Below are 57,671 nucleotides of genomic sequence, written 5' to 3'. Positions count from 1 at the left end.
TTAGATGAGATCGCGCAATTAATTGTACGAGAAGATTGGCAAGCTTTAGAAAAACAATTAAATTCAACTCAGCTAGCTAGACCAAAGTTTCTCCGAGAGTAATGTCACACTTTTGAGTTGCGAGATATTAGGTAAAATTTTAGTCACTTTTGGCAGATTCATCACTTGAACTGCCAATTCCACAATCTCTCAATCTGGAGTGAAATCAAATTCATCTCTAGACTTATTTCTGATTTCTACTCATTAAAGATAAGTTAAATCCGCTCGGAAGCTATAGAAAGTACTGGGCGAGATCGGCAATAGAAGAAATTTGGCAGCGATCGCAAATAGTTTCGGTTGACTGCTAAAAGCTCGATGGTAGATTGCAGGTTGCAATTATATTGTATTCCTAAGAATGCTTATATAACTACATAAATATAAATCGATACGTGTATTCTCGAAAATGCAGGAACATAAAAAGAGGCTAGGAGGTCTTAAATTTGGGAATGCTTTGTCTCCCATCTTCTGTATTCTTAATTTAGTAATTTATGTATATTGCAACACTGAAATTTACAGATAAATAACAGTAGATCTAAGGTTTATAACTCGTAGCGAAAAGTTATAAATCTATCTAGTATGTTTACATAGCTTAATGATATAGTAAGTATTTGTACTGCTGAGGGTAACTTCAATGCTAGACCCTGCTTTATGCGCTCGTCCTCTGAGCCAGTGGCTTGTCTTGAAGTCAACGCTTTCCCACTGGCTGATGACTCCCGTACTGGTTGTCATACCGCTAACAGCTTTCATTCTGCTAGTCAAATTTTTTCCCAAATGGCGTTGGAAGCGTTACATGTTGGTGATGGGAAGTTTATCGCTAGTAGCTTACTTTCTTGTTAGTTTTCCGGCTACAGTCGCGATCGCCAGTAAGGGATTAATTGCCTTTTTACCTGAAGATCCGGGTAGGAAAGCAGATGCGATCGTGATTTTAGGTCGCGGTGCGTACATGAGAAAGTCTAGAGTAGAGGTTGCTGCTGACCTGTGGAAAAGCAAACGCGCTCCCCTAATTTTTGCCAGTGGTGCAGGGGATGGAGCAGATATTGTGAAGATGCTCAAAACGGAAGGAGTCCCCAAGTCAGTATTGAAAGCCGAAAGTTGTTCTCAGACAACAGAAGAGAACGCACTATTTACAGCGGCGATGTTGCAACCGATGGGAGTGAAGCGAATCGTTTTGATCACGGACTCGCCACATATGATGCGATCGCTACTAACGTTTCGCAGTCTGGGGTTCACCGTTTTTCCCCGTCCTACTCCTTTGCCTGCAAACTTGCCACCCACAAGAAGGGCAATGATGATTTTCTACGAATACATGGGTTTATTTAACTATGGTATCAAAGGATACTGGCAGCCTCAGAATGCAGAAATGGAGCAAAACCCGTACATAGCTCAACAGCAAGCAGCAAACGGTTGACAGTTATCAGTGACTAGTGACTAGTGGCTAGAATTGCTCCTCCGCTCTGCTCCCCTGCTTCCTCTGCTCCCCTGCTCGTGCGCTCCCTACTCCCTGCTCCCTTCATAAATCGGCAACTGTACCGTTAATGTTGCCCCCATACCCTCACCGTGGCTCTCTGCCCAAATTGTACCGCCATGTAGCTCGACTAATTGACGAGCGATCGCTAAACCAAGTCCTAAACCGCCGTAGGCGCGAGTCATGCTACTGTCTGCCTGTCGAAAATATTCAAATATGTAGGGGAGAAAATCTGCACTAATGCCTTTACCTGTATCGCTCACTTGGATTTGGGCGTAGTTGGTAGTTGGTAGTTGGTAATGGGTAATGGGTAATGGGTAATTGGTTGTGATTCTCCCCTGCTCCTCCGCTCCCCTGCTCCTCTGCTCTCTTCCCCCTGCTCCCAGCTCGTCCCTGCTCCCTGCTCCCAGCTCGTCCCTGCTCCCCACTCGTGCGAGCGAGATCTCTATCTGTCCGCCAGATGGGGTAAATTTAACTGCGTTAGAAAGTAAATTCCATACAACTTGCTGAAGACGGCTGCTATCACCCCGCACCATTCCTACATTAGGGTTCAAACTGAGTCCAATCTGAATTGATTTTGCTTCTGCTGCCAGAACTACGGTATCTAAGGCAGATGTAATTGTATTTGCCAGATCGACTATTTCCCAATTAAGTTTCAGCTTGCCCCTCAGAATGCGGGAGACATCTAATAGATCTTCGATTAATTGTGCTTGTAGCTTGGCATTGCGTTCGATGGTATCGAGAGCGCGATCGATTGTTGCAGGATTTAACTGATTTGTTCGCAGCAGTCGCGACCAACCTAAAATTGGGTTGAGAGGAGACCGAAGCTCGTGGGAGACGATCGCCAAAAACTCGTCTTTAACGCGGTTTGCTTTCTCTGCTGTTTCCTGAGCTACCAATGCTCGATCGCGCATCTGGCGATATTCTTGGACTCTAAATGTGAGATCTGTCACATCTTGAATTGATAATAGGGCGTAAAACTCATCCCCCTCTAAAGCAGGTAACGAGGTGACAGTTGTATGCTGAATGCGCATTTGCCCTTGGGGTAGAGAGGCGGGAATGACGTGTTTGTGTAACTGAGAAGAAAAGATTGTGGGGGGTCCCCCTTGAAATATTTGCTGCAAGCGGTTGGCATACTGAGTTTGATGAAAGTGGGGGTAGCGATCGCCGATACAAGTCCCTAACATTTCAGCTCTAGATAGCTTAGTCCATTCTTCTAAGCAGCTATTCCAGAACAAGATCGTTAGATCCGAACGCAAAATACAAGCCCCTAAAGGTACTTGGTCTAGAATACTAAAATTCTGCTGGGCTTGTTGCAGTTGCTGCATACTCAAAAATAAATGGCGATCGCAAAAAAATTCAGCGCTAAACTTGTATCTCTAATAACTATGACACTTCTTCGATCGCTGCAATGAGTTGGTCGAACGTTTGCAATTCAAATATAAAAATAAGATCGCCAATCACTTGAAGCTGTTCAATTGTAAAACTTGCTTGCGCCAATACAATTGTGGAGTCATCTGGTTCAACAGCAGCAAATAAATTTTCTACAGTATCTTCCGTGTATGTAGGAATTAAGTAATTCATCCGCTGCTTCAACAGATTGCCCAACGAACCGATTACCCCGTTAATGACAATGTTGCCCACTTCAGTTAAAGTGCCAATTTTTACTGCATCAAGATCGGGAGAGCCTAGATCTTCTCCTGTGAGAATAGATACGAGTGTTGATGCACTCTCGGTAGGAAATACTAGCTCTGCGCTGCCATTAATAGAGCCAGTAAATCCCAACCTTACAGTAGCTAAATAGTTACTATTAAATCTAGCAATTAATTCTTGCTGCAAATCTTCAACAGTCAATACCTGAATGAAGGGGATCTCCAGGCAGATGGGAAAACCAACCATTTCATTTAAGAGACTGGCAGCTCGACCCACGCCAATATTAATCAATTCTTTTATTGCATCAATTTGGTCTTCTGTCAACTGCTTCACGAGAGATCCTCTAGAAGCTAAAAACTTGTCGGACGGTCTGGCGTAGCTCATCTTCTTTTGGTGGCTTATTGATAAAAGCAGTTGCTCCTAAGTTATATCCTCGCTGACGAGAACTTTCTTGAATATCTGCCGAGATAATAATTGTGGGAATAGCCAATCCCTGTTCTTTTAAAGTGTGGAGCAATTCAAACCCATTCATGTCAGGCATGAGAATGTCTGTTACTAAACAATCTGGAGCGCGATCGCGAACAATACTTAATGCTTCTTTACCGTTAGTCGCCTCCCAAATCTCATAGCCATCAGCTTGCAAAAATTTGCGAATCATCCGGCGGCTGAATGCAGCATCATCAACTATCAAAACAGATATCATTGCCGATCTTCTAAGCTATTACCTATCATATTATCGAAAAGATCGACAGAAAGTATTTCACGCATCACTCACCGACGACAAATAGCAAAAGACAAATTTACATCTACCTAGAGTCAGTGTAGTATAGGCTATCAAATATACGATGTATTTAATTCCTATCAGTCATGGAGTCACTCGAAATCGATGACGATATCAAAGCATTTTTAGTTGAAAGTTACGAAAATCTGAATCAGATCGAGCAAGTTATTCTCAATCTAGAAGATAATTCTGCAAATTCCGAACATTTAACTCGTATTTATCGCGCCCTCCATACAATTAAAGGTAACTGCGGTTTTTTACCGTTGCCCAAACTAGAATCAGTCGCCCATGCAGGAGAAAATTTACTAGGAAAATTGCGGGAACAGCATTTCACTCTCAATCCCCAGATTGTCAGTATTTTACTTCAAACTGTCGATGCAATTCGCCAAATCTTAGCCCAAATTGAAGCGACTGGCAATGAGGGAGATGGCGATTATGCCGCACTCATTGCAGCGTTGGAGAGAGTAGGGAGTGTGGGAGAGGGGGGAGACAAGGGAGAGGGGGGAGACAAGGGAGACAAGGGAGAGGGGGGAGACAAGGGAGACAAGGGAGAGGGGGAACCAATTCTAGCCACTAGCCACCAGTCACCAGTCACTCTCTACTGTCAACCGTCAGCCGTCAACAACCAACAACCAACTACCAACTACCAACTACCAAATACCAACCCATCAGATTCTACAATTCGGGTGAATGTGGAACTGCTCGATCGCGTGATGAATTTAGTGGGTGAGTTGGTTTTGGCTCGCAACCAAATGGTACGATTTGCCGAGACTGTGCCAGATTCAGACTTGACTGAGACTTGCCAACGATTGAATCAAGTGACGACTCAGTTACAGGAAGAGGTACTGAAAACTCGGATGCAACCGATCGCCACGATTTGGCAGAAATTTCCTCGTGCGATCCGCGATTTGGCGATCGCCTCTGGAAAGCAGGTGCAAGTGGAAATGAATGGTGCGGATACGGAACTAGACCGCAGCGTGCTAGAAGCAATTAAAGACCCTTTAACTCATATTGTTCGCAATTGTATCGCTCACGGAATTGAAACGCCTGAAATTCGCAGCAGTCGCGGGAAGCCGATTCAGGGTAAGCTTGCTCTCCATGCTTGGCATGAAGGTGGCACTGTTAAGATTGAAATTAGCGATGATGGTAACGGGATCGATCCGCAACAGCTCAAACAGCAAGCGCAAAAACTTGGAATTCTCAGTGCAGTGGAAGCAGAAAAGATCGGCGAAGCGGAAGCACTGAATTTAATTTTTGTATCTGGTTTTTCGACAGCAGCGCAAGTCACCAATCTATCTGGAAGGGGTGTAGGGATGGATGTGGTGAAAACTAATTTGGATGCGATCGATGGCAAGGTTGAGGTTGATAGCCAGGTAGGACAAGGAACAAAATTTAAGCTGAAAATTCCCTTAACGCTGGCAATTATTCCTGCCTTGATTGCTGATAGTGGGAACCATCGTTTTGCCATTCCTCAAGTAAGCATTCAAGAATTAGTACAACTGGAAGTTGAGACATCTTTACTTGAGATTGAAACATTCTACGATATTCCTGTATATAGGTTGCGTGGCAAATTATTGCCTTTGGTCTATCTCAATCAAACATTACAACTACAGGCAGTAAGAGCCGATGCAGAGATTATTAATATAGTTGTCATCAATGCGGACAATTACTGCTTTGGTTTAGTTGTCGATGAAATTCAAGATATCCAAGATATTGTCGTCAAACCTTTGGGCAAACAACTGCGAGATGTCTCAGCTTTTGCTGGAGCAACAATTCTTGGCGATGGCAAAATAGCATTAATTATCGATGCCGTTGGTTTAGCAAATTGTGCTGGAGTTACTTCGCAATTACAGCAGCAACTGGCGATCGCTACAGCTACAGCAGTAGAAGAACGCACGGGCGATCGCCAATCGATCTTGCTTTTTCATGGCGGATCGGGCGCACGAATGGGTCTGCTGATGTCTCAGGTTTTCCGTTTAGAAGAATTCGATCCGATCGCGGTGGAAATTGTGGCAGCTCGACCAGTGGTGCAATACCGAAATACAATTTTGCCCTTGATTTACTTGCATCAAATATTTGGTAATTCTGATGTTTCTAAAAGCAGATCCCTCCAACCCCCCTTGACAAGGGGGGCAATATCTCCTCAATTGTCCTCTGATTTCCCTGAAAGCAGATCCCCCCAACCCCCCTTGACAAGGGGGGCAATATCTCCTCAACTGTCCTGGGCAAGGGAGGCTACAAATGGGAAAGATGATAAACTGCAAGTCATTGTTGTGGAGCTAGATCGAGAGCGCAGCCTTGGCTTGGTAGTAGAACGCATTCTCGATATTGTTGAGGAACCATTGGCGATCGCGGGTCATGCGACTCGATCCGGTATCCTGTATTTGGCAGCTATTCAGGGTCAAGTTACCGAAATTCTCGACCTGCATACAATAGTTCAAATTGCCTATCCATATTTACTTCAATCAGTTAACAGTTAACAGCGGTCGGTTATCAGCGATCGACAATCAAATGACAAATGACATCCTTGCAAACATTTTCTAACTTAAATAGAGTTATATAAACATGACTGAAGTTCAGCAATATTGTACTTTTTTTATTAACAAAATTCATTTTGGGATTGACATCAAACAGGTAGAAGAAGTCATTCGGGTTCCTGAGATAAATCCCGTACCCCTTGCGCCTGTTGATATTTGTGGTTTAATTAATCTGCGCGGAAAAATTGTGACGATAATCGATTTGCAATGTAGGCTAGGAATGGGTCAGAGCTTGCTATCTTCTACCTCCGATCCAGAGTTAGATGAAGAATTTTTGGCTCATAACATTATAGTTCAGACTAAGGATGAGATTGCTGGCTTGCTAGTAGAAGACATAGGCGATATGTTGGAGTTTACATCAGATCGGTTTGAATCTTCACCCGCTACGCTAGCAGGTCAAATGCGAAAATTATTACGAGGTGCATATTCATTATCACAAGGTTTTTTGATGATTTTAGATATTGAGAAAGTTTTAAAAGTTTAGATTAACGATTTTGGTCGCGCAAAGCCAAGGACACTTACGTGCGGGGGTATCCCCCGTTGAGTTAAAGTGTCCGCGCAAAGACGCAGAGCGGATTCTTGTATGGTAGGTGCAGAGAATGCATCGCATACTCAAAATTTAAATTAGCAAGGGGGAAGTTCTACTAATGGCTGATGTCAATAAATCTAATCAATCGGCTACAGAAAGCTTGGAATCTTCAGAAAATTCCGAAAGATTGCCAAATAGAAAAGCAACTCAAACAGTTAGTAAAGCTAGAACGAGTACGAGACAAAGAAATAATAATCAAGCCCAACTAAAACCGCTATTAAAAGCTATACAAGCGGTCAAAAATGGCGATCTAACCGTGCGTTTGTCTGAAGGAAATGGGTTAGGTGAGGTTGCCCAAGAGTTTAATCAAATGGTAGCTCAAATCAATCTTTTTGCGGGCGAAGTGACGCGGGTAGCGCGAGAACTGGGAACCGAAGGCAAACTAGATGCTCGTGCTACCGTTGAGGGTGCTGCTGGGACTTGGAAAGAGCTGATCGACAATACAAATGCAATGTCTGCCAATCTCGCAGAGCAGATTAGAAGCATTGCTGATGTGACATCAGCTATATCTCAGGGTAATCTCTCTCAACAAATTGAAGCGCAAAATGCAGGGGAGTTTCAGAACTTGACGGAGAGCGTCAATCAGATGATCGCCAATCTCAAAGCTTCCATGAAACAGATTGCCGATATATCAACTACAGTCGCTTCTGCTGCGGAAGAAACGACAGCAGTAAGCACCGAAATGGCAGAAAACGCGACTCAAACTGCCGAACAAGCAACATCTGCTTCCGCATCCGCCGAACAAGTGAGTACCAATGCTACCAGCGTCGCTACAGCAGTAGAAGAAATGAACGCCAGCATTCGCGAGATTGCTAAAAACGCAGCCGTAGGAGCGCAGGTAGCTAATACAGCCGTTAAAACTGCCGATCGCACCAACGATACAATTACCAAATTAGGGCAAAGTAGCGGTGAAATTGGCAAAGTCATCAAGGTGATTACATCTATTGCCCAGCAGACAAATTTATTAGCGCTGAATGCCACAATTGAAGCAGCAAGGGCAGGAGAGGCAGGTAAAGGTTTTGCTGTCGTGGCAAGCGAGGTGAAGGCATTAGCCAAACAAACCGCTAGCGCTACAGAAGATATCAGTCAACGAATTGAAGCAATTCAAACTGATACCAAGAGTGCGATCGAGGCGATCGTCCAAATTACCGACATTATCAATCAGATTAACGATATCCAAAATACGATTGCCAGTGCTGTAGAGGAGCAAACTGCAACGACAAATGAAATCTCCCGCAACGTTGCCGAAGCCGCTAAAGGGACTACTGATATTGCCAAAAATATTGGCATCGTTGCCCGTAACGCTCAAGCTACAACCGCAGGTGCTAGTAATACATACCAAGCAGCTGCCGAACTAGCTCGTATGGCTGCCCAACTGCAAAAAGTCGTAAATCAGTTCATTTACTAATCATTTCATTGACTAAATTGTCAAATGACTAATGCCAAAAATCCGAGTTCTCGTAGTTGACGATGCAGTGGTTGTGCGCAGCCGCCTGAGTAAGCTGCTAGCTGAAGATCCAGAATTGGAAGTGGTGGGAGTAGCGGCGAATGGTCGCATTGCACTAGCAAAAATTGCTCAACTCAATCCTAATGTGGTGATTTTGGATGTGGAAATGCCAGACATGGATGGCTTAGCAACTTTAGCAGCGATCCGGCAGACCTATCCCCATATAGCTGTCATCATGTTTAGCACTTTCACCCGCGCAGGGGCGATCGCAACTTTGGATGCTCTATCTCTAGGTGCATCAGATTATGCTACCAAGCCGAGTCACTTAGGCAATATCGAAGCTATCCGCCAACATGTTTTTGACGACTTAGTGCCGAAAATAAAACTGTTCGGGACAAAGCAAGTCAAAAGTCAAAAGTCAAAAGTCAAAACACAGGAGTCAGGAGTCAGGAGTCAGGAGTCAGGAGCCTGCAGTAATTTTTCTCCCTCAGATCCCCCAGCTGTCTTCTCCCCGACTCCCAAAATCGTCGCCATCGGCGTTTCTACCGGAGGACCAAACGCTCTAGCCGTGTTGCTATCGCAACTGCCAGCAGATTTTCCCGTACCAATTGCGATCGTGCAGCATATGCCACCAATGTTTACTCAACTGTTAGCAGAACGGCTTGCTGCCAAGTCCCGCTTAAAAGTCGCTGAAGCTGTTTCAGGGAGAGTGCTGGAGCCTGGACAGGTTTGGATTGCCCCAGGAGATTTTCATCTCGCCGTGCAACGGGATGGCAAGGTTGTGCGCCTAGTCACCCACCAAGCGCCACCAGAAAACTCCTGCCGTCCCTCCGTCGATGTCTTATTTAGCTCAGTCGCAGAAGTCTTTGGTGCAAGCGCGATCGCAATTGTCTTAACAGGTATGGGTCAAGACGGATTGCGGGGTTGCCAGCAGCTACGCGAGGCTGGGGGGCGAGTTTTAGTTCAAGATGAAGCGAGTAGCGTAGTTTGGGGAATGCCGGGGTTTGTAGCTAATGCCGGACTTGCTAACCGAGTGCTGCCGATCGACCAAATGGCAGATGAAACGATCCGCCAAGTGTGTAATAATACCTAAAATATAGTTAATATTTTTAGATCGCAATGTTCAAAGTCTGTAACAAACAGACAACAGACATTAGTAAAATTAGTTTTCAGTATCTTTGTCAACTAGTTTATCAACATTCGGCGATTGTGCTGGATGCCAGTAAAGACTATTTAGCAGAGCTACACTTAAAACCAATAGCAGAAACAGCGGGATTTGATTCCTTAAATAGTTTTGTAGAACATTTACGATCGCAGCCATTTGGCAATTTGCATGTCCGAGCGATCGAGGCACTGAGCATCACTGAAACATCATTTTTCCGCGATCGTCATCCATTTGAAGTACTCAAAAATTTCACGCTACCAGAATTAATCTCGCGACGGGCAAAAGAGCGATCGCTTAAGATTTGGTGTGGAGCTTGCTCCAGCGGTCAGGAACCTTATAGCCTTGCGATACTGATCCGCGAACATTTTCCTCTACTAACAACTTGGGATTTGCAGATAATTGCCAGCGACTTTTCTAGCCAGATCCTTGCCCGCGCCCGTCAAGGTCGCTACAAGCAGTGGGAAATTCAGCGCGGATTGCCCGCCGATCTACGAGAGAAATACTTTCAGTTTCAGCAACAGCAGCAGAACTGGGAGATTAAAGACCAAATCCGCCAGATGGTTGAGTTTCGTCAAATCAATCTTATTCATCCGTGGTTATCAATGCCAGCAATGGATGTTATCTTCCTGCGAAATGTGTTGATTTACTTTGATACTGATACAAAGAAATCCACTCTCAAAAAAGTTAGACAGCAATTAAGACCGGACGGCTACTTATTTCTCGGTGGTAGTGAAACCACAATTTATCTAGATGAATCGTTTGAACGAATACAGCAGGAAGGAGGCGTATGCTATCGTTTGCGGTGAACATTTATCAGGGAGCAGGGGACAAGGGGGAGAAGGGGGAACTCGCTCTTCCCCGCGACCGAAGGGAGTGGGGATTAGGGGGCGAAGGGGGACAAGGGGGACAAGGGAGCGGTCAACCATCAACCATCAACCATTGTTTATAACTGGAATTGCCGAGTTGACTAAAGATAACAAAGTACCGTTCTGTTCCTGCCCGTTGGCGGCTAAATCACTGTGACATAGATAAACTCTTTCTCCTACACGCCCTAATAAATCGCGTAAAATTCGTCGCAGTCTTTCCGTATCGGCGCTTAAATCGTCCTCCGCCGTCCAAGGGCGACCGAAGCGATGTTGTAAAAATAACGGCGCACCGTATAAAGTTGCCGCACCACCACGCGACCACAAGGGAGAGCCTGCATCTAACCAAAATTGCCAGCGATGAAACCGCCGACTGGAACGATATTGGAAGATTGTTGCTAAGGTGACAGCACGACTAGCAGTACCAATCGGACGCACGGGATAAGAATTTGCTGTAATTGTACCTCGTCGTAGCAGTTGAATGAATTGAGCGATCGTAATGTGAGCAGGAGTATCGATCCCTTCAGACTGCCGCAGCCGCGCATCGATTTCCCAATAGTGTTGAGCAGTCTCTAGTAATTCTCGTAATGCTGCTAACTGGTCGTAGGGAAGGTTACTACCTTGCCAGAGAAATTTCTGAATAGCGCGATCGAGTAGAACAATGGGACTGGGGAGAAGCCGTTGTTCTTGCTGCGATCGCTGATCTTCAATCCACTGCACGATCTGAGCATAAGCTAAACTTGCCGCATATCCCAAGCGATCCCAGCGATCGTAAGTAGTTGCTGGGAGTAAATTTGGATGTTCTGGGTGCGGTTGGAAGCAGTAGTCGGCAATCAAGCCAGCACGGACAGGATCGATTTGGAATTCGGAATTCGGAATTCGGAATTCGGAATCAATTGTGACTTGTGAGGAGTAAGGAGTGACTTGTCTTGCTCCCTCAGCTCCCTGGGCTCCTTCAGCTCTCTTCCCCCTGCTCCCTATTCCCTGCTTTCCTGCCTCTCGTCTCGTACTTAATACTACTAACATTTCCGCTACCATATCTCGATCGACTAAACGTCCTAAACCTGGGTAGACGAGGGTGAGGAGGGTGAGTAAGGCTCGGATAATCGGAGAACTTGTCAATGGGCGTTGGTCGTTCAGGGATTCGACAAAGATCCCGTGTTTAGTCAGAATTTCTACTAGGGTATAACGGGCGATCGCATCTAAACCAGGCGCAATTAAAGCAATTTCCTGCGGCTGAATCTGTCCCGATTTAATCGCTTGAATGATGAAATCGGCAGTTTGTCGCAGTAAGTCGCCCCGCGATATGGTTTGGATTGCTTGCACTGATTCTGGTAGCGAAAACAGTGCCAGTGGTTCCGTGACTAACTCTACTACTGGCGTTGCCAAATCGTCAGCCAGCGCGATCGAGGAAGGTTGGATAAATTCTATCTGACAGCGCTTTGCTAAGCCTTGCAAGTATTCGGGATCGGCTCCTAGTCCCAAACGCACGGCTCCATCGGGATTATAAGTAAACGCACCAACCGCCCCTCGGTCGAGGAGAAACTCAAACAAATCGCGGGCTATAGCTGGATAATCATCGACATCATCCGCCAGAATGTAGCGATAGCGTCGTAGTAAATGCTGCTGATAGTAGGGATCGCCTAAAAGATACTTGCTGTAGAGTTCTGTCGTGATTCCATAAGTCAAAAACCCCCTCTCCCAACACCAATTGCGCCACTGTAAGATTAGGGAGTCGGGAGTCGGGAGAGTGGCTAGTGGCTGGTGGCTAGTGGCGCGTGGTTTTTCTCCCTCAGCTCTCTTTTCCTCTTGTCCCTCTTCCAGTGCTGCGAGAATAGACCCCACATCTTCAATCGCAGTGCCGCTATTTGCTGCTAACTGCAAGATATCCAGTAGGCGACGCACCCAACGAGACTCGCTTACCCCTGCTGGACGGGGAATTTCATCTAGCTGCTGTCGCCACAGGCGCGTGGCTAATTCCTGTTCGGTTTCTGGGCGCAAACGCACGGGAAACTGAGCTTTTAGCCCCAAAATCTGGAGCAGCAGGGGCCAAAATAAAGTGACTTCATCTTGAAAAAAACCTAATAAGGTTTTAGCGCGAATCGGATATTTACCATCTGTTGCTGCCGCTAATCGATCTCGTAATTCCCGCCGATTATCGTCATTTGCTGCTAAGACTAAAACTGCTGGTTCTCCTTGATGAGGATATAAGCGCTGTCGTCTCTCAGGGGACTGTTGGCGATCGCCTGCTTGCAACCACGTACAAAACTGTTCGACTAAACGAGTCGTTTTGCCGCTGCGAGTAGAACCAACCATCCAAACCGAAATAATTCGCACTAACTCTATCCTCGGAGATTTGTTAATATACCCGGTATGTTAATCAGTGACCAGTGACCAGTTATCAGTCATCAGTGACTAGCGAGCGATTGCTGGTGACTAGAGATCAGAATTCAACCACTAGCCACTAGCCACTAACCACTATAAACTTGACTCAAGGCTGGCGATGAGAAATTATAGTTGGACGCAAAAAATTTATGTTTTCTTACGCTCTGCCCAACAGTGGTATTTTGACACGCCAGAGCGATCGCTCGATGAAGCTTACAAAGCTGCACTTCTAATTAAGACGATCGAAGATGAGCATTTTGGTGGTCGGAAAATCTCACCAGAATATGCCAGTTTCGGACGCAATACGATGGCGATGTTTGAGTCAGATCTGAAAAAACATCTGAAAACGATTCGCATGAGACTCGTTGAGTTTAATGCCAGTCGTACTATTTTTGGAGATCCCAATCAAACTATTACTAAATTATCTAGGCAAGATGGGATAAATTTTAACAGGGATTCTTTTGCTATACAACAGAAAAATAATCCATCATTAATTTTAGAAAAACTTAGATTTATTGATGAGATCGCATCGAGATATCAGGAAGAAAAAAAAGAAAATCTTCCCGCGATTAAGCCTCAAGTTATGCGACCGGATGCAGTTTTCAATAACCGAGATCTTCAAAGTACTCAAGAAAGACTTCGCTCCAATTCTATTGAAAATTCAGAGAAAAATAATAAACCTAGTAGTAAAACCGAAGAGACAGGTGTATTACCTCGCTCGATCTTAAGTACCCTGAACCGACTGAAAGTAGAATTAGATCCGAGCGCTGAAGAAGAAGTTGTCAAAAATTTTCGTACTTCGCAAAGAAGAACTCTCATTTCAGTTAGATTAGTATTGTTACTAGTTATAGTTCCTTTTCTGACTTTTCAAATTTCAAAAAATTTAGTGATTGGACCGCTTGTCGATCGCTTCCGCAATCCCGAACAGGCTACGATGTTCCTCAACTATGAAATGGAAGAAAAAGCATTAGAAGAGATGCGGAAGTCTGAGGAAAGATTGAAATTTCAAAGTTTTCTAAATGGAGGTGAAGAACTCTCTGCAGTTGAGATTGAAAAGAGGCTGCAAGAGAGGGTAGCAGAAATTGCTGAGGAATTCCGTGCTGAAAGTTCCAATGCAATTAAAAATGTTTTTGCTGACTTACTTTCTGTTGGTGCTTTTATCTGGCTGCTACTCATGAGTAAGCGAGAACTCGCTGTTTTGAAAGAGTTTTTCGATCAAATTGTTTACGGTTTAAGCGATAGTGCAAAAGCATTTATTATTATTTTATTTACAGATGTATTTGTTGGATTCCACTCTCCTCATGGTTGGGAAGTGATTTTATCTAGCGTGTCCAGACACTTAGGATTACCAGAAAATCATGATTTTATCTTCTTATTTATCGCGACATTTCCCGTAATTCTCGACACGATTTTTAAATACTGGATTTTCCGTTATCTCAACAGAATTTCTCCTTCTGCTGTAGCGACTTACCGCAATATGAACGAATAGTAGGATAAAAGTCAAAAGGCAAAAGTCAAAAATTTGTAGGATACGTTAGATAATGCACTGAAAAGACAAAAATTTGTAGGTTATTTTAGATGATTGAAATACATACAAAATAGCCTGCGGAGGCAGGCTGATTTGTAAGCGTTATTTCATCTGAGCGAACTAACTACCTGAGATGGCAAACTGTAGCTGACAACAGGAGGAATTCCTGCTAAGTCGAGAATTTGGGGGATCAAATCTTCTCGTTTCACTGCCATCATATGTACGCCGTCGCAAAGTTGACGAGCAATTTGCACTTGTTCGGCAGCAATTTTTACCCCTTCTGCTAAAGGCTCTTTGGCTTGGGCAAGGCGATCGATAATATGTTCGGGAATGTTTACGCCAGGAACGCAGCGATTGATAAATTGAGCATTTTTAGCCGATTTTAATAAGAAGATACCTGCTAAAACTGGCTTGTTACAACCACCTGCAATCTGAGTCATAAACTTTTCTAGGCGATCGAAATCAGTAATCAACTGACTTTGGAAAAACTGCGCCCCTGCTGCTAGTTTGCGTTCAAAGCGACTTTGCAATCCCGACCAACTTTTGCACTGCGGATCGACAGCCGCACCGACAAACAAATCTGTCGCCCCATCTGTCAAAGGTTTATCATCGCAGTCTAAGCCTTGATTCATTTTGCCGATCAGTTGTAGCAGCCTTACCGACTCTAAATCGAAGACACTTTTAGCATCAGTGCGATCGCCTGCTTTGACAGGATCGCCAGTTAAAGCCAAGATATTGTGGATGCCCAGGGCATGTGCGCCCAGCAAGTCGGCTTCTAAACCAATGCGGTTGCGATCGCGACAGGCAACTTGACAAATCGGTTCGATCCCCTGCTGTGAGAGAATAACGGATGAGGCAAAAGAAGACATCCGTACTACGGCACGGCTACCATCTGTGATATTGACTGCGTGTACCCGTCCTTTAAGCGCCTGCGCCATTTGGAGCATGTGGCTGGGATCGCCACCCTTGGGAGGGGCAACTTCAGCTGTCACTAAAAACTCTCTGGCTTTAACGGCTTTGCGAAATGAATTTAAACGGGTTGTATTATGCATCAGATTTCAGTTTTAGTTATTAGGTATAGGTTATAGCACTGCACCCTGAAAACCTGACTCACTCTAAAGCGGTACGGAGAAGCCCAAAGCTGTTTTAACTTTGCTCAGGGTATCGTTAGCGATCGCGGCTGCTTTTTGCTTGCCATCGCGCAATACTGACTCTAGATATCCCTTATCTGCCATTACCTCGTTGTACTTATCTTGAATCGGTTTAAGGGCAGCGATCGCTGTTTCGGTTAGCAGTGGTTTAAATTGTCCCCAGCCCATATCTTGACACTCTGCCGCAACCTCCTGCTTGGTTTTGCCAGATAGTAGCATATAAAGAGTCAGAAGATTATTACATTCCGGTCTTTCGGGGTCGTCGAATACCAAGCCGCGAATCGGATCGGTCTTACAGCGCTTAATTTTTTGTTGAATTTGGTCTGGTGTATCCAGCAAATTAATTCGACTCAACTCTGAGGGGTCTGACTTCGACATTTTTTTGGTTCCGTCTGTCAGACTCATCACCCTTGCGCCTTCTGCCCGAATCAAAGGTTCTGGTAACTTCAACACTGGGTTTTCGCGGGCAAATTGATAGTTAAATCGCGCTGCAATGTCGCGCGTCAGTTCCAAGTGCTGCTTTTGATCTTCTCCCACTGGGACTTTATCAGCTTGATAGAGCAAAATATCTGCTGCCATTAAAACGGGGTAGTCTAGCAGACCAGTATTGACATTTTCCCCCTGCTTAATGGCTTTCTCTTTAAACTGGATCATGTCTTCCAGCCAGTTGAGGGGTGTAATGCAATTGAGCAACCATGTCAATTCGCTGTGGGCGGAAACGTGGGACTGGACGAAAATGTTGGCATACTTTAAATCGATCCCACAGGCTAGATAAAGCGCCGCGATCGTATAAGTATCGGCTGCTAGGGTTGCCGGATTATGCGGTACGGTGATGGCGTGTAAGTCTACCACGCAGAAAAAGTTATCGTACTGGCTTTGTCCTTCTACCCAGTTGCGAATTGCTCCTAAGTAATTACCTAAGTGTAGATTGCCAGTTGGTTGAACTCCTGAAAGAACGCGCATCGCCATAAATTATTAACTTGAACTTGAACTGGGTATGGAAGGGATTTTGTTGGTGGTGTGGGTCTATTTACTTTAGTTTCCCATTTTCTCCCGCTCTCGGCACGCGATCGCGACTGATAGAATCGAAAAATACGCGCTTGATTCTCAAAAATGGCTAAAGTCTTCGATCGCATTACGGACGAACTACAAGCATTCATTGCTACCCAACACATCTTTTTTGTAGCGACTGCACCCATCAGTTCAACTGGGCATATTAACGTTTCACCCAAAGGTTTAGACAGCTTTCGCATTCTCTCCCCCAATCGCGTTGCTTATTTAGACTTAACGGGTAGCGGAAACGAAACATCAGCCCATTTACAAGAAAACGGGCGCATCACTCTCATGTTTTGCGCCTTTCAAGGTTCGCCGTCCATTCTGCGACTTTACGGCACAGGCTATACAGTATTACCAGATCGTGCTGAGTGGGATAACCTACACTCCTTGTTTCCACCGACACCAGGAACGCGCCAAATTATCGTCGCCGAGATCGATCGCGTGCAGACATCCTGCGGCTTTGGCGTACCGCTATACGAACACCAAGGCGAACGAGAAAACCTTATCAAGTGGGCGCACAAAAAAGGCGAACAGGGATTACAAGACTATCAAAAGCAAAAAAACCTTGTCAGTATCGACGGCTTACCCACACCCCTAGCAGCTAAAGAACCTTCGTAGATATATTTGCAACTACCCAGATCCCTCGCTAACCCTTTGCGCCTCTGCGCCTTTGCGTGACATGACACGTGACTTGTGAGGGCGGGTTTACAAAGCAACTCCGAATTTAGTCAATCTAGTCGATAAACCCGCCCCTACGGTCATGACGATCGCTTGAAAAAACTACAGACCAGATCGCCAGGATCGTCCGATCTAAAAGGCACAACCCGATCTTTTTGAACTTTAACGCGATCGCGGCAATTATAAACCTCCGTACCCCCTTTCACACCATCTACACTGACATCTGCCCGATATTCCCAATAATTTTTAGCACTGCGTTGAATACTCAGAATGCAGATCTGATGTCCGTCGCGAGTCCGACAAACACTAGCAGCCGCAGGAAACGCGATCGCTAACGAAAGTAATAATATCGCAACAATAATCCTCAACCGAAACGACCTTCCACATAATCCTGAGTACGAGGATCGTTAGCCTCGGAGAAGATTTTCTCCGTTTCGTCGAACTCCACCATCTGACCGATCCGACTCTCATCCGTGCTAAAAAATGCCGTATAGTCAGATACGCGGGCGGCTTGTTGCATATTGTGAGTCACGATCGCGATCGTCAGTTCTCCGCGCAAACTGTGAATTAATTCCTCAATCTTCATCGTCGAGATCGGATCGAGGGCGGAAGCAGGTTCATCCATCAACAAAATCTTAGGTTTGACAGCTAGCGCCCTAGCAATACAGAGACGCTGCTGTTGTCCGCCTGATAAACCCAAAGCCGATTTTTTCAGATTATCCTTGACTTCATCCCACAAAGCCGCACCCTTGAGAGCAGATTCAACGATATCATCCAACTGCATCCGCGACGGACGAGACTGCGCTCTTACACCATAAGCCACGTTATCGTAAATACTCATGGGGAAAGGATTAGGCTTTTGGAATACCATGCCGATTTCGCGGCGCAGGCGATTCAGGTTGACACGGCGATCGTAAATATCTTGACCGAAAAACTCTACCTGACCCTCAACTTTAACTTTACCTTCCAGTTCGCTAATTCTGTTAAGGGCTTTAATAAAAGTCGATTTACCACAGCCAGAAGGACCGATAATCGCGGTAACTTGTCCTTGGTAAATATCCATTGTCACCTTATCGATCGCCTTACGAGTGCCATAGAAAAAATTTAGGCTTTTCACTCGCAGCGCTGGAATTAAATTTGTTGCTACTGATTTTGTGTAATTCATGGATTGGGGAGTCGGGAGTCAGGAGTCGGGAGACAAGGAGGACAAGGGAGAGCTTCTAGTCACTAGCCACTAGCCACTAGCCACTAGTCACTGTCTTCTTCTGGTTGCTAGACGCGAGATAATACTAATACATAAAACTAGTCCTACTAAAACTAAAGCCGCAGTCCATGCCATCTGGTTTTGCCCAAGGTCGGGAGAGTTAGCGTAGTTGTAAATCAGGACGGATAACGAGGGGGTAGGATTAAACAATCCATCGGGCCAGCTAATACTAAATAAAGCGGTAAATAGTAGCGGTGCTGTTTCACCAGCGGCGCGGGCAACAGCGAGTAAAACGCCTGTAGTGATGGCGGGAATTGCCGCAGCAACGACAACGCGGAAGGTTGTTTGCAGACGATTTGCGCCCAAGGCGGCGGAACCCAAGCGTTGGTGATTGGGGATCAGTTTCAAAGCTTCTTCCGTCGTCAGCGCTACGATGGGCAGCATGATGACTGCCAGGGCAAAACCTCCAGCTACAGCAGAAAATTGCGTAACTTTGTTCAAGATCAAAACGCCGTAAGCAAATACACCTGCAATGATTGAAGGTATACCCGTGAGAATAGTAATAATAAATCGGATCGAGCTGCCAATAGCTGTATTTCTACCAAATTCAGATAAGAAAATCCCTGTCAGCACTCCTACTGGAATTGCGATCGCCGAAGCAATACCTACCATCATTAAAGTACCCAAGATCGCATTACCAAAACCATTGGGAACGTCCGTTACGCCTACGGGGGCAGGTATATTTGTAAACACAGCCCAGCTAAAGTTTTGACCACCCCTCAGCAGAATTTCGAGCAAGATCGATCCTAGAGGTAATATAGCTAGAGCCGTTAATAGCAGAGCGATCGCAGTCATACCGCTATTAAAAACCGCTCTATAAGTAGGCAAAGGACGGCGTAATTCTGCTGCCAAAGATGGATCTATCTTTTCTACGATTGGGCGATCGTTCATAGATATTGAGTCTAAAAATTGGTTACGGGGAAAGATTGAAGATATCAGGATGAATTTACATCACAGCGATCGCTATTTAATTTAATCAATTGTGTCGGCTAATAAATTTTACCAGAGCCACTGAAGCAATATTTACCAGTAGCGTGACTAAAAACAAAATCAAAGCTAAGTACATTAACGCACCGACGTGCAATCCATCTAATGCTTCACCAAACTCATTCGCTAGCACAGATGGAATCGTATATGCCACATCTAACAATGAAGGGCTGATTTGTGCTGTATTTCCGATTACCATCGTTACAGCCATTGTTTCCCCTAACGCTCGTCCGAGTGCCAAAATTGCCGCTCCAACTATACCAGAAATACCTGCTGGTAACAGCACGCCGAAAATAGTTTCCCAACGGGTTGCACCCAAAGACATCGAACCACTGCGTAATTCCTTTGGTACGGCAAGTAGAACTTCGCGGCTAATTGCTGCCATTGTCGGCAAAATCATAATCGCCAGAATTACGCCTGCACTCGACATCCCATAGCCTACAGGCGGAGTGCTAAACAGGGGTATCCAAGCGAAATGGTCGTAAAGCCATTGTTGAATCGGTTGCAAAAACGGAATCAGTACGAAAATGCCCCACAGACCGATAATGACGCTAGGAATAGCGGCAATCAACTCTACCATGAAAGCAATGGGCGATCGCACTGAAGCAGGCAAAATATCTTCGCTCGTAATTAACGCTACTGCTAATCCCACGGGAACGGCAATTAACATGGCGAGTGCCGAACTGACTAAAGTGCCAAAAATGAATGGCAGTGCCCCAAATTTGAGATCTGCTACATTCCATTCTTGACTCCACAAAAAACCCAGCCCAAATTGTCGAATAGCTGGCAGGGCATTTTCAAAGATAATCCAGCTAATCCAAAAAAGTAGGGCTACCATAGCAAATGCCAAGCCATATACCAGCCAGGTAAACCCTTGGTCGAACCACGCAAATTTTCCTGAAGATGCAGTTAAATCTATCTCTGACTTAAGAGGAAACTGCCGATTATTTTCTACATGTGGTTCTGACATACATCATTTGTTTGAAATCAACTATATAGAGACGTTACCTGTAACGTCTCTACATGCAATTATCTACTTCACTTCGCTTTTCACAGTCTGTACGACTTGACCGGCAACCTTAGCAGGAATGCGCGTGTAGTTGAGTTGACCGTTAATTGCCTGACCGTCAGTCATCATCCACTCTACCATCCGTTTGACGGCATCAGCTTTACCTGGCTGTTCGTAGTTTCTATAAACCATAATCCAGGTCAAACCGACAATTGGATATCCAGAGTCAGGATTGCCAAGTAGATCGTAGTTTACGCGAAAATCAGGATTGAACTTCACACCTTCTAAAGCTTGGTCTGCTGCCTCTTGAGTTGGTGATATAAATTCCCCTTTGCTGTTTTGCACTTGTGCCATTGGAATTTTATTTTCACTAGCAAAAGCAGCCTCTACATAGCCAATGCTACCAGGAGTCCGCTGCACGATTTGAGCTACACCAGGATTGCCTTTGCCTTTAAGGGGGCTACCAGCCCAAGAAGGAGCGCGATTAGGACCGATTCTACCTTTAAAGTAGGGACTCATGGCGCTGAGGGCGTTGGTGAAGATAAAGCTCGTACCGCTAGCATCAGCACGGACGGCAAGTCTAATAGGCTGATTTGGTAATTTTGCCCCAGGATTATCAGCGGCGATCGCCGGATCGTTCCAATTCTTAATTTGACCTGCAAAAATCTGTGGTAAGACTTTACGAGATAGTCTTAGCTCGTTAACGCCAGGAGCATTATACACCACGGCAACGGGACCGCCAGCTGTGGGGACGAATACCACGCCGTTCTTAACTTTTTTCACTTCTTCATCGGTCATGGCGTTATCGCTAGCGCCAAAATCGACTGAGCCAGCAATAAACTGTCTCACGCCGCCACCGCTACCAATTCCTTGATAGTTGACTTGAAGTGGCGGGTTAGCTTTACGCAACTCGCTAGCCCAGCGTTGATATAGGGGTTCTGGGAAAGTTGCCCCAGCACCATTGAGGGTAGCAGTTTGTTGCGCAATTCCCGTTAAACTAGCTCCCAAGGTAACTGTAGCTGCGACTGCTGAAGTCGCAACAACACGCTTCAGCGTAATTCCAGATAGCAGCATATTCTTCTGAGTCTCCTCATCCACTAATAGTAGTCAATCGCACAGACAATCTTAATAATCACGCACATAGTGGATGAACTCGTTATGCAAAACCTAACATTAGGTTAATTGTAGATTAATTGAAGTTTAAGCAGGGAAATGCTTCTAGCGCCAAGTAGCTCAATTGAATGCCAATACAAGCGGTTACGTGGAAACAAGAGTTTGATAGCTACTGAGTAGCAAATTTAACCGAAAACTCTCTATCAATGCCGATCTAGGAAAAAGCAGGAGATAACAACTTTTAGCTTGAAAGATGAATCGCGAGAAAACCATCTAGCAAAATGTAAATAACTGTTGCAAAAATGACAAAAATGTTTAGAAACTGTCCAGAAACCTATCAGAGCTTTAACCTAGAAAAATAAGAGATGTTAAAAGGAAATCTGATGAATATGAATAACATTCAAAAGTATCGCTTTGTCTGCACTCTGACATTTGGGGATATTTACGGTCAGATTATTGTCTGGTTGATCACTATCACCGTGAGTTTGGCTGCGGCAATGGCAATGATGGGTGCGAGAAAACCAATTTACGCCTTAGCGACTGTAGGACTCATTGTATTACTTTCTTTACCTTTCCTACTTTTTGCCTTCGTCACAACCCTGCTCAATCATATCGAACTGACAGCAACAGAACCAGGTACAAAATCTGAACCTATTCCTGGTAACGTTTCGCAGCAACAACCAGCGCCAGTTAGCTAGGGATGAGGGGTGAGGGAAAGGACAAGGGGGACAAGGGAAACAAGGGGGACAAGGAAGCAACTCCAATTCAAAATATAAAATTTTCTCACCCTCGCTCCTCAACGCCAGATGCTTCAAGTCGGGGAACCCGCCCAACGAACTGGCTCCTCCTCGCCCCTTGTTAAGCCACTATAGAGCTAGAGAACACTTTTTTAGCAAATAATGTAATTAAATGCTAGAACACGATGTCATTATTGTTGGCGGCGGACTGGCTGGCTGTCGTGCCGCAGTAGAAATTGCCCGCCTCGATCCGAGTTTGAATGTGGCTGTAGTGGCGAAAACTCACCCGATCCGCTCTCATTCTGTCGCCGCTCAAGGAGGAATTGCTGCAACGCTGAAGAATGTGGATGATAAAGATAGCTGGGAAGCCCACGCCTTTGATACCGTGAAAGGTTCCGACTATCTAGCCGATCAAGATGCAGTAGAGTTGCTAGCCCGTGAAGCCCCCGATGTGGTGATAGACCTAGAACATATGGGGGTGTTATTTTCTCGCTTGCCTGACGGTCGCATCGCCCAAAGAGCCTTCGGCGGACATTCTCACAATCGTACCTGCTATGCCGCAGATAAGACCGGACACGCTATTTTGCACGAACTCGTCAATAATTTACGACGGTACGGCGTACAGGTTTATGAAGAATGGTACGTGATGCGTCTGATTTTGGAGGACGGTCAAGCTAAGGGCGTGGTGATGTACCGCATTCTCGACGGACACATCGAAGTCGTACGCGCCAAAGCGGTGATGTTTGCTACGGGCGGTTACGGTCGAGTCTACAACACGACTTCTAACGATTATGCTTCGACAGGCGACGGATTGGCGATGGCAGCGATCGCAGGTCTGCCGTTAGAAGACATGGAATTCGTCCAATTTCACCCCACGGGATTGTATCCAGTAGGGGTATTGATCTCGGAAGCCGTGCGGGGAGAAGGAGCTTATTTAATTAATGCCGAGGGAGAGCGTTTTATGGCAACATACGCCCCCTCAAGGATGGAATTAGCGCCACGGGATATTACCTCTAGGGCGATCGCTTATGAAATTCGTGCCGGACGCGGCGTTTATCCCGATGGTCGAGCGGGTGGTCCCTGCGTGTATCTCGACTTGCGGCACATGGGCAGAGAAAAAATCATGAGCCGCGTCCCTTTTTGCTGGGAAGAAGCCCATCGACTCGTAGGAGTTGATGCCGTCCATCAGCCGATGCCCGTGCGTCCCACAGTCCACTATTCTATGGGTGGGATACCCGTGAATACAGACGGACAGGTGCGCCGTAGTGCCGAGCAGTTAGTGGAGGGATTTTTCGCGGCTGGAGAGTGTGCTTGTGTCTCCGTCCACGGTGCTAATCGCTTGGGGAGCAATTCTTTGTTGGAATGCGTAGTCTACGGACGGCGTACCGGAGCTGCGATCGCGCAATACGTCCAAAATCGTAAATTACCGGATATCCAAGAGCAACGCTATATCAACGAGGCAAAACAGCAAATCCAAGCCTTGTTAGAACAACCAGGAAAGCACCGGATCGAGCAAGTCCGTACGGCTTTTCAAGATGCTATGACGCAGCACTGCGGCGTATTTCGGACGGAAAGTTTGATGCAAGAAGGCTTACAACAATTGCAACAACTGCAACAGCAATCCGCGCAAATATATCTAGATGATAAAGGCAGTTGTTGGAATACAGAAATTATTGAAGCCTTAGAATTGGGGAGTTTAATTGTCGTCGGACAACTCATTTTACATTCAGCCCTCAACCGTCAAGAAAGCCGTGGCGCTCACTTCCGCGAGGACTTTCCGCAACGGGACGACAGTAATTTCCTCAAGCACACCCTCTCGTATTATTCCCCTGCTGGTATCGACCTACAATACAAACCCGTCGCAATTACTATGTTTGAGCCACAAGAACGGAAATATTAGGGATCGGTGTAGAGACGTTACATGTAAAGTCTCTACACCGATCCGCGATCGCTGTTTGACGACGCATCTCAGCAATGATATGTTAAGGATCAAATAAATTTGAAGGGGAGTAGCTACTGGCATCACAACTGTGCCAGATACCTGAATCAACATGCTGGCTTGCTGCCTGGTTCAGGTGACAATTGAGCGAAAAAAGTCATAAGTTCTTGTCTTCAACAAATGACCGATGACCAATGACGCTCTCTTGTCAGTGAGACCTTCACTAAGTTCACAGAGGAAGATTGTGAGCTTGGTGAGGTCTTTCGTAACTCGTCAAGCTCGCAAGCTCAAGTTAGTCAGCTACAAAGGAGCTTGAGAGAGTGCTAGCAGCCTTCATTGCCAGTTTTTTACTGATTGCGGTTTCAGAATTAGGAGATAAAACTTTTTTCATCGCTGCAATTTTGGCGATGCGTCATTCGCGACGGCTGGTGTTTGCTGGTGCAGTATCCGCTTTGGCAGCAATGACAATACTTTCTGTTTTAGTGGGACAAGTTGCGGCTTTGTTGCCTAAAACATACATTCAATATGCAGAAATAGCCTTGTTTCTTGGTTTTGGTTTGAAGCTGCTTTACGAAGCAAGTAAAATGCCAGTGAGTTCTTGCGATACAGAAATTATTCAAGAGGCAAAAACTGCGATTGAGAAAGCAGAATTTAATTTACCGAAAACTCAAAATGCCGGAGCAATTATTGCTGAGGCTTTCACGCTAACTTTTTTATCAGAATGGGGCGATCGCACTCAAATTGCAACTATTGCTTTAGCAACTCGATATCCAGTTGTAGGCGTGACTATTGGAGCAATTTTAGGTCATGCTTTGTGTGCGGCGCTTGCAGTTGTTTGCGGACGCATGTTAGCTGGACGTATCTCGGAGCGAAAGTTAACTATTGCTGGAGGAATTCTGTTTATTATGTTTGGTATTATGGCAGCGGTTGAAGCAGCATGAGTCAGATTTTACTCCATTAACCATCCAAATAAGTTTCCTACAGTTAATTTAATTTCTCGTGCAAAAGATGGAACAGGAATCTGCTGTTCTGGTTCATCAAATACTTCTGGCTGTTGGTTGGGAAGATAAACAAATACTGTTTGTTCTTCTGGATCGATTAACCAACCCATTTGAGTTTCATATTTGAGGCAGTGTAAGATATTTTTAGTAACTTTTGTTTGGCTTTGGTCGGGTGAGAGAATTTCAATCGTCCAATCAGGTGCAATTGAGAAAGTATTAGCAATTTCACCTTTCTCATCGCGAGGAATTCTGTCCCAAACAAATACAGATACATCGGGAACTGTAGAGCGTCCGCCAAACGTACACCTGAGTTCTGGAAATGCTCTGGCAATTTTTGGAGCTCTTAAAACAGTATTAATTGCAGGTACTAATTCACCTTGAACAACGCTGTGCTTTCCTTGAGGCATTGGTTTTTGAATTATTTCACCATCAATATACTCGCTAGCAGGTTTCGTTTCTGGTAACTTTAGAAACTCTTCCAATGTTAAAGATTTAGGTGATATTTGTACCATAAGTAGTTACCTTTAAGCAATTTTGACCACTACTATCTTTGATTCTACTTGTTGATTTAAAATTCTGTCAGTCATTAAATCTTAAATCAATTGTTCGAGAATCTGACGTGCGGCATGTTGACCCGATCGCACTGCTCCATCCATATAATTGATCCAACGGGTAGAACGTTCGGTTCCTGCCCAATAAATTCTACCCACAGGTTCGTTTAGTGCTGCTCCTGCTTGTGTCAATAAACCAGGTGGTAAAGCTGCTACACAACCACTCGTCCACGATTGTTGAGTGTAATCAATTTCAAAATATTCTTCTGGTGCAGCGCCTGCACCAAACATATCTGTAACAGTTTGAATCGCACATTTGCGCCGTTCTACTTCACTTAAATTAGAGTATTTTGGCTCGAAAAAACCAATTAATAAACCATAGCTACCATCATCTGGAGAAACGTCAAAAACCTCTGCTTCCGTGTCCATACTGTAGTAATGTCCGCTGGCTGCTTTTCCCCACCACAACGGACGTGGATAGAGACAGAAGAATTTGATCCAGCTCATCTGCTGCCATTCCGATATTAATTGCTGATGAATTGCTGGTAAAGGCGGATCGAAATGAATTTTTCCCGCATCTTTAGGCATCATTGCCACGATCGCGTAGTCTGCTTGTATGACTCCCCTTTTTGTCACTAAGCGTACCCGATCGCCATGCGAAATCTCTCGTACTCTTGTATTCAACCACACGCGATCGCCTAAATGCTCAGCAATTTTTAAGGTCAAACTGTGGGAACCACCGACGAGACGATAATCTTCGGCTGTCTCGCGTAGGTCGAAAAACCCCGCATTCGCCATAAAATATAAAACGAACAACATCGAGACTTGATGCGGATCGCCTGCGATTCCTTGACGAATACTACCAGCCATCCAAGCTCTTGCTTCTATTGTCTCCGTATTGCGATCGATCCACTCTCCCGCAGAGATAGAATCTAAAGTCTCAGCATTAGGTGTGTTCCAGGGTGCGTCTAGCGGTACGTTCTGACTGAGTTGCTCGAATTTTGCCATTACCTGAGCAAAATCTTTTTGAGCTGGCGTGGCGGACTCGCTAGGGTTGTCTTCGTGCATCGTCCAGATCCCCTGGTAGCCGTAAATCGTGGCTCCATCAACTTTACCTTGTTTGGTGGCAACTCCTAACTGTCGTGCCAAATCGAGGACAGCTGTTTGCGTGCGTCCTACCCAAGTACCACCCATTTCTACATAACCAATCTTAGGATGAAGCTGGTTAAACGTGCGTCCGCCAATGCGATCGTTTGCTTCCAAAACAACGAGTGAATCGATCCCTGCTTGGTAGAGTTCCCAAGCTGCACTCATACCGGAGAGTCCCCCGCCGACGATAGCAACAGATACTTGAATGTTTTGGCGATCGCTTATCATATTTCTACTGATTGAAATTCTGCCTCAGACTCTACCACTCTAGGTAGATTTTTGTAGTATCGAACCTATTCTATTTATCGATCTGTGCGATTCTTTCATAGAATCGAGACTGAATCTACTATATCGTCAGTAACAGGATAGTTAATTTGGGGGCGATCGTGAGTTTCAAAAAAATTTTTGTTGCCGTTGATGGCTCAGCTCAAGCATCTGTGGTATTCGAGCAGGCTGTAGAATTAGCTACAAAAGATCTAGCAAACTTGATGGTGTTTCACGGCGTTGAGTTGGGAGCAAGAATGAATTATCCATCCCAAATTGAAGCAAAAACTGAGGAAGGACAAGATGTTTTGCAGGGTTATCGCGAGAAAACAAAAGATTTGGGAATTTCAGTTGAATTTAATTGTCGGGTGGGAAATCCAGGATCGACAATTTGCGATGCAGCAAAACAGTGGGGTGCAGATTTAATTGTTTTAGGGCGTAGGGGATATAAAGGGATTACTGAAGTTTTGTTAGGTAGCGTTAGCAATCATGTTGTTCGTAATGCTCATTGTTCGGTGTTGATAATCCAAGGAGATGTGGGTGGTTAAGGATATCTAAATTTTGCTTGGAAGCAAGAGATAGGATCTAATGTCACGCAAAGACGCAAAGACGCAAAGTTGAAGAACGCCAAGATTATATTGACTTGCTATTTCATCAACAACCAATTCCGAATTCCGAATTCATCTCGATTCCACTCTCGCATCTAAAGTTTTGGCAATGCGATCGCGGGTTTCTGCTAAATGTGCTTTCGTATATTCATCTAATGTGCCAGAACGAGCAACTGCTTTATTTAATTTCTCTCGCAACCGCTGCAAATTGTACCATGCAAGCGTTCGTGCATCTTCAGGAACGTTAGATTTGCGTAACATCATATCTGTCATGATTTTCAGGTGTTCCCGTTGGACGGCTCGCCGCAAACTAGAAATATTTGTTGGTGTTTTGTCTGGATTTAAAACCTCCATCCAGATATCATTTTGTAAGGTGGTAAATAATTCTGGTAGAGTGAGGGCTTGTTTTGGCTGACTCTTGAGTTCGATGTCGCGTAAGCGGGAAAGGCGATCGCCCGATAGTAAATCTCGTAATACTAAACTTTGTAGCGCGTAAATACTATCGTGGATTGGGTAATCGAGGCGGTTCATCACGGCTTGTTCTCCCCAATGCATCCAGCGAGAGGGTGCGAGTTTATTCAAGAGTTCTGGCGGAAAATTAAATGCATCTGGGGCAAATACGTATTTCTCCAGCACTGCTAAAGCCTGTCGCTGTTTTGCTACAGGTACGGGAACGAATGGTAATCTGCCGTTATCAGCGCTAGCATGGTCGCGGTAAAATGACTGTCCGCCAATATATTTAGTGGCGTAGTATGTATGACGCAGGTAGTGTAAGAAAATGCGATCGAACAGTTCGCTTAAATCGCTGTAACTCTCACCTGAAGTTGGATAGCGCCGATTTAATTTTTTCCACATTGCCCGCGCTATATCTAATTGTCCTTGGGAATAGCCCAAAACATCGCTACTGTAGTCCCAAGCATTTACATCGGGATCGAGATCGAACCGATCCTCATCTGTAGCATAAGCTAAATCTGGACGCGAGGAGCGATCGCCAATTCGGTCTAAAAATCGTCTTTCTGCTAAGGGATGGGGTGCTGTTGTGGGCGTGTAACCGTATTCAATCGCCCACTCATCGTAGGAACCGATGCTGTCAGGAAAAAAGTCGCCCTGTTCGCGGTCGGGTGGAGCCAGATTCGGGGGAAGATAGTCCATAACTGAAGTTGTCAAACCGCGATCGCGAGTTATTTTGGTAGCATTTAACTCACTTGGTGGAAGCTGGGTACTACCGCGAAAATTGTGCCGCAAACCGAGTGTATGCCCGACTTCATGAGCAATAATCAGCCGCAAATATTGATGAATGTATTGCTGCATTTTGTCGCTGTTAGGCGTGGTATTTTGAAACAGCGTGAGTGCCAAAGAACCAAAATCAAATTGGTTTGCCGCTTCCATGCCATAACAGAGGTCGTATTCTGTTGCGAGTTTGGATAAATGGGAGTTGGTAATTGGTAATTGGTAATTGGTAATTGGTTGTTCTCTCCCTTGTCCCCCTTGTCCCCCTTGTCCCCCTTGTCCTCCTTGTCCCCCTTGTCCTTCTTGTCCCCCTTGTCCTCCGAAGCCTCGTCCAAAACCGGAGTTACATACGCTGCGATCGTTTATCATTTGAGATAATACCGATGTTGGCTGCGATCGACTGTCTTGAACCATGCGTCGATATTCTTGCTTCAGCACGCGCACGAAGCTGGCATCGACTAAAATATCTGCATCCAAGATTTCCCCAGTTAAGGGGTTAACCCGCGAAGGACCAAGGGCGAAAAAGCCATCAACTGTGTTAATCCAGCGAATTACGTTGTAACGCACGTCCGCAGGGTCCCATTTAGCATCATCAGGCATTTGTCGCACTTCGATCGCATTGATAAATCCTGCTTTTTCAAAGGCTTTGTTCCACATTAATACCCCTTCTTTAACTGCATCCCGATATTCCAGTGGAACGGCATTTTCAATCCAAAATACGATTGGTTTTTTGGGTGGTGATAGTTTGGCGTTAGGATTTTGCTTTTCTAATTGCCAGCGGTTAATGTAGCGAACAAACGGTTCTTTACGGTCTTCAATCGCAAAATCTTGATAGGCAGTGATAAAATAACCGATGCGATCGTCAGCTAAGCGAGGCTTGTAGGTAGAATTAGCCGATAATTCAGATAGACTATAGCGAATGCGTAAAGTTAGAGCGCGGCTGTCTGGCAGCGTCATCAAATTTGGCGTAGCACTACTCTTAGCGCCTCCATAGGAAAAGCCGTAAACTGACTCAATTTCCATGTTGAGGGGAAAAGCTTTAGTTGAGCCAAAATAAGATTTATTTTCATCTAATTGATAGGTCGTTCCTAACTGAGTAGAGAGCGACGCTGCTAGTCCTGGTAAATCTTTTAATAGGAGATCGCCAAGGTCAATTAAAATAGATTTACGTTGAGGATGAATGCTTTTAATTGGAATTGAGTAGAGAACGGAATCGCTAAACGATCGCGTCAAAGATCGCGTTTGCGGCGAACCAGGAGTAACGCGAAAATTAACGTTACGCACGACAAAATGAATATTATTGTTGACTCGCTGAAAATAAAATAAAAAATCCTGTAAAGGCATTCCACTATAAATCCCCCGCTCTCCAATCCCTGCTTCCATCGTCATCGTACTGAGGAAGTTTTTATTGAATTGTTGCGGCTGAATTTCTAAATAAATTTTGCCTGTATCCTTCTGGCGATAAAGTGTAAATAATCCTTTAATAGCACTACTATTTTTGATAACTTCGTTAAATGCTTTTAGCTCTGACGGTTTGGGATTTTTTGCTGTTGCTAGCTGATTAGATTCTTGAGCTAACAACAGCGTTGATTGTCGAGAATCTTGCCGCTCATGATTAGCCAGCCACAGATAAGATTGTAATTCCGGCTGCTGGCTGTTATTTTTAATCACCCATACTTTAGATTCTGGTAATGATATTGGGGTCATGGTAGGGGCGCACGGCTGTGCGCCCCTACAAGTCTCGTCACTGGTAACTGATAACTGATTGGAAGCTGACGCAGGAAGCCGCGCACCAACAAAAAAGATTGTAAATAACGCGCTGTGCAAGAGAAAAACACGAGCAGACAAACTTTTCATTTCTCATATCCCTAGCAATGATGCCTAGTTACTGCTAATTCAAGCAGCTTAATCGGTTAAAGCCGACGATTGCCAAGCACTCAGTTACGTCATGCATCCGATTGCTTGCTAAAACGATTTACAGCCACCCACTGTTAATAGAGTTCCCAGAAATACCCTTCAATGCGCGGCTCTATCTATTTTTGTAGCGAAACTAGGAAGAAAACTAGGCAGTTATTTATACAATTCAACACATCAGAAGAATTCTAGTAGGGGCGCACACCTGTGCGTCCCTACAACTCTTTACCTTGAGGCAAAATCAGCATGGCATCACCAAAGGAATAGAAACGGTATTGTTGGGCGATCGCTTCTTGGTACAATGCCAACAATCGCTCTCTGCCAATTGCCGCACTGACGAGCATCATTAAACTAGAACGCGGCAGGTGGAAATTAGTAATTAACCCGTCTACTACCCGCCATTGATAACCAGGGTAAATAAACAAATTTGTCTTACCGCAAAATGGCTGTAGTTCTCCCGATGCAGCAGCACCCTCTAAAGCCCTTACCGTTGTCGTTCCGACAGCAATAATTCTGCCTCCTCGCGATCGCGCTGCGCGAATTTGCTCTACAGTAGCAGCTGGAACTTCAATCCACTCTCCATGCATTTGATGTGTCTTTACGTCTTCCACTTCTACCGGACGAAACGTGCCAACTCCTACATGTAAAGTGACAAATGCTTGCTCTATACCATTTTCTTGCAGGCGTTTGAGTAATTCAGGTGTAAAGTGCAGCCCTGCTGTCGGTGCTGCTGCCGATCCTGGTTTTTCAGCGTAAACTGTTTGATATTGCTCTGATTCCGCTTGAGAATCGGTAATGTAGGGTGGCAAAGGTACGTGACCGAATTTATCTAATAATTGAATGACAGATAAACCTTCTGGTAGGTCAAACTGTATCACCCGTCCGCCTGTCTCTTCATCTGTTTCTAGGACTGTAGCAGTGAGAGAGCAGGGAGTCGGGAGTCGGGAGTCGGTAGGGGCGGGTTTGGAAACCCGCCCGTACGGGAGTCGGGAATCGGGAGTTGCACTGTTTTTCTCCTCTGCTCCCCTGCCCCTCTGCTCCCCTGCTTCCTTGTCTCCCTTGTCCCCCTTGTCCCCCTTGTCTCCTTTATCCTCCCGCTCAAAAAATACAATCTTCGCCCCAGGTGCTAAACGTCTCCCTGGTTTGACTAAAGCTAACCATACATTCGGCTGGCGTTCTTCTAACAGTAATACTTCCACTGCCGCACCGCTAGGTTTTTGTCCGTAGAGACGGGCGGGAATTACCCGCGTATCGTTCATAACCAGCAAATCGTCTTTTTGAAGAAATTCTGGTAAATCGCGAAAAATTTGATGGGCGTGACTATCGAGATTTACTACTAACAGGCGAGAACTATCTCTGGGAGAAACTGGATTTTGAGCGATCCGTTCTGCTGGTAATTCGTAATCATAACTCGATAAAGAGTAGTCTAATTCAGATTTAGCAGAAGACGTCAAGTCAAAATTAGGTGTTTTTACGGAATTCAATGCAGACAGTGCATCTTTAAATTGATTGATATGCATTTTTTGTGAGCGTGACGTTCGGTATTCTAACGGATTTTAAGTAAGATTTTGAATTGATGCGATCGCATGGGTATTTGGGTGAATCTACCCAGGTGGAGTGGGTGTTTGACGCTAGTATCGTCGCGGTCAATTCGCAAAAATATAAATGTAGGAATAGCTTGTTTCCCCAGCAAGGATATGGAATACCTTTACTATCTTGCCAACGCCAGCCTCACATTGAGGATCGTTGAACATTTGCATGGCAGACCCCAGATGCCCTTGAGTTTCATTACCGTAATTCATCAAATTGATGGCTGGGTTGTGAAGGTGAAAATGAAATCTCCTCTCAACTCTCAACAAGATGGTGATTTCCGCGCTTTTTTAAATGAACTGGGAATTCCCTACGAAGCACCGATCCGCGTCAGAATGGCGTTATGGAGTTTGGAAGCCGGACAATCTCCGGTAGACGTGATGCGTCGCTATCAAGTCGCAATTGTCTCTCACGGCAACCCAGAACGGGAAGAAATAGAAACATTTCGGCAACAATTTGTCAAGGGATTGGGTTATTGTCCCGAAACTTTGGCTTAAATCGGCAGCAACAGAATTGCAGGCTGAAATTGAAGCCTGAAATTGAGATAGGGCGATCGCATCAATCAAAAGCAGCGGATAAGTATTCTTGTAGCACGAGTTGATAACCAGCGACTATAACTGCTTGTCCTAACTGCACTGACAGAGACGATAAGTCAGGGGAAATGTCAAGTGTAGGCGATGCCTGTCTCAATCGAGCCAACGATAATTTACGATGTTGGACTAGCGCCACATCAAAGCGGCATTGGTAGGTAGCTAAATTTGGAGAGACACTCAAAAAGTACTCCGCAGCTTGCCAAAGCCGTAATTGTTTTTGCGGTGTAATCGCCAACAAACCACCTGCATCCCAGTTATTTTGCTTGCGGGTTTTGACTTCAATAAAGGCTAAGAGGGGAGTCGGGAGTCGGGAGTTGGGAGTCGGGAATGGGTGGTGCGCGATCGTGTCCCCCTTGTCTCCCTTGTCCTCCTTGTCCCCCTTGTCCCTCTCACGTACATCCAACTTCGCAACCAAATCCAACTCTCCCCAAGGACAGCGCCAACGACGGTGCAGGATTTCCCAACCGGAAGATTGCAGCCACCGAGCGACGAGATCTTCTCCAAGTACGCCAATGTCGGGATAATGAAAGGCAGAATGGTTTGCCATGAGCTGAAAGATTATGAATTCTGGGCTAGGAAATCGAATTTGGAAATCTATATTCGCTGTTGTACTGTGGGGTGCGATCGCATTTTCAGTACTTCTTGCTATTGTTCCCCCTGCTGTAGCGCTGGATTACAACAAAGAAAGTTTGATTGAGACAGATTTCTCTGGGCGGGACTTGACGGACTCTAGCTTCAGCCACGCCAATTTGCGTAGTAGTAACTTCAGTCACTCTAATTTAGAAGGAGTTAGTTTGTTTGCTGCTAATTTAGATTCGGCAAATTTTGAGGGGGCGAATTTGGCAAGCGCCACTCTAGACTCGGCACGATTAACTAGAGCCAATTTAAAGGATGCTATTTTAGAAGGCGCATTTGCGGCAAATACCAAATTTGACGGTGCAGTCATCGACGGAGCCGATTTCACGGATGTGTTGATGCGCCGCGACGTGCAAGATAAATTGTGTCAAGTTGCTAAAGGTGTTAACCCAACTACAGGACGCGCTACCCGCGATACTTTATTCTGTCCGTAAGCGATCGCAATCTTTATCGCAATCTTTTACGATGAAGCTTGTCGTGTCATTTCACGAGGACTAATAGATGATTCGTGCCTACGCAGCTTTAGAAAAAGGTGGAGAACTCAAGCCTTTCGAGTACGATCCAAAACCGCTCGGTAGCGAAGATGTAGAGATTGACGTAGAATACTGCGGGATTTGCCATAGCGACTTGAGTATGCTCCATAATGACTGGGGCATGACACAATATCCCTTTGTCCCAGGACACGAAGTTGTAGGCAAGATTGCGGATGTTGGCAGTGCCGTAAAAAAACTCCAAGTCGGACAGCGGGTCGGATTGGGATGGTATTCGCGATCGTGCATGACTTGCGAGTGGTGTATGTCTGGCAATCACAACCTTTGTGCCACCGCAGAAGGTACAATTGTCGGTCGCTATGGTGGTTTTGCTGACAAGGTGCGCGCCCATGAAGCTTGGGTTGCTCCCCTACCCGATGCCATGCAGCCAGTGTCAGCCGGACCCTTATTTTGTGGCGGAATTACGGTTTTTAACCCAATCGTCCAATTTGATGTTAAGCCTACCGATCGCGTTGGAGTCATTGGTATTGGCGGCTTGGGACACATGGCATTGAGATTTCTTCATGCTTGGGGCTGCGATGTCAGTGCCTTTTCCAGCAGCGCCGATAAGGAACCAGAAGCAAGGGAAATGGGTGCTAACCACTTCATCAACTCCCGCGATCCAAATGCACTTAAATCGGTAGAAGGCTCTTTTGACTTGATTCTTTCTACTGTGAATGCCGATCTAGACTGGAGTACATACATTGCCTGTTTGCGTCCTAAAGGACGATTGCATTTTGTAGGTGTGGTTCCTAACCCTATTTCTACGGAAATTTTTCCCTTAATTATGGCTCAGCGATCGATCTCCGGCAGTCCCTTGGGTAGTCCGGCTACTGTCACCCAAATGCTTGACTTCGCCACCCGCCATCAGATCGAACCCATAATTGAAACCTTCAGTTTTGACCAAGTGAACGAGGCATTGGAACACCTACGTAGTGGCAAGGCACGATATCGGATCGTGTTGAAACATTAAGCAAAGTCAAAAGTCAAAAGTCGAAAGTCAAAAATTGGTTGTAGGGGCGGGTTTACCAACAATATTTAATTCTTAATGAGGGTATTCATAAACCTGCCCTCGCGAGAACGTGGTTATTCAAACGGATCTGACAACTGATACCACACGTTCTGTAGGGGCGCACATCTGTGCGCCCTTACCTGAATTACCATCAGTTAAATGTAGGGTGGGCATCACCCACCTAGATCAAATCTGCCAGCGTAAACTGTCGCTGTTTGTCCAATTCCAACAGCCGTTGCTGGGCTTGCCGTAACGACTCAAAATATAACTGAGATTGTTCTGGTGCAGTTACTTCGTCGGTTTGTTCCCACAATTGAAGAAATTGACGGTAGCGTTTTTCGCACTGCACCCGTTCCATACAAGCTGTAGCGGCTTGAATCACCTGGGCAAAGCGCGATAGTTCAATCTGTGTCTTTTCATCTAAGTGAAATAGACGCGCGATCGCCTTTGTTTCACCTTCATACTCCATACACTCTACTTGTAGCCGCGAAATTAAATCTGATGATTGGGCAGATGTTACGTGTGATGTCTCTACATTTGCCAAAATCTGCTGCCAGAGAAAAGTGTGGTGGGGTAGATCGAATTTTAAATCTCGTTCCTGTAGGGCTTCCGTGACGATTTGACGGTATTCGGGATGGTGTAGGTAAATTCGCAACAAAATTGCCTCTGCCTGTTCCAGTAAAGCGCGATCGCCTGCTACAGGTAAGTTAGAATTGCTAGCTTGCTGCTGTTTTCTCGGTGGTGCTGGTTTGCGATAACTATTTGGCGCAACTCGATCTAATAAATTTTCAATCCACAACGGTACGAGTCTGGCATCACCTGTACTTAAAATTTCGGCACAATGATGAATGTAATGCTGGCGTTGATTGCTGTCGCTTATTTGCTGTAACAACTTCACCATACTTACCGTGACTTGTTGTGCTTCCGGTGCTTGCTTTAAATCTCGGTTTGCTACTAGTTGTTGGATCTGCCAATCGAGCCATAGCGGGGCGTTTTGTAAAAGTTCGCGGTAATGTTCTGGACTATGAGTGTGGAGATATTCATCTGCATCTTTGCCATTTGGTAAGTTGAGAATTCGTAAATTGACTTCGCCTTGATAGGCAAGATTAGCGATCGCTCCTATTGCTCTTTCTGTAGCTTGCGTTCCTGCCGCATCGGCATCAAAATTAAGAATAAGTTGTTTTGATTCGCTATAACGCAAACAAGCTCGGACTTGTTCGATACTCAAAGCTGTTCCCAACGAGGCGACAGAGTGAGTAATTCCGGCAGCGTGAAGGGCGATCGCATCGAAATAGCCTTCTACTACTACCACCCGATCTTGTTTGGCGATCTCGTTTTTAGCTTTGTCTAAACAAAATAAAGTTCTACCCTTATTAAAAATATCCGTCTCAGGAGAATTAAGATATTTCGGTTGTTCGTCGCCTAAACTTCTGCCCCCAAAACCGATAAATCGTCCTTGCGGATCGCAGATCGGAATAATAATGCGATCGCGAAAATAATCGTAATACCCGTCTCCTGACTGTCGCCGCCGGATCAATCCCGCCTGTTCTACTATTTGCACGGGATATCGTTTTTGTTCTATCAAATAACTGTATAGAGTTTCCCATCCCGCAGGCGCGTATCCTAACTTAAATTGCTGAATTGTTTCTGAGTTAAACTGTCGTTTTTGTTGCAAATAATCTAAAGCTAACTGCCCTTGATGTTGCTGCAAAGCATGATGATAAAATTGTGTAGCGACAGCCATCACTTCATATAATTGCTCTCGCAGCGAAATCTGACGCTGTAATTCTTGTCTTTGTTCGGGTTCTAAAGTTTGGACGGGAACGGAATAGCGTCGCGCTAAATCCAGTACCACCTCACTGAAAGAAGTCTTGCCCAATTCCATCAAAAATGTAATTGCATTCCCTCCAGCCCCGCAACCGAAGCAATAATACATTTGCTTACCTGGGCTGACACTAAAACTAGGGGTTTTCTCATCATGAAACGGGCATAAACCGACAAAATCTTTCCCCCGCTTGCGCAGAACAACGTGTTCCGAGACGATATCAACAACATCAGCTCGTTGTTTCACTTGTTCGACTGTATCGGGATGCAGGCGAGGAATTTGCATATTGTTAGTTGTCAGTTTTCAGTTATCATCTAAACAGCTTTAGTAGCAACACCTTGATATAAATAACCTACAAACTTGGGTGTTTTCTCTGCATAAAATTCTTTCAGTGTCACCGTATCAAATCGCTTTTCTATCAGTTGTCTAATATTACGATTTAAGTGACAGCCATCACCAATAACTTTTTGAATTGGATTCAAACGGTTTTGCCAGACTTGAACTTGAGGTTCATTACTCAGTCCGTGTTCTACAAAAAAGAATTTTCCTCCTGGTTTTAATACTCGATAGATTTCTTGCAGTGCTTGTTCGACTTTGGTGATACTACACAACGTCCAAGTACTGACAACGCTATCAAACGTATTATCTGCCATTGGCAAGTTTTCGCCATTCAACACGCGATTGTCTACAGTAATATGAGATTTTTGGATACGCTTTCGAGCAAGATTATGAACGCCAGGATTAGCATCAATTGCTACCAATTTATCAATGCTTTCTGGATAGTAAGAAAGATTTAATCCTGTTCCAAACCCAATTTCTAAAACTTCTCCTGTCACATTTGCTAAAACTTCGCGTCGGTATTGAGCCATAGTCGGATCGGATAGCGACCAGTCAAGCAGGTAAGGTAGGATTCTTTGTGAATAAAATCCCATTGATTCCTCCTAGACGAACTTATAACAGCTTTAGTTCTTGTATTTTAGCGAAAATAAACTTATTAAAAATTTACTCTTAACTGCCTAAATTCAAATCAGCTTGTAAAAAGTCTATAAATTGCCTAGCCGTGCGTCCAGAACGTCCGTTGTGACGAGTTGCCCATTGTAAAGCACGATAATCTAAATCTGTCTGGGAAATATTTAGCTCGGCTAGTGCTGCTAAATGTCGGACAATATGTAAATAAGTGCCCTGATTTGCTGGCTCAAAAGTTAAAGTCAAACCAAAGCGATCGCTAAATGACAGTTTCTCTTGTACCGTGTCCCACACTCCGACTTCTTCATTTTGACTCGGACGGGGGCGATCGCCAAACATTTCTCTGACCAAATGACGGCGGTTAGAAGTCGCATAGACGACAACATTCTGAGGACGGGCAGTTATATTCCCCTCCAAAACAACCTTCAAAGCTTTAAAAGCATCGTCATCTTCTTCAAATGAGAGGTCGTCAACAAATATAATAAACTTTTGCGGCACGCCCCGCAGTTGCTCGACAATTGTAGGTAAAGCAACCAAATCTGATTTAGCAACTTCAATTAAACGTAAGTTGCGATCGCCATATTCATGTAACAATCCCTTTACCAAAGAAGATTTTCCCGAACCGCGACTACCGTAAAGTAAAACATGTAGGGCGGGATAACCTGCTAGCAAGAATTCTGTATTTTTTTTCAAAGTATCTCGTTGATACTCGTATCCTACCAACTGCTGTAACTGCACTGGATCGGCATAGGGAATACCGATAAGTTGTCCTGACTGCCAGCGTAAAGCTTGATATTTAGCAAAGATACCCGTACCATGTTGGCGATAGTATGCGGCTAAATCTGGTAAGATATCTGCCCAGTTGTCGAGTTGTGATAATTTGTCGTATATCGTGCGATCGCTAGCTTTTTCTGTAGTTGTTTTTGTAGTTATTTCACTCCAAGCTACCGGAGGTAAATTTAATTTAGCTGCGGCTTGTACCCACTGACTTAATTGAATTCCACTACATTGATAGAGGCTTTGTAAAGCTTGTAAATCTTGCTGCACGGCGGCGATGAGAGAAGGTGGTAAATCCGCCAAATTGGTATTTTGAACTTGCCGTGAAAACGGATTCTCATCTATAAGAATTCGGCTAATTAAATAACCTTGCCAGGATTGGTTTTGAGAAGCGATCGCCTTAAAATAATTTCCATAAGCGCGAACGCATCCTAATTCATCTACCTCGCTGTGTCGCAATGACTGTAACAAATCGATTTGGCGTAAAGAACGTAGTAAATTAAGAAAAGCCTGTCCTACCTCATCTGTTAAAACAGATTGATATATTAGTAAAGAAGCTGCTTGGAGTTGTAAAAATTCAAAAGATGAGTTCGTTTGAGTATCCATGTTTCGGCGCTATCTCCCCACAACAATCGCCCAAATACTAGCAGCAATAATTACAGCCCCTAGATGCTGCGGTAGCAACAGCCGAAACGGTTGACGCGCAATTTTCTGAGTCAATACCACTGTCAGTAATACAGAAAAAATCAGCGTTGTTCCCTGTAAAAATGCAATCACGGCTGGATGCGCCACCACCACAGGTAATCCCGCCCCACTCAAACCAAAAGTCGCAAAAGTCACGGGTAAAATTCGTCCTGCCTCCCCTAAACCCAAACGCAGATAGTGCGCCAAACTTCCCCCTAAAATCAACGGTAAATACCCATATACCAACTCCACAAACGGCTTAGGCTTAAAACGCGAAAAATCCTTTGTATCCTTCGCGCCTAACGCTTCGCTTCGCCTGCGGCTAATGCGACTTTGCGCAACATAACTCCTCATCCAAAAAAGCGATCGCATCAAACCATAAACCACAAAAACAAACCCAGTCGGAACCAACAAAACCAACAAAGATAAACCTAAATGAGGAAAAAATTGTGTTAAATCAATTCTTAAACCCAAACTAGTTTGGATTTCTGGTAAGCGATGTAAGAAAATTCCACCCAATAGCAATAATAACAATGCGACTTCGTAACTATGAGGGATGTGAGTTGTCCACAACTCAATCCCTGGCGGACGTAAATTAAACTCAACCGAACGATGCGGACAAGCTTTTAAACAAGTCATGCACAATACGCAATCTCGATTATCTTCCAACTGCGCCGGATGGGAATACAAAGGACAACCATTGGTTTCCATGCCCTCACCCTTTTGAGGACCACCCTTGTAACATTGATACGTCGTACATTCTGCCGAACAAGTTCCTTGCTGCGCTCTCAATTCTGTCATCGATAACTTAGCAAATAACCCATTCATCCCGCCAATTGGACACAAATAGCGACACCAAAATCGCCGTTCAAAAATTGCTGAGAAAATCATCGCTCCAGCTGTAATTAATAGTAATAAACAGCTAGAAAGATAAGCCGTATTTTCCAAATTCCACAGTTCTTCCCACAGAAAAATCAAGGTAAATAAACCGAATAAAAACCATCCACCCCACTTTTCTGCTGGTTCTCGATGCCACTGTTTCAGCTTTCGCCCTGGAAACAACCATTGAGATAACTTTTGCGTGACTTCGCCGTAAATCATAAACGGACACACCGCACACCATAACCTACCCACAAACGGAAAACCCAACAATACGAGGGGCCACCACCAAGCCCAAAACATATTTAAGGCGAAATTTCGATCTCGCTGTTGAGGACCAACAAATAAGATAATGACAATGAAGGCAAAAAACCACAAGGTAAAGCCATAGTTAATCCGGTCGGGATACCAAGAACTGCGCAGAAATCGCCGTAAACTAGGGTAAATATTTAATACGTTGACGCGAAATTGTTTTTTCTTCGTTTGTGCCGACCAAAAAATTTCTTCCGTTAACTCAGTTTCTTCTCCCGACTGCACGAGCGCCCGTTCGACTAAACTTTGTAACTCTTTCAAGTTGCCAGGAAAATCATAAGATTGCAGGCGACGCAAGGCTTCGGGGGCAATTTTCGATTTGGCTAATCCCTCGCTGCGAGTGTACAAACTGATGTAATATTCTACTAGAGCTTTAATGTCGGCTTTTCGTACCCGTAGTGGCGGTACTTTAATTGTTTGTCCAATACAACGCGCGATCGCGGGTTGAGTTCGTTCTGCAATTGCTAAAATCCGCGCTTTACTTGTACGAGTCACCTCTGGTGCATCTTCAGAACGGCTGATAGGTTGATAAGTACCAGTTTGCAGCAATTGCGCGATTTTCGGCACTAATTCCACGGGCAACTCTTGAGTATTATTCAAAACCAGCGTTCCTTCACCCAACCACTCCAGCAACCCTGGCTTTCCACCAACACGACCGAAAAGATCTGCACCGCTGGTTTGCAATAAATTGCAGTTAACCTTAATAATCGGCTGACGGCGTTGAGGAGAACTGAAATGAATTAGGGTAGCGATATTATCTTTTTCTAATCCTGGTTCGCCAAAAATGAGAATTGATTTTTGATTATTAGCTGCTTCTCTAATTTCTTGACGCAGCCGCACCGCATAACGACTCGTACCGATGATACCGCGCTTGACTTTAGTAACCAAATACGGGCGCAGGGCGATCGCTCGTTCTTGTTCGTATGATAGTGCTGAAGTTAATTGGCTTAATTCTTGCGCTAGCTGGCGCGAAATCGTTTGAAAGATTTCGGGGTATTGTCCGACAATCTGCTGAAATTCTGCCGTTGCCACTGCCCATAAGTGACATTCTGTCAAGGCAGTCACCGTTCTTTGCACTGGCTGTTCTAAGATTAACTCTTGGAGATTAATGACTGACCCAGGAAGCAAACTAGTCGCCCATACGGAACTAGTCGAATTAGCGTGTTTACTCTCCAAGCGACCTTGTTGCAGAATATAAAGCGCTTCTGGGTCGGTTTCTTCTACGACTAAACGCTCGTTAGCGGGGATGACTCGTTCTACAGCAACTTGGGCGATCGCATTTAATACCTCTGACGATAGCACCGATAGCGCCGTTCGCTCTTGCAGCCAGATGAGTAAATCTGGAGACATCGTATCCCCCTGTTTTGCAATACTTCATTTATTGTGACGAGTCGAGACGTTCCGTGGCTCTACACAGACCTACTAGCTCGACAGCCCTTATGCCTCAAGGATACGATGAATTGTATGTTTTGAAATTCTTTTATTCCTGCCGTTGTCTTTCCCTGCTACCCCAATCGGCGTTATCTATTTTCATAGAGAATGTTCCCAACTGCCCAAACCACTATCAGCTATTTGTAAATCTTCTAACATGAGCAGCTCAGATCTCCCCAATCTCTGGGTTCCTTTGACGCTTTTAGGCTTCATCATTATCGCCGCTATTTTCTTCAGCCGTAGCCGCTAGCAGAGGGACTAAGGAAGAGTTGTAGAGATCTTACATGTAGCGTCTCTACAACTCTCTACTCCCCATTTAATACAATCGATTCAACACGTAATCGCTCATATTAATCAAGGCTTGTCGAGATTCCGAAGCTGGAAGATAACCGATGCACTCTACTGCTTGGTTAGCATGGTAAGAGGCTAACTCTCTGGCTTTTTGAATGCCTTGACTATCTTTGATTAATGCCAAAGCTTCATCTAGATCCCCTTCTTGCTCGAATCGCCGTTCGACTAAGACTTCAAGATAAGGCTTTTCTGCCAGAGCGTACAAAGCGGGTGCGGTTAAATTACCGCTTTTGAGATCCGATCCGGCTGGCTTACCCAACACTTCTGTCGAGCCTGTAAAGTCTAAAATATCGTCCACGACTTGGAATGCTAAACCTAAGTGACGACCGTAGCCATACATGCGATCGACAATTTCTTTTGAGCCGCCACTGAGTATACCCGCAGCCTTAGAGCTATTAGCAATCAAAGAAGCTGTTTTGTAATAGCTTTTATCTAAGTAAGCTTCAATCGTCATTGCGGTATCGAATCGAGTCATTCCCTGCTGAATCTCACCTGTGGCGAAGTTCATAATCACTTCCGAAAGCAGTTTGACCACTTCCAGATTGTCTAAGTTGGCTAAATGCCACGAAGCCTGAGCGAATAAAAAGTCGCCTGCTAAAATGGCAATCCGGTTGTCAAACAAGCTATGGACGGTAGGAACGCCGCGCCGCATTGGAGCTTCATCTACTACGTCGTCGTGTACTAGACTTGCCGTATGGATCATCTCCGTAATTTCCGCAAGTCGGCGGTGACGGAGAGTAATATCCTCATCTAGCATCGTCGCCCGCGACATCAGCAAAACAATTGCTGGTCGCACCCGCTTTCCTCCAGCTCCAAACAAGTACTCTGCTGCGGCGGAGAGGATGGGATGACGAGTTCCTACTAGTTCTATTAGGTTCTCTGACAGTATACGCAGGTCTGCTTCAACTGGAGAAAATAGGGAAGTCGCTGATGTCATGAAGGAGCTGACTCTAATAGTTTTTTACGAAATTTTACATATTCTGTACTCATTTTAAGCTAAGCCTCGGCAAGGGGGAAGTTTTGGTAAATGGAATTTTTCGCAATCGTCGCGATCGCCCTAATGCATTTCCTGCAAAAAATTGTCGTAGCCTTAGCTACAATTCAGCAAAAAGACTTAGAAAAACTTCGCTTTGTCAAAGTCATCCTTCCCAAGTTCAGTAAATTTACCCAAGATTTATCTATCCGACCGTTGATTTTAAATTTAGAGGCAACATTAGTGACTAAAAGTCTAGATTCATGTGTTAGCCTAGATACTGAAGCATTTAAATCAATTCACAAATTCAACACAGTCGAGCAAGTTGCCAAGAGGTAACGAGATCGGCTGAGTCGATTAGGTGAGCATACCCAAACGCAACCCAGAACCTCGGCATCGTTCCGAAACTTTTAAGTGCCAGTCAGTTAATTTTGTTTGGTAGACCTGCTAGCGCTTAAAGGTTTTGAATAGAGAGATAATCTCGGAAATTAAGTTAGTGGTGTGCGGAAAACAGTGAGGAAACCAGCAGCTGGCGAGGCATTCGTTTGACTGACTGGTAAAAACTTATTGCGACGTGGAAACTGCCAAAAGCTGCTTTTGGTCGATGCTTTGCGCTGTCTTATTTTCTAAACATTATTTCTCTTTCTTGACTCGCTGGCGGCACAATGACTTACGGCAACGTACCCATGATTATTCCTTGCTTGGCAACTGGTTATTTATTGACTGTTTACCTTTTACTACTGTTAGCGCAAAGGCAGGTAAAAAATCCCGAGACTCGGGACATCTCTACTCCTAAAGAGGAAGGGTTGGGTCAACTATCAGCGACCAGCGACCAGTGACCGTGTAGAGACGTTACATATAACGTCTCTACAAACGTCTCTAGTCCAAAAGTTCTAGGGGATAACTGGGAGTAAGGACTGTTTCTAAATTAACTTTTTCCACCACAGGAGCATAACCCAGCCATCGGACGGAGGACTGAATAAACTGCTGGGGGCAACCGCTGACACAAAAGCGAGTTGGCATCGGTGGTAAATTATTTCGCAGTCCTAGTAAATCGAGTTCGCAAGCTACGGCTTTGACAACGTGAATTGCCGGATCGACCAGCTTGATGCTGTTAGGTAAAAGCGATCGCAGCACGGGTGATAAATGAGGATAGTGGGTACAGCCGTAGATCAGAGTATCGATTTGCTGCTGAATTAAGGGAGCCAGATAGCGCCGTGCTACCTCTTTAGTGTATGGCTCGTTGATCCGATTATCTTCGATCAGAGGCACGAATTCGGGACAACCGACTTGCCAGACTTTAGCAGTACTATCAATTTCTTGAATTGCCTGTGGAAAAGCGTTGCTAGCAGCAGTTGCTGGAGTTGCAATTACACCGATGCGTTTACCTTGTTTTACCGCCGCCTTTGCTCCAGGTAAAATCACACCCAAAATGGGAAACGGAAATTCCCACCGCACCGTCTCTAAAGCTAGAGCGGAACCCGTGTGACAAGCCATCACGACCATTTTTACCTGCTGCTGTTGCATCCAGCAGAGGATTTCGCGAGTAAATTGTACGATCTCGGCTGGCGATCGCGTGCCGTAGGGTAGGCGAGCCGTATCGCCAAAGTATAAAATAGATTCGTTTGGTAGCTGCCGATACAGCTGAGTTAAAACAGTAAGACCACCCACACCACTATCAAATACGCCAATTGGCGATTGTTGGGGTTCTCGACTGGGAAAATCGGAAGGATTATTGATAGAAAGATAGGAATAAAACACAGTTCGAGCTTAACCCGTTAATTATGCTTAGCACAGAACCTATGGGCAAGTTTGTTAACTGGTATTAGCAAAAGCGGCAACCAGCAACGCAAACCCATCCGTCAAGTTGATAATTAACACTGACATTACCGTAGTGTCAACGTTGTTGTTTAATGTACTGAAGAACACCCTGAGCAATCGCTTCTGCCAGTTGATTTTGATAAGCAGCCGTTTTCAAACGCGGTGCGTCATGTTTCCCTGTCATGAATCCAGTTTCTACCAAAACAGCTGGCATAGAACTCTTGCGTAGGACGTAAAATCTAGCCTTTCTCACGCGGCGATCGCGAAGATTTGGAACATTTCGCAACATAGCATTGTGAACTGTCACGGCTAGATTGTAGCCGCTATCAAAATAATAAGTCTCCAAACCGCTGATATCTGGGCGCGTAGGCAAGGAATTAGCGTGGATACTGACGAACAAGTCAGCATTGACCCGTTCGGCGATATCTACCCGTCCTTGTAGCCCTACAAAATAGTCGCTATCCCGCGTCAGCACGACATGAACGCCGTTTTGTTCCAATATCTGAGCAACTCGATTGCTTATTGGCAGAACAATATCTTTTTCATGCACTCCTCCCTGAACGGCTCCTGGGTCTTTACCGCCGTGTCCTGGGTCGATGACCACAATTGTTTTCCCATTGCGATCGCGGGCTCGAGGTGGTGCTGCGGGTACTGGCGGCGGAACGGAAATTGAAGGATTAGTCGCTGGAGAGGATGGCGGGACTAGAACCATCGACGAGCGCTTCAAATCTAGCGAGAGAAACTCTGGGCTGGGTTGCTCGACCTCTCCCACTCGTATTCCCGCCGCTGGCTGGACTAGGATCGTAACCGTGCGCGGATCGGTCTGCCGCAAGCGCACCCTTAAAACTGGGCTATTGGTATCTAAAGTTGGTCCCTGTACCGTTCTAGCTAATTGGGCATTGGTAATAGTAATGCTGTAGGCAGCAGACGACCGATCCCAACCACTGGCATAGACTAAAGTTCGATCGCCTTTGACGTAGAGGCGATCGCCCCGCAAGTCCACCGATTCAATTGTGGCTAATTCTGTCGTTCTGTTGCGTCGCTCTGTACTAGCGCGATCCGTATACCGATTTCGACTCGGAAGTAAAACGACTCCACCGAATTGATTGCCCAACTGACCGCCAAATCGACTCACCATTGCCCGCCAGTTAGGGCTATCGCGATCGACTTCCATCGTCAGGCGGACTATAGGCTGCTCGGACTGAGCTTGACTGAGGGAAATCTTTTTCACCCCAAAACGGCTAAATGCTCTTGGTGGCGAGAAATTAGGTGCTAAACTCGCGCCCTTAAGATCGACATAAATTTTATCCCCATCAGAGTTGCGATCGACATTAACGTCGAGCTTGCCAGTGCCAACAGTACGGATAAAAAAGCCATCACCCGTAGCACGAACGCCTTGTACTTGCAAGCCGTTGACAGATGGAGTAGGCGTGGCTGGCGCAGTAGTGCGGCTGGTGCGCCGTAAATACTGCCTGGGTGGAGAGACAGCAGGACTAGGATTGGATAAAGGTGCTGCTTCTAATGGTCTTGGCGCTGCGATCGTCAAAGGTGCAGTAGCCGCAGCTGGTAGCTCCGTTGGTGGTGATGAAGGGGCAGCCGTCAAAGGTGCAGTAGTCGCAGCTGGCTGCTCCACAGGTGGCTGTGGAGATTCTGGAGGCGTAGTCGCAGCTGGTGGCTCTACAGGTGGCTGCGGAGATTCTGAGGACGCAGACTCATCTGACGACTGCGGTGCAGGAGCGGGAGACGAGCTAGCAATTTTTTCTGGCTGCGGCAATTGCACCAACCAATGACTGGGAGAAGCACCGCGAACCTTTACCTGGTTAGGGTCGAGACTATACTCTGGACTGAGTTCGAGCGCAATCCGCGTCGTTTTTTGGTCAACCTGTCCAATTCGGAGAGCGCGAAACGCTCCACCCGCTTTCTGTTTGACTGTCGTTCGCTTCAGAGCTGTTCCCGGCAAGTCAATCACCAGGCGCGTGGGGTTAAATACCAGCTTTGCTCTGGGTTGAACTTTGCCTTCTGTTTTGATTTCCAGTCGATTTTGTTTGGCATTAAAATGCCACGATTTCAGACTCGCCGCCTCAGTAGGAGACGAGATTAGAAAAATGCCTAAAGTACTGGGTAAAAGCCAGTATAATTTCACGGTGCTTTCTCCTTATGCGCATGCATCCCAGCTGTCAACGTCTCCTCTGTTGGCGCTGTTTCACTCCATCCGATCCCGCAGTGTCGAGCCAATGCCGACCATGAGTATACCTGAGTCCTCCAATAATGGTTGAAACTAGATTTAAACATAATGTGAAATGCTTCTCATCAAATTTGACGATTCGCGCTTCATATAAGTATTCCCATTGCAGTCCGCTCACACCAACAAGCGATCGATTAATTTATCTCAATTGAGCCATTGATTTTCAGAAAAATTTAACTGAGTAGCAGAAGATTTCAGTAGTGTAATGCATAATTTTTCAAATGCTAATAGTTTCTTGACCCTCCTTATCCGATCGCGTTTTTTAATTTAGTACCGCATCTTGCGGCTGCGATCGCAGTTTGCCCGTAACAGAACGATAAAAGTACATCAAAATTTACAAATTTCAGGAGTGAGGAGCGAGGAGTGAGGAGTGAGGGAAATTTATGATTTTGGCTTGTGGAATTGAATTTCTTCCTTGTCCTCCTGTCCTCCTTGTCTTACTACACGGGAGTTTCTGGTTCACCTCCTACAGCAGTGGTGGGGGGAAAGACGAAACGCAAGAGGGGGGGTGCTAAAAATGTGGTAAGAATCACCATCATGATAATGGCAGCTTCTAGTGGTTTAGAAAGAACGCCGCTTGCAGAACCAACACCAGCAAATACTAGTCCTACCTCGCCTCTAGGAATCATGCCTACCCCGATCGCTAAACGATTGATGCCAGGTTGTCCGAAGACGGCAGCACCCGTGACAACTTTACCGACGATTGCCACAGCAATCAGAAAGATAGCAATAATCAACCCCTCGCGGTTACTGGGAACGGCGGGGTTGAGAACTCCCAAGTCGGTTTTTGCCCCTACAGTGACAAAAAAGATGGGAACGAGCATATCCGCGATCGGTACGACTTGTTTCTGAAGTTCTTTGCGCTTGTCAGTTTCGTCTAGCACTAAACCAGCGGCAAATGCTCCTAAAATCGCCTCTAGATGGATTGCCGCAGCTAAGTATGACATGACAAAAGCAAAGATAAAAGCTGGGATGACTAATTCACCGCGCGTCTTGAGGCGATCGACAACTGTAACAAAGGTTTTGTTGAAAACATTGCCAAGTAGAATTGCCCCTAACAAAAAACCAGTGGCACTAATAATCAGATAAATGACATTACCCACGTCCACTTCGCCAGTTTTCGCCAAGCTTGCCACCACTGCCAGCACGATGATACCTAGTACATCATCAATTACGGCGGCTCCTAAGATAATTTGACCTTCTCTTGAGTTGAGAGTTCCCAGTTCCGACAAGACTTTGGAAGTAATACCAATACTCGTTGCAGTCAAGGCAGCACCAGCAAAAATCGCAGGCACGGCAGGTACACCAAACCATATCATCAACCCTGCCGTACCTGCACCAAACGGCACGGCTACCCCTACACAAGCCACCACAGCCGCTTGGATACCGACTGCCATTAATTCTTTTAAATTTGATTCCAGCCCAATTTCAAACAGCAGGATCACCACACCCAACTCAGCCAAAACTGAAATCACTTCGCTTTGAGCGGCAAAGGTGGGGGCAACTTCCTCCGGCGCTAGCCCTGCGGTGGTTTGAAGGAAATTCATAATCAGAGAACTCGTAGCATCAGCCCCACCTTCTGGAAACACCAATAGATGTAAGGCAGAAACTCCGACAATGACACCACCCACCAGTTCGCCTAAAACTGGAGGTAAACCAAAGCGGTTAGAGATTTCTCCACCCACTTTGCTAGCAAAGTAAATGACGACCAAACTTAGCAGCACTCCTGCTAGCACCAAAGCACTATTTGCCTCTGCTTCTGGCGCAGTTAGCAGTAAAGGCGTAGATCCCCACAGAGTAAAATTACTTACCCAGCTAAAACCATCTAACTCCATTAGCTGTCCAAAAATCATCCTTTTCAATTTACTAGTTTTGGGGAGTCAGTTATCAGTTGTCAGTTAACAGTTAACAGGGAGCAGAGAGCAGAGGAGAGAATAACAACCAATGGCTAATGACCAAAAAACATACCTGGCAGCGATCGCTACCAGGTATGTTTTCTTCAGCAGTCGTCAAAGCTAACTGCTCAAACCTAACTTATAGGTTATTTTCTAGCCAGCACAGCCATGACTTGCGCCATTTGCTGTTTTAACCGTTCTATATCTGCCTGCATAGCAGCAATTTTTCCATTCAAAGCTTGCAGATCGGATGATGATGTGCTGGTTCCAGTTGCTGTTGCAGCCACTTGTGGCGCTACTGGTGCTGTTGCTCCTCCTTGGCGCGGCAGTTTTGACTTCACCATTGCCGCTTTAATTGCACCAATTAAATCTTTTTGCTCGAATGGTTTAGGGATAAATTCAAAATACTCGAATGGCTCTGGAATTTTCTCGACAACTTCTTCTTTGCGCCCCGACATTAAGACTAAAGGAATTTTTTGGAGTTCGGCATTTTGTTGGATTTGCTGATACACCTCCCAGCCGCTGAGTTTAGGTAACAAAAAATCAAGCATAATCAGGTTCGGTCGTTCTTGACGAATTAAGTTGAGTCCTTCCAAACCATCTTTTGCTTCTAAAACATCAAAGTTGCCAGGTGGCAACATTTCTTTGACGCGCATCCGAATTACGCGACTGTCATCGATAACTACGATTTTGTTACTTGCCACAACTGACTCCTCGGCAATGAATTTTAAGGGGAATAAGATAGAAAAATACGATTTAAAGGCGGGAATATCTGGTTATGCAGTCTAGAAAGTGAGTGCGGCAGATATTAGTTAACTGTAAATTTAAATTCTCGATCGCCAACATCTCGAACTCGCTCAATTGAAACACGTAAGTGAGAGTAAAAGTCACCTGGGATACACCAGTAACTTACTTTTCTAGCTAACCTTGCACAACAAAACTACGAACTAAACCTAACGCTGTTCGCGTTTTGTCTCCAAGGGAATTTTTACTGATTGCGCGATCGCAAAATTTTCCTTAAATAGATATAGTTCGGTAAATTTTCGGTCGGCAAATTGTCTATCAAAAGGGTAATTGGTAATTGGTAGTCGGTAATGGGGAATTGGTGATTAGTAGTTAATAATGGAAGTTGGTCACTGGTCACTGGTCACTGGTCACTGAATATATGACTCTATCTTCTCGTTCTGAGTTCAAGTCGGAAATTGAGGCTTTACCGTCATGGCTGCGCCGACCGATTGGTAAGGCAAGCGAATTATCTACAGTTCAAAAAATTATTAAGCAGCGACAGATTCACACGATTTGCGAGGAGGGACGCTGCCCGAACCGAGGCGAATGCTACGCCCAAAAGACAGCCACTTTTTTACTGATGGGTCCAACTTGCACTAGGTCTTGTGCTTTTTGTCAAGTGGATAAAGGTCACGCACCCATGCCACTCGATCCAGAAGAACCGCAGAAGGTCGCAGAGGCTGTGCAGTCACTAGGATTGCACTACGTTGTCTTGACTTCTGTAGCGCGGGACGATTTAGCTGACCAAGGAGCAAGTTGGTTTGTTGCTACCATGACAGCAATTCGCGATCGCAGTCCTCAAACGCAAATTGAAGTATTAACTGCTGATTTTTGGGGTGGTACAGGCGCGGGAGACGTAGGACAAAGGGAAAGAATTGCTATGGTTGTAGGGGCAAAACCCGCTTGCTACAACCACAACATTGAGACTGTCAAAAGGCTGCAAGGACGAGTCAGAAGAGGAGCTAAATACGATCGCTCGTTGCAAGTCCTGCAAGCAGTTAAAGAAATCGACCCGAGTATTCCGACAAAATCTGGGTTAATGTTGGGGCATGGGGAGACAGTAGAAGAAGTTGTTGAAACGATGGCAGATCTTAGAGCAATCCGCTGCGATCGCTTGACAATTGGGCAGTACATGCGCCCCTCCTTAGAACACCTACCCGTCCAAAAATACTGGACTCCCGAAGAATTCGAGGAATTAGGCGCGATCGCTCGCGATCTAGGGTTTAGCCACGTCCGTTCCGCACCCTTGGTGCGTAGCTCCTACCATGCGGGGGAACAGTGACCAGTGACCAGTTATCAGTTAAAAGTGGCTGGTGGCTAGTGGCTAGTGGGTCAACGCTTTTGTCTAGTCACGAGTCACCAGGCACTAGTTACTCGTTTCACAAAAATATTTTTAACGGAAGTAGGCAAGGGGTACCGCTGTTTGGTATTTCTGTAGATGCCCTTATTTTGAGGAGAAAAGCTTATGGCTGCTCAAGCAACTAAACCAACTGTCGGTCAAGATGTTGCTAAATCTAATGCTAACGCTCCGTTTCCTTTTCGGACGATAGTTAGCTTGATCCTGCTAGCAGGTAACATTCTGGTAGCTGCTATTTACTTCCACGTTATCAATCCATAGTTGTCTGGCGGCTAGTCAGTTGGTGGCTAGTGACTAGCGATCGCCGGTCGCCGGTCACTGACTTCCTAGCCGAATCAAATCGTACCTTTGAATAATCCTTTCGGGCGTATCAACAGTACCAGAATCATAATGAACAGACCTACACCTTGTTTGTATTGAGAACCAAGGAAAGGAGTGCTGAGTTCTTGGGTAACGCCAATCACCAAAGCAGCAGCGATCGCGCCGTACGGGTTGCCGATTCCACCTAAAATTGTGGCAGCAAACATCGGCAAAATTAAAAACCAGCCCATATTCGGTCTGACGGCTGTAATCAAGCCGTACATGCTACCACCTAAAGCCGTGAGGCTGCCAGCGATCGCCCACGTCCAAAGTACGACGCGATCGACATCAATCCCAGACACACGCGCCAAGTCGAGGTTGTCAGCAACAGCACGCATCGCCTTGCCAATCTTCGTATTTTGTAATAAGTAGTGCAGCGCCAAAATAACGATAACTGCTAAAAGCATTACTATAAGTTGATTTTGGGGAATTCTGATTCCTAAAATTTCTCTGGCTGGACTGGTAGGAATATCGTAACTTTTGTTACTACCACCCCAGATTAAAATAATTCCATTACGGAGAAATAAAGCGAGTCCAATCGAAATAATAATGAGCGTGGTGGAAGTGGCACGCCGCGATCGCATATTTGACCAGATCAGCTTTTCAGATATCAGCATTGCTGCTACAGTGCCAATTGCTCCGAGTAACATGGAGAGCCAAATATTAATGCCGCTCGTATTGGCTAGCAAAGTTAAATAAGCGCCCAAAGTCATAAAATCGCCGTGGGCAAAGTTAGCCAGCCGTAGAATGCCATAAGTCAGCGTCAGTCCTACCGCAGCTAAAGCAATAATGCTACCTACAGCTACCCCATTAACAAATAATTGAGCCAGTTGTGCGTCCATACAGGGTTCGGTGATCGGTTATCAGTTATCAGTGTAGAGATGTTATGGGTAAAACCTGTACAAAAGCAACAAAGTGGCTGGTGGCTGGTGGCTGGTGGCGAGAGATTAATTAATTGTGCATTGCAACTGCTGTACGGGCGGGTTTTGAGTCAAGATTTATTGCCTCAACTGTCAATTCTTTTGCTAAACCCGCTCCTACGACTTGCCTCTTGCCTCTTGCCTCTTGTAAAGTGCATTCATTTCATGTTTTTAAATTCAACTTTTGTGAATGCTCGGGTCTAAATCTTTTAACACTCTCCATATACACCTAGTATTTCTAGTTGTCCTTGCTGTTTTACCGTTATATCTGTTCTTTTTCATTCACAATGCCGCTCGCGTTCCTCAGTTTGAGTGTACGGTACTGACGCTAGCCGCAACGGTTGCAATGGCGATCGTCTGGGTGGGAATTGAAGTTGTGCTGGGGCGTTGGTTGCGCCTTCTGAATCAAGCAAGTCGTCAATTGGCTGAGCAAGGTAATTTTCGAGTTTGCATTTCAAAATTACGTTATGCTCCATTAGAAATTAGACAATTAGCACAATCTTTTAACGAACTAGCAGATTCTCTAGAACGACAATTTAACCAATTGCGCCATGTAGAAGCAGAGTTACGCCGAGCAAACGATCGCTTCCACATGGGAGCGGCAGCGATTAATGCCACGATTTATGAGTGGGATTTGCAAACTCAAGCAGTCGAAAGAACTCCAGGATTGCTCAAGGTCTTAGGTTACGAACCAGAGGAAGCTCCAAATGATGCTGCATGGTGGCACGAGCGCATTCATCCCGATGATTTTCCGCCAGCCTATGCTGTTTTGTCCTCGGCGTTGGCTGGTAATAGTGATGATTTTGAGGCAGAATATCGCCTGCGCGATCGCTACGGTCAGTATATTCATGTTTGGGAACGCGGGCTGATCGTCAGGGACGAGCGAGGGCATCCGTTGCGAATTTTTGGTGGCAGTCTGGATCTGACCGAACGCCAACGGGTAGAAGAACAACTGCGGCAGAGCGAAGCACAGTTTCGTCAAATTGCGGAAAATTTACGCGAAGTCTTGTGGATGTCTACCCCTGGACTCACGCAGATTCTCTATGTCAATCCAGCTTACGAACAAATGTGGGGGCGGACTTGTGAAAGTTTGTACGCTCAGCCATCGTCTTTCCTGGCGGGAATCCATCCTGAAGATAGTGCCGCGTTAATTGCCGTTTTGGAGCAAAAGCCCCTGGGGACGAAGCTGTTAGAGGAGTTTAATCATGAATTTCGGATCGTCCGCCCCGATGGTTCGGTGCGTTGGGTACTTTCTCGCGCCTTTCCAATTCACGATCGCGCCGGAGAAGTTTATCGAATTGTGGGACTAGTCGAGGATATTACTCAACGCAAGCAAGCAGAAGTCAAAATTAAGCAGTGGAATGAAACTCTGGAACAACGAGTGCGGGAACGCACGGTTCAATTGGAGTTAGCGAACGCGGAATTAGATGCTTTTGCGTATTCCGTTTCTCATGACTTACGCGCACCACTCCGCCACATTCACGGATTTGCCAATGCTTTGGCGCAGCGTTTGGAGTCTACTGAGGCGATCGCCGATCCCAAAGTTGCGAGTTACATCCAGACTATTCAAGATAGCAGCATCAGAATGACGCAGTTGATTGATGGTTTATTGGCTTTGTCTAGAGCCGGACGGCAACCTTTGGCGCAGGTTTCTGTAAGCGTGCGAGAATTGGTTGAGGCGGCGATCGCCTTAATCAAAAGTCAAACTCCCACAGACCGTCAGATCGAATTTATCGTTGGTGACTTGCCCACAATCGACGGCGATCCAGTCTTATTACGACAAGTTTTTGCCAACCTAATTGACAATGCGGTGAAATTTAGTGGCGATCGCCAACCAGCCAGAATAGAAATTGGCACACTACTAGGAGATAACACCACAATTTTTGTTAAAGATAATGGGGTAGGCTTCCAGATGGAATATGCCGAGCAAATGTTTGGAGCCTTTCAGCGGTTGCACTCCCAAAAAGAGTTTAAAGGTACGGGTATTGGATTAGCGATCGTCCAGCGCATTATTCACCGTCACGGTGGCAAAATTTGGGCTGAGAGCATACCCCAACAAGGTGCTACTTTTTTGATGAAATTTAGACTTTCCTGAAGATAATTGTAGAGCGGAGTAGAAGTTTCGCCAGCTAGGATGTTATTCGTCCAAGCAGAGTCGCTCAAGATCGGGTCTTAGGTAATCTTGACTACCACAGCAGCAGACAATAACTGAAATGCATGTTACGCTCTGGAAATCAGCAGCCACGTAGTGAAATCACTAGATTTTGAAACCTGAATCGGTGTCATTCGCCGTATTGGTTCGTACTGGATGCTATTGCCATGTAAACCCCTGTCCTCGCCCTCTGCTCAGCCAATTATGCAGACTCTAGAGCATTCTCAGGTTATGCGGCGGCAAGAATTCTCAATTGCCGCGCAACTTCACCTGTTAATCGTAGAAGACGTAAAGGCAGATGTCGATTTGATGATACTTGCCCTTGAATCCGCCCAGATCGCTTTTACCTACGATATCGCCAAAAGTCAGAGTGAGTGCCAGCACCTGCTGCAAACTCAAACTTACGATGCAATCTTGGCAGATTATCGGTTACCTCAGTTTACGGCATATCAGGTGTTGCAACTTTTGCAGGCATCTGGGCATGAGATTCCCCTGATTCTGGTGACTGGCAGTCTGGGAGAAGAGGCAGCAGTTGATTGCATCAAAGCAGGCATGACAGATTATGTCATGAAAGAGCGGTTGTTTCGCCTACCCGTAGTGTTGAAGCGATCGCTGCAAGAATTTGAACTTCGTCGCCAACAGCAGCAAGCCGCAGCTCGCACTCAACTCCAAGCGCAGCAACAGGCAATTATCAATCACATCGTCCACGCCATGCGCGAAACTTTGGTATTGGATGAGGTGCTGCAAATTACAGCGGATATGCTACACCAAGCTCTAGGTTTGAGTCGTTGCCTAATTTCTCAGCCCAATTCTCAAGCCCAAATGGGAATTTATCATATCAGCGCTGCGACCAGAGAACGGGAACATTTGCTAGGACACGAATGCTCTCTTTACCCTTTTTATAAAGATAAACTGCTGCGGGGAGAGATGGTTATCGTTCGCGATATGGATGAGAATGTCTCTATGGCAGTTAGAGACGCTGCCGGAGAATGTAACATTCGCGCTTTGATTATCGCCCCTTTGTTGTATCGTCAGTCGTTTCTGGGTGGAATTATCCTGCACCAATGCGAGCGAGAACGAGATTGGACGGAGCAAGAGATTTCTCTAGTCAGAGCAATTAGCGATCAGTGCGCGATCGCTATTCATCAAGTCCAATTATTTTCTCAAGTACAGCAGCAATTACACCGCCAGCAAACTCTCAATCAGATTAGTCAAGCACTCAATTCTATCCTCGATCCAGATTTTATTTTACAAGAAATTGTCAGACTGACTGGCGAATGTTTTGATGTCGATCGACTGTTAATCTTTTCTGTCGATACAGACTCAGTGCAAATTTTGAAAGAGTGGCGAGCTAGCGATCGCATTTACTCAATGCTCAACCTCCAATTTCCCAAATCAGAATGGATCGATCTGATAGATCCTGACTCTGATTTTTACTGTCGGCGCTATTTTCACGCTCCTGACTACTCTCAATTGCCTTCTACGAGAATTAGACAGATGCAAGTAGAACAAGCAAGTACTCGTTCTGTTTTGAGCGTCCCAATTTTTATTCGCGATCGCCTTTTCGGTGGTCTATCTTTGCAGACTACTAACACTTATCGCACTTTTACTCACGAAGAGATTTATTTATTGCAACAAATTGCCGATCAAGCTGCGATCGCCCTCTATAACGCACAAAGTTACGAGCGTTTAGAAGAATTAGTCCAACAACGTACTCAAGAATTAGAAGCAGAAAAATTGGTTTCAGAAACAGCCAATCGAGCTAAGAGCGAATTTTTAAGTAATATCAGTCACGAACTGCGGACACCTCTAACGGGAATTTTAGGCTTTTCTGGCGTATTAATGGAACAAATTTTTGGTTCGTTAAATGCCAAACAAAAGCAGTATATTGAATGCATTCATACCTCTGGCAAGCATTTGTTAGACCTGATCAATGACTTACTCGACCTGACTAAAATTGAAGCAGGAAAAGAAGAATTAACCCCAGAAACCTTATCCATTGAAGATATAGCACAAGCTTGTCTATCTCTTTTTCAAGAACGTTGTCAGCAGCGGGGATTAGAATTTCATTTGGCGATCGCTTCTGAGGCAATAACCTGTACTGCCGATCGACGGCGTTTGAATCAAATTCTAGTCAATCTATTATCTAACGCGCTCAAATTTACAGATACGGGTTCGATTACGTTACGCATTGAACAAACATCTCAACACATTTTATTCTCAGTCATAGATACTGGGATTGGTATTGCGCTAGAAGATTGTGAAGCAATTTTTCAACCGTTTCACCAAGTCGATAGTGGTTTGAACCGGAAGTATGAAGGTACGGGACTGGGTTTAGCCTTGTCGCGTCGCCTTGCTCAACTACACGGGGGCGATATTACCGTTCGTTCAGAATTGGGGCGTGGTAGTTGTTTTACTTTGTATTTGCCAGGGAGCAGGGAGTAGTGGCTGGTGACTAGTGGCTGGTGGCTAG

General features: G+C 45.3%; 49 protein-coding genes and 1 pseudogene (1 of these 50 only partly in view). 23 read left to right on the top strand and 27 right to left on the bottom strand.

What is annotated here, in order from left to right; all coding sequences use genetic code 11:
* Positions 1–102 carry the end of a prephenate/arogenate dehydrogenase gene (locus DSM107010_RS18645; protein WP_015152706.1) on the top strand. Its footprint begins 741 nt before the window's first position, so 102 of the gene's 843 nt are visible here — the last part of the coding sequence; its start codon lies beyond the left edge, outside the window; the stop codon is at positions 100–102.
* A gap of 568 nt (positions 103–670) precedes the next feature.
* Entirely contained in the window at positions 671–1,447 is a 777-nt protein-coding gene (locus DSM107010_RS18640) for a YdcF family protein (protein WP_015152707.1), read from the top strand.
* An 89-nt stretch (positions 1,448–1,536) separates the two neighbouring features.
* Here the strand turns inward: DSM107010_RS18640 and DSM107010_RS18635 are convergent.
* From DSM107010_RS18635 to DSM107010_RS18625, 3 genes and pseudogenes are all read right to left on the bottom strand, one after another.
* Positions 1,537–2,832: pseudogene (locus tag DSM107010_RS18635) on the bottom strand (sensor histidine kinase); the annotation flags it as partial.
* Positions 2,833–2,890: 58 nt separating this feature from the next.
* Complete coding sequence (locus tag DSM107010_RS18630) at positions 2,891–3,541, bottom strand: chemotaxis protein CheC (protein WP_051033153.1); 651 nt, start codon at positions 3,539–3,541, stop codon at positions 2,891–2,893.
* The gene (locus tag DSM107010_RS18625; RefSeq protein WP_015152710.1) at positions 3,501–3,860 is read right to left on the bottom strand and encodes a response regulator; all 360 of its coding nucleotides are present in this window, start codon (positions 3,858–3,860) and stop codon (positions 3,501–3,503) included. Before DSM107010_RS18625 ends, DSM107010_RS18630 begins: the two co-directional genes overlap by 41 nt.
* A 164-nt stretch (positions 3,861–4,024) precedes the next feature.
* Between DSM107010_RS18625 and DSM107010_RS18620 the strand changes: the two genes are divergently transcribed.
* The 6 genes from DSM107010_RS18620 to DSM107010_RS41365 all read left to right on the top strand — a co-directional run bounded on the left by DSM107010_RS18620 (position 4,025) and on the right by DSM107010_RS41365 (position 10,625).
* Positions 4,025–6,418 carry a chemotaxis protein CheA gene (locus DSM107010_RS18620; RefSeq protein WP_127023607.1) on the top strand — a complete coding sequence of 798 codons (2,394 nt, stop codon included), beginning with the start codon at positions 4,025–4,027 and terminating at the stop codon, positions 6,416–6,418.
* Between the two features lie 85 nt (positions 6,419–6,503).
* Complete coding sequence (locus tag DSM107010_RS18615) at positions 6,504–6,959, top strand: chemotaxis protein CheW (RefSeq protein WP_015152712.1); 456 nt, start codon at positions 6,504–6,506, stop codon at positions 6,957–6,959.
* A 163-nt stretch (positions 6,960–7,122) separates the two neighbouring features.
* Positions 7,123–8,472, top strand: a complete 1,350-nt coding sequence (locus tag DSM107010_RS18610; protein ID WP_106169360.1) for a methyl-accepting chemotaxis protein — start codon at positions 7,123–7,125, stop codon at positions 8,470–8,472.
* Positions 8,473–8,503: 31 nt separating this feature from the next.
* On the top strand, positions 8,504–9,604 hold the full coding sequence (locus DSM107010_RS18605; RefSeq protein ID WP_106169361.1) for a protein-glutamate methylesterase/protein-glutamine glutaminase: 1,101 nt from the start codon (positions 8,504–8,506) through the stop codon (positions 9,602–9,604).
* 26 nt (positions 9,605–9,630) lie between these two features.
* Positions 9,631–10,482 (top strand): CheR family methyltransferase, encoded by an 852-nt coding sequence (locus DSM107010_RS18600; RefSeq protein WP_015152715.1) that lies wholly within the window; start codon positions 9,631–9,633, stop codon positions 10,480–10,482.
* The gene (locus tag DSM107010_RS41365; RefSeq protein WP_241994266.1) at positions 10,464–10,625 is read left to right on the top strand and encodes a hypothetical protein; all 162 of its coding nucleotides are present in this window, start codon (positions 10,464–10,466) and stop codon (positions 10,623–10,625) included. The genes DSM107010_RS18600 and DSM107010_RS41365 overlap by 19 nt, the downstream gene beginning before the upstream one ends.
* On the opposite strand, the gene DSM107010_RS18590 is transcribed toward DSM107010_RS41365, so the two are convergent.
* Entirely contained in the window at positions 10,609–12,855 is a 2,247-nt protein-coding gene (locus DSM107010_RS18590; protein ID WP_041462754.1) for a recombinase family protein, read from the bottom strand. The genes DSM107010_RS41365 and DSM107010_RS18590 overlap by 17 nt on opposite strands.
* Before the next feature lie 187 nt (positions 12,856–13,042).
* Here DSM107010_RS18590 and DSM107010_RS18585 point away from each other — a divergent pair, with 187 nt between their 5' ends.
* Positions 13,043–14,413 (top strand): proton extrusion protein PcxA, encoded by a 1,371-nt coding sequence (locus DSM107010_RS18585; RefSeq protein WP_106169121.1) that lies wholly within the window; start codon positions 13,043–13,045, stop codon positions 14,411–14,413.
* A 146-nt stretch (positions 14,414–14,559) separates the two neighbouring features.
* Here the strand turns inward: DSM107010_RS18585 and DSM107010_RS18580 are convergent, their stop codons facing one another.
* Both DSM107010_RS18580 and trpS read right to left on the bottom strand, forming a co-directional pair.
* The gene (locus tag DSM107010_RS18580; protein ID WP_106169120.1) at positions 14,560–15,504 is read right to left on the bottom strand and encodes a methylenetetrahydrofolate reductase; all 945 of its coding nucleotides are present in this window, start codon (positions 15,502–15,504) and stop codon (positions 14,560–14,562) included.
* A gap of 63 nt (positions 15,505–15,567) precedes the next feature.
* On the bottom strand, positions 15,568–16,572 hold the full coding sequence (gene trpS / locus DSM107010_RS18575; RefSeq protein ID WP_106169119.1) for a tryptophan--tRNA ligase: 1,005 nt from the start codon (positions 16,570–16,572) through the stop codon (positions 15,568–15,570).
* A gap of 144 nt (positions 16,573–16,716) precedes the next feature.
* Here trpS and DSM107010_RS18570 point away from each other — a divergent pair, with 144 nt between their 5' ends.
* Positions 16,717–17,277, top strand: coding sequence for a pyridoxamine 5'-phosphate oxidase family protein (locus DSM107010_RS18570; protein WP_106169118.1), 561 nt, complete (start codon positions 16,717–16,719; stop codon positions 17,275–17,277).
* A 140-nt stretch (positions 17,278–17,417) separates the two neighbouring features.
* Here DSM107010_RS18570 and DSM107010_RS18565 read toward each other — a convergent pair whose 3' ends face one another.
* The 5 genes from DSM107010_RS18565 to pstS all read right to left on the bottom strand — a co-directional run bounded on the left by DSM107010_RS18565 (position 17,418) and on the right by pstS (position 21,671).
* Positions 17,418–17,705: a hypothetical protein gene (locus DSM107010_RS18565; RefSeq protein WP_127023604.1), complete on the bottom strand. Its 288-nt coding sequence runs from the start codon at positions 17,703–17,705 to the stop codon at positions 17,418–17,420.
* Positions 17,702–18,502 (bottom strand): phosphate ABC transporter ATP-binding protein PstB, encoded by an 801-nt coding sequence (pstB, locus tag DSM107010_RS18560; protein WP_015152723.1) that lies wholly within the window; start codon positions 18,500–18,502, stop codon positions 17,702–17,704. Before pstB ends, DSM107010_RS18565 begins: the two co-directional genes overlap by 4 nt.
* A gap of 87 nt (positions 18,503–18,589) precedes the next feature.
* Positions 18,590–19,492, bottom strand: coding sequence for a phosphate ABC transporter permease PstA (gene pstA / locus DSM107010_RS18555; RefSeq protein ID WP_015152724.1), 903 nt, complete (start codon positions 19,490–19,492; stop codon positions 18,590–18,592).
* An 85-nt stretch (positions 19,493–19,577) separates the two neighbouring features.
* Positions 19,578–20,558: a phosphate ABC transporter permease subunit PstC gene (gene pstC / locus DSM107010_RS18550; RefSeq protein WP_015152725.1), complete on the bottom strand. Its 981-nt coding sequence runs from the start codon at positions 20,556–20,558 to the stop codon at positions 19,578–19,580.
* A gap of 63 nt (positions 20,559–20,621) precedes the next feature.
* Positions 20,622–21,671, bottom strand: coding sequence for a phosphate ABC transporter substrate-binding protein PstS (pstS, locus tag DSM107010_RS18545; RefSeq protein ID WP_015152726.1), 1,050 nt, complete (start codon positions 21,669–21,671; stop codon positions 20,622–20,624).
* Between the two features lie 422 nt (positions 21,672–22,093).
* On the opposite strand from pstS, the gene DSM107010_RS18540 reads away from it, so the two are divergent.
* From DSM107010_RS18540 to DSM107010_RS18530, 4 genes are all read left to right on the top strand, one after another.
* Entirely contained in the window at positions 22,094–22,408 is a 315-nt protein-coding gene (locus DSM107010_RS18540; protein ID WP_015152727.1) for a hypothetical protein, read from the top strand.
* 2 nt (positions 22,409–22,410) lie between these two features.
* Positions 22,411–22,572, top strand: coding sequence for a hypothetical protein (locus DSM107010_RS38550; protein ID WP_158631814.1), 162 nt, complete (start codon positions 22,411–22,413; stop codon positions 22,570–22,572).
* A gap of 47 nt (positions 22,573–22,619) precedes the next feature.
* A complete protein-coding gene (locus DSM107010_RS18535; protein WP_106169389.1) occupies positions 22,620–24,347 on the top strand; it encodes a succinate dehydrogenase/fumarate reductase flavoprotein subunit in 1,728 nt (575 codons plus the stop codon).
* Between the two features lie 359 nt (positions 24,348–24,706).
* Positions 24,707–25,327, top strand: coding sequence for a TMEM165/GDT1 family protein (locus DSM107010_RS18530; protein WP_015152729.1), 621 nt, complete (start codon positions 24,707–24,709; stop codon positions 25,325–25,327).
* Positions 25,328–25,335: 8 nt separating this feature from the next.
* On the opposite strand, the gene DSM107010_RS18525 is transcribed toward DSM107010_RS18530, so the two are convergent.
* Positions 25,336–25,899, bottom strand: a complete 564-nt coding sequence (locus DSM107010_RS18525) for a Uma2 family endonuclease (protein WP_106169390.1) — start codon at positions 25,897–25,899, stop codon at positions 25,336–25,338.
* An 81-nt stretch (positions 25,900–25,980) separates the two neighbouring features.
* Positions 25,981–27,315, bottom strand: a complete 1,335-nt coding sequence (locus DSM107010_RS18520; protein ID WP_106169391.1) for a flavin monoamine oxidase family protein — start codon at positions 27,313–27,315, stop codon at positions 25,981–25,983.
* A 158-nt stretch (positions 27,316–27,473) separates the two neighbouring features.
* On the opposite strand from DSM107010_RS18520, the gene DSM107010_RS18515 reads away from it, so the two are divergent.
* Positions 27,474–27,899: a universal stress protein gene (locus tag DSM107010_RS18515; protein ID WP_106169392.1), complete on the top strand. Its 426-nt coding sequence runs from the start codon at positions 27,474–27,476 to the stop codon at positions 27,897–27,899.
* A 132-nt stretch (positions 27,900–28,031) separates the two neighbouring features.
* On the opposite strand, the gene DSM107010_RS18510 is transcribed toward DSM107010_RS18515, so the two are convergent.
* On the bottom strand, positions 28,032–31,046 hold the full coding sequence (locus tag DSM107010_RS18510; RefSeq protein ID WP_127023601.1) for a zinc-dependent metalloprotease: 3,015 nt from the start codon (positions 31,044–31,046) through the stop codon (positions 28,032–28,034).
* Between the two features lie 272 nt (positions 31,047–31,318).
* A complete protein-coding gene (queA, locus tag DSM107010_RS18505) occupies positions 31,319–32,623 on the bottom strand; it encodes a tRNA preQ1(34) S-adenosylmethionine ribosyltransferase-isomerase QueA (RefSeq protein ID WP_015152734.1) in 1,305 nt (434 codons plus the stop codon).
* A gap of 177 nt (positions 32,624–32,800) precedes the next feature.
* Between queA and DSM107010_RS18500 the strand changes: the two genes are divergently transcribed.
* Complete coding sequence (locus tag DSM107010_RS18500) at positions 32,801–33,190, top strand: hypothetical protein (RefSeq protein ID WP_015152735.1); 390 nt, start codon at positions 32,801–32,803, stop codon at positions 33,188–33,190.
* A gap of 61 nt (positions 33,191–33,251) precedes the next feature.
* On the opposite strand, the gene DSM107010_RS18495 is transcribed toward DSM107010_RS18500, so the two are convergent.
* Positions 33,252–33,833 (bottom strand): YraN family protein, encoded by a 582-nt coding sequence (locus tag DSM107010_RS18495; RefSeq protein ID WP_127023598.1) that lies wholly within the window; start codon positions 33,831–33,833, stop codon positions 33,252–33,254.
* A 13-nt stretch (positions 33,834–33,846) separates the two neighbouring features.
* Between DSM107010_RS18495 and DSM107010_RS18490 the strand changes: the two genes are divergently transcribed.
* Positions 33,847–34,356 carry a pentapeptide repeat-containing protein gene (locus DSM107010_RS18490; protein WP_015152737.1) on the top strand — a complete coding sequence of 170 codons (510 nt, stop codon included), beginning with the start codon at positions 33,847–33,849 and terminating at the stop codon, positions 34,354–34,356.
* 67 nt (positions 34,357–34,423) lie between these two features.
* Positions 34,424–35,425 carry an NADPH-dependent aldehyde reductase Ahr gene (gene ahr / locus DSM107010_RS18485; RefSeq protein ID WP_106169011.1) on the top strand — a complete coding sequence of 334 codons (1,002 nt, stop codon included), beginning with the start codon at positions 34,424–34,426 and terminating at the stop codon, positions 35,423–35,425.
* 220 nt (positions 35,426–35,645) lie between these two features.
* Here the strand turns inward: ahr and dnaG are convergent, their stop codons facing one another.
* From dnaG to sds, 5 genes are all read right to left on the bottom strand, one after another.
* Positions 35,646–37,574: a DNA primase gene (gene dnaG, locus DSM107010_RS18480; RefSeq protein WP_015152739.1), complete on the bottom strand. Its 1,929-nt coding sequence runs from the start codon at positions 37,572–37,574 to the stop codon at positions 35,646–35,648.
* A gap of 29 nt (positions 37,575–37,603) precedes the next feature.
* Complete coding sequence (locus tag DSM107010_RS18475) at positions 37,604–38,221, bottom strand: class I SAM-dependent methyltransferase (RefSeq protein ID WP_106169012.1); 618 nt, start codon at positions 38,219–38,221, stop codon at positions 37,604–37,606.
* Positions 38,222–38,297: 76 nt separating this feature from the next.
* Entirely contained in the window at positions 38,298–39,638 is a 1,341-nt protein-coding gene (locus DSM107010_RS18470; protein WP_106169013.1) for an ATP-binding protein, read from the bottom strand.
* A 9-nt stretch (positions 39,639–39,647) separates the two neighbouring features.
* Positions 39,648–42,257: an AAA-type ATPase lid domain-containing protein gene (locus DSM107010_RS18465; RefSeq protein ID WP_127023595.1), complete on the bottom strand. Its 2,610-nt coding sequence runs from the start codon at positions 42,255–42,257 to the stop codon at positions 39,648–39,650.
* Between the two features lie 397 nt (positions 42,258–42,654).
* Positions 42,655–43,626, bottom strand: a complete 972-nt coding sequence (sds, locus tag DSM107010_RS18460; protein ID WP_106167180.1) for a solanesyl diphosphate synthase — start codon at positions 43,624–43,626, stop codon at positions 42,655–42,657.
* A gap of 90 nt (positions 43,627–43,716) precedes the next feature.
* Between sds and DSM107010_RS18455 the strand changes: the two genes are divergently transcribed.
* Positions 43,717–44,001, top strand: coding sequence for a hypothetical protein (locus DSM107010_RS18455; RefSeq protein ID WP_106167181.1), 285 nt, complete (start codon positions 43,717–43,719; stop codon positions 43,999–44,001).
* A gap of 540 nt (positions 44,002–44,541) precedes the next feature.
* Here DSM107010_RS18455 and murI read toward each other — a convergent pair.
* From murI to DSM107010_RS38545, 5 genes are all read right to left on the bottom strand, one after another.
* On the bottom strand, positions 44,542–45,423 hold the full coding sequence (murI, locus tag DSM107010_RS18450) for a glutamate racemase (RefSeq protein ID WP_015152746.1): 882 nt from the start codon (positions 45,421–45,423) through the stop codon (positions 44,542–44,544).
* Positions 45,424–45,559: 136 nt separating this feature from the next.
* On the bottom strand, positions 45,560–47,626 hold the full coding sequence (locus DSM107010_RS18445; protein WP_106167182.1) for an N-acetylmuramoyl-L-alanine amidase: 2,067 nt from the start codon (positions 47,624–47,626) through the stop codon (positions 45,560–45,562).
* Positions 47,627–48,168: 542 nt separating this feature from the next.
* On the bottom strand, positions 48,169–49,563 hold the full coding sequence (locus DSM107010_RS18440; protein WP_373425464.1) for a cation:proton antiporter: 1,395 nt from the start codon (positions 49,561–49,563) through the stop codon (positions 48,169–48,171).
* A 206-nt stretch (positions 49,564–49,769) separates the two neighbouring features.
* Complete coding sequence (locus tag DSM107010_RS18435; protein WP_106167184.1) at positions 49,770–50,327, bottom strand: response regulator; 558 nt, start codon at positions 50,325–50,327, stop codon at positions 49,770–49,772.
* A 284-nt stretch (positions 50,328–50,611) separates the two neighbouring features.
* Complete coding sequence (locus DSM107010_RS38545; protein ID WP_158265965.1) at positions 50,612–50,767, bottom strand: hypothetical protein; 156 nt, start codon at positions 50,765–50,767, stop codon at positions 50,612–50,614.
* Between the two features lie 21 nt (positions 50,768–50,788).
* On the opposite strand from DSM107010_RS38545, the gene lipA reads away from it, so the two are divergent.
* Both lipA and psaX read left to right on the top strand, forming a co-directional pair.
* Complete coding sequence (gene lipA / locus DSM107010_RS18430) at positions 50,789–51,691, top strand: lipoyl synthase (protein ID WP_106167185.1); 903 nt, start codon at positions 50,789–50,791, stop codon at positions 51,689–51,691.
* A 183-nt stretch (positions 51,692–51,874) separates the two neighbouring features.
* Entirely contained in the window at positions 51,875–52,027 is a 153-nt protein-coding gene (gene psaX, locus DSM107010_RS18425; protein WP_106167186.1) for a photosystem I protein PsaX, read from the top strand.
* A gap of 74 nt (positions 52,028–52,101) precedes the next feature.
* On the opposite strand, the gene DSM107010_RS18420 is transcribed toward psaX, so the two are convergent.
* On the bottom strand, positions 52,102–52,968 hold the full coding sequence (locus DSM107010_RS18420; RefSeq protein ID WP_106167187.1) for a branched-chain amino acid ABC transporter permease: 867 nt from the start codon (positions 52,966–52,968) through the stop codon (positions 52,102–52,104).
* A 268-nt stretch (positions 52,969–53,236) separates the two neighbouring features.
* On the opposite strand from DSM107010_RS18420, the gene DSM107010_RS18415 reads away from it, so the two are divergent.
* Complete coding sequence (locus DSM107010_RS18415) at positions 53,237–55,141, top strand: PAS domain-containing protein (RefSeq protein ID WP_106167188.1); 1,905 nt, start codon at positions 53,237–53,239, stop codon at positions 55,139–55,141.
* A 261-nt stretch (positions 55,142–55,402) separates the two neighbouring features.
* Entirely contained in the window at positions 55,403–57,643 is a 2,241-nt protein-coding gene (locus DSM107010_RS18410) for a hybrid sensor histidine kinase/response regulator (RefSeq protein ID WP_106167189.1), read from the top strand.
* The last annotated feature ends 28 nt before the right edge of the window (positions 57,644–57,671 follow it).

It is taken from the genome of Chroococcidiopsis cubana SAG 39.79 (assembly GCF_003991895.1).
Lineage (GTDB): Bacteria > Cyanobacteriota > Cyanobacteriia > Cyanobacteriales > Chroococcidiopsidaceae > Chroococcidiopsis > Chroococcidiopsis thermalis.
The sequence above is the reverse complement of the archived record's forward strand: the minus strand, read 5'-3'. Positions and strand labels throughout refer to the sequence as shown.

Bases quoted from the DNA above. Each gene is read 5' to 3' on its own strand.
- DSM107010_RS18605 (WP_106169361.1), top strand. From the start codon at position 8,504: ATGCCAAAAATCCGAGTTCTCGTAGTTGACGATGCAGTGGTTGTGCGC.
- DSM107010_RS18535 (WP_106169389.1), top strand. From the start codon at position 22,620: ATGCTAGAACACGATGTCATTATTGTTGGCGGCGGACTGGCTGGCTGT.
- DSM107010_RS18625 (WP_015152710.1), bottom strand. From the start codon at position 3,860: ATGATATCTGTTTTGATAGTTGATGATGCTGCATTCAGCCGCCGGATG.
- DSM107010_RS41365 (WP_241994266.1), top strand. From the start codon at position 10,464: ATGCTATCGTTTGCGGTGAACATTTATCAGGGAGCAGGGGACAAGGGG.
- DSM107010_RS18540 (WP_015152727.1), top strand. From the start codon at position 22,094: ATGAATATGAATAACATTCAAAAGTATCGCTTTGTCTGCACTCTGACA.
- DSM107010_RS18510 (WP_127023601.1), bottom strand. From the start codon at position 31,046: ATGAAAAGTTTGTCTGCTCGTGTTTTTCTCTTGCACAGCGCGTTATTT.
- DSM107010_RS18600 (WP_015152715.1), top strand. From the start codon at position 9,631: ATGTTCAAAGTCTGTAACAAACAGACAACAGACATTAGTAAAATTAGT.
- DSM107010_RS18590 (WP_041462754.1), bottom strand. From the start codon at position 12,855: ATGGTTGGTTCTACTCGCAGCGGCAAAACGACTCGTTTAGTCGAACAG.
- pstA (WP_015152724.1), bottom strand. From the start codon at position 19,492: ATGAACGATCGCCCAATCGTAGAAAAGATAGATCCATCTTTGGCAGCA.
- lipA (WP_106167185.1), top strand. From the start codon at position 50,789: ATGACTCTATCTTCTCGTTCTGAGTTCAAGTCGGAAATTGAGGCTTTA.
- DSM107010_RS18465 (WP_127023595.1), bottom strand. From the start codon at position 42,257: ATGTCTCCAGATTTACTCATCTGGCTGCAAGAGCGAACGGCGCTATCG.
- DSM107010_RS18580 (WP_106169120.1), bottom strand. From the start codon at position 15,504: ATGCATAATACAACCCGTTTAAATTCATTTCGCAAAGCCGTTAAAGCC.
- DSM107010_RS18620 (WP_127023607.1), top strand. From the start codon at position 4,025: ATGGAGTCACTCGAAATCGATGACGATATCAAAGCATTTTTAGTTGAA.
- DSM107010_RS18410 (WP_106167189.1), top strand. From the start codon at position 55,403: ATGCAGACTCTAGAGCATTCTCAGGTTATGCGGCGGCAAGAATTCTCA.
- DSM107010_RS18525 (WP_106169390.1), bottom strand. From the start codon at position 25,899: ATGGTACAAATATCACCTAAATCTTTAACATTGGAAGAGTTTCTAAAG.
- DSM107010_RS18610 (WP_106169360.1), top strand. From the start codon at position 7,123: ATGGCTGATGTCAATAAATCTAATCAATCGGCTACAGAAAGCTTGGAA.
- trpS (WP_106169119.1), bottom strand. From the start codon at position 16,572: ATGGCGATGCGCGTTCTTTCAGGAGTTCAACCAACTGGCAATCTACAC.
- DSM107010_RS18495 (WP_127023598.1), bottom strand. From the start codon at position 33,833: ATGGCAAACCATTCTGCCTTTCATTATCCCGACATTGGCGTACTTGGA.
- pstB (WP_015152723.1), bottom strand. From the start codon at position 18,502: ATGAATTACACAAAATCAGTAGCAACAAATTTAATTCCAGCGCTGCGA.
- DSM107010_RS18415 (WP_106167188.1), top strand. From the start codon at position 53,237: ATGCTCGGGTCTAAATCTTTTAACACTCTCCATATACACCTAGTATTT.
- pstS (WP_015152726.1), bottom strand. From the start codon at position 21,671: ATGCTGCTATCTGGAATTACGCTGAAGCGTGTTGTTGCGACTTCAGCA.
- DSM107010_RS18585 (WP_106169121.1), top strand. From the start codon at position 13,043: ATGAGAAATTATAGTTGGACGCAAAAAATTTATGTTTTCTTACGCTCT.
- DSM107010_RS38550 (WP_158631814.1), top strand. From the start codon at position 22,411: ATGAGGGGTGAGGGAAAGGACAAGGGGGACAAGGGAAACAAGGGGGAC.
- DSM107010_RS18440 (WP_373425464.1), bottom strand. From the start codon at position 49,563: ATGGAGTTAGATGGTTTTAGCTGGGTAAGTAATTTTACTCTGTGGGGA.
- DSM107010_RS18615 (WP_015152712.1), top strand. From the start codon at position 6,504: ATGACTGAAGTTCAGCAATATTGTACTTTTTTTATTAACAAAATTCAT.
- DSM107010_RS18640 (WP_015152707.1), top strand. From the start codon at position 671: ATGCTAGACCCTGCTTTATGCGCTCGTCCTCTGAGCCAGTGGCTTGTC.
- psaX (WP_106167186.1), top strand. From the start codon at position 51,875: ATGGCTGCTCAAGCAACTAAACCAACTGTCGGTCAAGATGTTGCTAAA.
- DSM107010_RS18455 (WP_106167181.1), top strand. From the start codon at position 43,717: ATGGAATTTTTCGCAATCGTCGCGATCGCCCTAATGCATTTCCTGCAA.
- DSM107010_RS18630 (WP_051033153.1), bottom strand. From the start codon at position 3,541: ATGAGCTACGCCAGACCGTCCGACAAGTTTTTAGCTTCTAGAGGATCT.
- pstC (WP_015152725.1), bottom strand. From the start codon at position 20,558: ATGTCAGAACCACATGTAGAAAATAATCGGCAGTTTCCTCTTAAGTCA.
- DSM107010_RS18570 (WP_106169118.1), top strand. From the start codon at position 16,717: ATGGCTAAAGTCTTCGATCGCATTACGGACGAACTACAAGCATTCATT.
- DSM107010_RS18490 (WP_015152737.1), top strand. From the start codon at position 33,847: ATGAATTCTGGGCTAGGAAATCGAATTTGGAAATCTATATTCGCTGTT.
- DSM107010_RS18470 (WP_106169013.1), bottom strand. From the start codon at position 39,638: ATGGATACTCAAACGAACTCATCTTTTGAATTTTTACAACTCCAAGCA.
- ahr (WP_106169011.1), top strand. From the start codon at position 34,424: ATGATTCGTGCCTACGCAGCTTTAGAAAAAGGTGGAGAACTCAAGCCT.
- DSM107010_RS18475 (WP_106169012.1), bottom strand. From the start codon at position 38,221: ATGGGATTTTATTCACAAAGAATCCTACCTTACCTGCTTGACTGGTCG.
- DSM107010_RS18420 (WP_106167187.1), bottom strand. From the start codon at position 52,968: ATGGACGCACAACTGGCTCAATTATTTGTTAATGGGGTAGCTGTAGGT.
- sds (WP_106167180.1), bottom strand. From the start codon at position 43,626: ATGACATCAGCGACTTCCCTATTTTCTCCAGTTGAAGCAGACCTGCGT.
- DSM107010_RS18520 (WP_106169391.1), bottom strand. From the start codon at position 27,315: ATGATAAGCGATCGCCAAAACATTCAAGTATCTGTTGCTATCGTCGGC.
- dnaG (WP_015152739.1), bottom strand. From the start codon at position 37,574: ATGCAAATTCCTCGCCTGCATCCCGATACAGTCGAACAAGTGAAACAA.
- queA (WP_015152734.1), bottom strand. From the start codon at position 32,623: ATGCATATCAATCAATTTAAAGATGCACTGTCTGCATTGAATTCCGTA.
- DSM107010_RS18500 (WP_015152735.1), top strand. From the start codon at position 32,801: ATGGAATACCTTTACTATCTTGCCAACGCCAGCCTCACATTGAGGATC.